We start from the raw sequence: 56922 nt of genomic DNA, 5'->3' as shown, positions 1-56922 counted from the left end.
GTATCGACCCGGTCGGTGCTTGCGTTGGTATGCGTGGTGCGCGTGTTCAGGCGGTGTCTACCGAGCTGGGTGGCGAACGTATTGATATCGTTCTGTGGGATGACAACCCGGCGCAATTCGTGATCAACGCAATGGCTCCGGCAGATGTGGCGTCTATCGTTGTTGACGAAGACAAACACACCATGGATATCGCTGTTGAAGCGGGCAACCTGGCGCAGGCGATTGGCCGTAACGGTCAGAACGTACGTCTGGCGTCACAGCTGAGCGGCTGGGAACTCAACGTAATGACCGTTGACGACCTGCAGGCCAAGCATCAGGCTGAAGCCCATGCGGCGATCGACACCTTCACCAAATACCTCGACATTGACGAAGATTTCGCCACTGTTCTGGTTGAGGAAGGTTTCTCTACGCTGGAAGAACTGGCCTATGTGCCAATGAAAGAGCTGCTGGAAATTGACGGTCTGGATGAGCCAACCGTTGAAGCACTGCGTGAACGCGCTAAAAACGCACTGACCACCCTGGCACTGGCTCAGGAAGAAAGCCTTGGCGATAAGAAGCCGGCTGATGACCTGCTGAATCTGGAAGGTCTTGATCGTGCGATTGCGTTCAAGCTGGCTGCCCGTGGTGTTTGTACGCTGGAAGATCTCGCTGAGCAAGGCGTTGATGACCTGGCTGATATCGAAGGTTTAACCGACGAGAAAGCCGGCGAACTCATCATGGCCGCACGTAATATTTGCTGGTTCGGCGACGAAGCGTAATAAACTGTAGCAGGAAGGAACAGCATGACTGATGTAACTGTAAAATCGCTGGCTGCTGAGATTCAGACCTCCGTGGACCGCCTGGTACAGCAATTTGCTGATGCAGGGATCCCGAAGTCCGCTGATGACTCGGTGACCGCGCAAGAAAAACAAACCTTGTTAACGCACCTGAACCGTGAGCACGGTTCTACGCCTGACAAGTTAACGCTGCAGCGCAAAACGCGCAGCACGTTGAATATTCCTGGTACCGGTGGCAAAAGTAAATCGGTACAAATTGAAGTCCGCAAGACGCGCACCTTTGTAAAACGTGATCCGCAAGAGGCAGAACGCCTTGCCGCGGAAGAGCAGGCACAGCGTGAAGCGGAAGAACAAGCTCAACGTGAGGCGGAAGCTGCCGCCAAACGCGAGGCAGAATTAAAAGCTGAACGTGAGGCCGCAGAAAAAGCGAAACGCGACGCCAGTGATAAAGTGAAGCGTGACGCTGCGGAAAAAGACAAAGTGAGCAATCAACAGACAGACGAAATGACCAAAACTGCCCAGGCTGAAAAAGCCCGTCGTGAAAATGAAGCTGCCGAACTGAAGCGTAAAGCCGAAGAAGAAGCACGCCGCAAGCTCGAAGAAGAAGCTCGCCGCGTCGCTGAAGAAGCACGCCGTATGGCAGAAGAAAACGAGAAGAACGGTGTGAATACCGTTGAACCGACTGAAGACACCAGCGACTATCACGTCACCACTTCTCAGCACGCACGTCAGGCTGAAGATGACAACGACCGTGAAGTAGAAGGTGGCCGTGGCCGTGGTCGTAATGCAAAAGCTGCGCGTCCTGCGAAGAAAGGTAACAAGCACGCTGAATCCAAAGCCGATCGTGAAGAAGCACGCGCTGCTGTTCGCGGTGGTAAAGGCGGCAAGCGTAAAGGTTCCGCTCTGCAGCAGAGCTTCCAGAAGCCCGCTCAGGCTGTTAACCGTGACGTCGTGATCGGCGAAACCATCACCGTTGGCGAACTGGCGAACAAGATGGCGGTTAAAGGCTCTCAGGTCATCAAAGCGATGATGAAGCTGGGCGCAATGGCGACCATCAACCAGGTTATCGACCAGGAAACCGCACAGCTGGTTGCCGAAGAGATGGGCCACAAAGTTATCCTGCGTCGTGAAAACGAGCTGGAAGAAGCCGTAATGAGCGACCGTGATACTGGCGCTGCGGCTGAACCGCGTGCACCGGTTGTGACCATTATGGGTCACGTTGACCACGGTAAAACCTCTCTGCTTGACTACATTCGTTCTACGAAAGTTGCCTCTGGCGAAGCGGGTGGTATTACCCAGCACATCGGTGCTTACCACGTAGAAACCGACAACGGTATGATTACCTTCCTGGATACCCCAGGCCACGCAGCGTTTACGTCTATGCGTGCTCGTGGTGCTCAGGCAACGGATATCGTTGTGCTGGTTGTTGCTGCAGACGACGGCGTAATGCCGCAAACCATCGAAGCTATCCAGCACGCGAAAGCGGCGCAGGTGCCTCTGGTTGTTGCAGTCAACAAAATCGATAAGCCAGAAGCCGATCTGGACCGTGTTAAAAACGAACTGTCTCAGTATGGCGTTATGCCGGAAGAGTGGGGCGGTGAAGCACAGTTCATTCCAGTATCTGCTAAAGCGGGTACCGGTATTGACGACCTTCTGAACGCTATCCTGCTGCAGGCTGAAGTTCTGGAGCTGAAAGCCGTGCGTAAAGGTATGGCGAGCGGTGCGGTGATCGAATCCTTCCTGGATAAAGGTCGTGGCCCGGTTGCAACCGTTCTGGTTCGTGAAGGTACCCTGCTTAAGGGCGATATCGTTCTGTGTGGCTTCGAATACGGTCGTGTTCGTGCGATGCGTAACGAACTGGGTCAGGAAGTGCTGGAAGCGGGTCCGTCCATTCCAGTTGAAATCCTCGGCCTGTCCGGTGTGCCGGCTGCCGGTGACGAAGTGACCGTCGTGCGTGACGAGAAGAAAGCGCGTGAAGTGGCACTGTATCGTCAGGGCAAATTCCGTGAAGTTAAACTGGCTCGTCAGCAGAAATCTAAACTCGAGAACATGTTTGCCAACATGACCGAGGGTGAAGTTCACGAAGTGAACGTTGTGCTGAAAGCTGACGTTCAGGGTTCTGTGGAAGCGATCTCCGACTCCTTGCTGAAACTGTCTACCGACGAAGTGAAAGTGAAGATCATCGGTTCTGGCGTAGGTGGTATCACCGAAACCGACGCGACCCTGGCTGCTGCGTCCAACGCCATCCTGGTAGGCTTCAACGTGCGTGCTGATGCTTCTGCTCGCCGCGTGATCGAAGCGGAAAGCCTGGATCTGCGCTACTACTCCGTCATCTATAACCTGATCGACGAAGTGAAAGCGGCGATGAGCGGCATGCTGTCTCCTGAGCTGAAACAGCAGATCATCGGTCTGGCTGAAGTGCGTGACGTGTTCAAATCACCGAAATTCGGTGCGATCGCGGGCTGTATGGTTACCGAAGGTACCATCAAGCGTCACAACCCAATCCGCGTACTGCGTGACAACGTGGTTATCTACGAAGGTGAGCTGGAATCTCTGCGCCGCTTCAAAGATGACGTTAACGAAGTCCGTAACGGCATGGAATGTGGTATCGGTGTGAAGAACTACAACGACGTACGCGTTGGCGATATGATCGAAGTGTTCGAAATCATCGAGATCCAACGCAGCATCGATTAATTGAGATCGTAGGCCGGGTTAGCGAAGCGCCATCCGGCAATTATTTCAAAAGGGGCTTAAGCCCCTTTTTTGTCTGGAGAATTTATTATGGCGAAAGAATTTGGTCGCCCACAGCGCGTGGCGCAGGAAATGCAAAAAGAGATCGCGCTTATCCTGCAACGCGAAATTAAAGACCCTCGCATCGGCGTGATGACCACCGTGTCCGGCGTGGAAATGTCCCGTGACCTGGCCTACGCCAAAGTGTTCGTCACTTTCCTGAACGATCAGGACGAAGCGGCCGTGAAGAACGGCATTAAAGCGCTGCAGGAAGCCTCCGGGTTTATCCGCTCTCTGCTCGGCAAAGCGATGCGTCTGCGTATCGTGCCTGAGCTGACCTTCTTCTACGACAACTCGCTGGTAGAAGGTATGCGCATGTCCAATCTGGTGACCAGCGTGGTGAAACATGACGACGAACGTCGTGTTAACCCGACGGACGACAGCAAGGAGGACTAATGAGTCGTCCTCGTCGTCGTGGTCGCGACGTGCATGGCGTGCTGCTGCTGGACAAACCGCAGGGGGCATCCAGCAACGACGTGCTGCAAAAAGTGAAGCGTCTTTATAACGCCAACCGGGCGGGCCACACCGGCGCGCTCGATCCGCTGGCGACCGGTATGCTGCCGATCTGCCTGGGAGAGGCGACAAAGTTTTCCCAGTATCTGCTCGACTCCGATAAGCGTTACCGCGTTATCGCGAAGCTCGGCCAGCGCACGGATACCTCCGACGCGGATGGCCAGGTCGTGGAAGAACGTCCGGTGACCTTCAGTGCTGAACAGCTTGACGCTGCGCTGGAGAGCTTCCGCGGGGACACGATGCAGGTGCCGTCGATGTATTCCGCCCTGAAATACCAGGGCAAGAAACTCTACGAATATGCGCGTCAGGGCATTGACGTTCCGCGCGAAGCCCGTCCGATAACCGTGTATGAGCTGCTCTTTATTCGCCACGAAGGTGATGAGCTGGAGCTGGAAGTGCACTGTTCCAAAGGGACGTACATTCGCACCATCATCGACGACCTCGGTGAAAAACTGGGCTGCGGTGCGCATGTTATCTACCTGCGCCGTCTGGCGGTGAGTAAGTACCCGGTTGAGCGGATGGTGACGCTTGAGCACCTGCGCGAGCTGGTTGAACAGGCGGAAGTACAGGGGATCGCGCCAGCATCGTTGCTGGATCCCTTGCTGATGCCAATGGACAGTCCGGCAGCGGACTTCCCGGTGGTTAATCTTCCTTTAACATCGTCCGTTTACTTTAAGAACGGCAACCCGGTTCGCACGGCGGAAGCTCCGCTGGAAGGGCTGGTGCGCGTGACCGAAGGTGACGACGGTAAGTTTATCGGAATGGGCGAAATGGATGGTGAAGGGCGCGTTGCGCCGCGTCGTCTGGTCGTCGAATATCCGGTCGACGCGTGACGGTGATAACGCCTCATCTTGCGATAAGCAGGGGAGACGAGTAGAATATTGCCGCTTAACGCCTGGTAAATTGTTTAACAATCTGCGAGGCGTACATGGGGTCGCTGAATTAGAGATCGGCACCCTTACATTCTTTATACTTTGGAGTTTTAAAATGTCTCTAAGCGTTGAAGCTAAAGCTAAAATCGTTTCTGAGTTTGGTCGTGGTACTAACGACAGCGGTTCTACCGAAGTTCAGGTTGCTCTGCTGACTGCACAGATTAACCACCTGCAGGGTCACTTTGCAGAGCACAAAAAAGATCACCACAGCCGTCGTGGTCTGCTGCGTATGGTTTCTCAGCGTCGTAAACTGCTCGACTACCTGAAACGTAAAGATGTTGCACGTTACACCGCGCTGATCGAGCGTCTGGGTCTGCGTCGCTAAGTCTTGCGAGTTTCAGAAAAGGGGGCCTGATGGCCCCTTTTTTCAACCAGACGGCAGCAATTCACTGGAAACTATTGTATTGTTGCTATAAATGATCTTCATTGCAGAGGTTCGCGCGGCTAATGAGAGGCTTCACCCATGGGGGTGTCGGTTGTCATTAGTCGCGAGGATGCGAAGAAGGTCGGGTTAAATCGACAGCACGCCGGTGGTGTGCTGTCATACATTTAAGAAAGGACAGAATTTTGCTGAATCCGATCGTTCGTAAATTCCAGTATGGTCAACATACCGTCACGCTGGAAACCGGCATGATGGCACGTCAGGCTACTGCTGCCGTTATGGTAAGCATGGATGACACCGCGGTGTTCGTCACCGTTGTTGGCCAGAAAAAAGCTAAACCAGGTCAGGACTTCTTCCCGCTGACCGTTAACTACCAGGAGCGTACCTACGCTGCCGGTAAAATCCCTGGTGGTTTCTTCCGTCGTGAAGGCCGTCCAAGCGAAGGCGAAACCCTGATCGCGCGTCTGATTGACCGCCCGGTTCGTCCGCTGTTCCCGGAAGGCTTCGTTAACGAAGTACAGGTTATCGCAACCGTAGTTTCCGTTAACCCACAGGTTAACCCGGACATCGTTGCGATGATCGGTGCATCTGCTGCCCTGTCACTGTCTGGTATTCCATTCAATGGCCCAATCGGTGCCGCGCGCGTGGGTTACATCAATGACCAGTACGTGCTGAACCCAACTCAGGAAGAGCTGAAAGAAAGTAAGCTGGACCTGGTTGTTGCCGGTACTGAAGCGGCGGTTCTGATGGTTGAATCCGAAGCAGAACTGCTGAGCGAAGACCAGATGCTGGGCGCAGTGGTCTTCGGCCACGATCAGCAGCAGATTGTTATCCAGAACATCAACGACCTGGTGAAAGAAGCCGGTAAGCCACGTTGGGACTGGCAGCCAGAAGCAGCAAACGACGCGCTGAACGCACGTGTTGCGGCACTGGCAGAGTCTCGTCTGAGCGACGCGTACCGCATCACCGACAAACAGGAGCGCTATGCTCAGGTTGATGTGATCAAATCTGAAGTGACCGCGACCCTGGTTGCTGAAGACGAAACGCTGGACGCTAACGAAATTGGCGAAATCCTGCACGCTATCGAGAAAAACGTTGTTCGTAGCCGCGTACTGGCCGGCGAGCCGCGTATTGATGGCCGTGAAAAAGACATGATCCGTGGTCTGGATGTGCGTACTGGCGTACTGCCACGTACTCACGGTTCCGCACTGTTTACCCGTGGTGAAACGCAGGCCCTGGTCACCGCGACCCTGGGTACCGCTCGTGACGCACAGATCATCGACGAACTGATGGGCGAGCGCACTGACAACTTCCTGTTCCACTACAACTTCCCTCCGTACTCCGTAGGGGAAACCGGCATGGTTGGCTCGCCGAAGCGTCGTGAAATTGGTCACGGTCGTCTGGCGAAGCGCGGCGTGCTGGCCGTGATGCCAGAAGCTGACAAATTCCCGTACACCGTACGTGTGGTGTCTGAAATCACCGAATCTAACGGTTCTTCTTCCATGGCTTCCGTATGTGGTGCTTCTCTGGCACTGATGGATGCAGGCGTGCCGATCAAAGCCGCTGTTGCGGGTATCGCAATGGGCCTGGTGAAAGAAGGCGACAACTTCGTAGTTCTGTCTGACATTCTGGGTGACGAAGATCACCTCGGCGATATGGACTTCAAAGTGGCGGGTTCCCGCGACGGTATCTCTGCACTGCAGATGGATATCAAAATTGAAGGTATCACCAAAGAGATCATGCAGGTTGCTCTGAACCAGGCTAAAGGTGCGCGTCTGCACATCCTGGGCGTGATGGAACAGGCGATTAACGCGCCGCGTGGCGACATTTCTCAGTTCGCTCCACGTATCCACACCATCAAGATCAATCCAGACAAGATCAAAGATGTTATCGGTAAGGGCGGTTCCGTAATCCGTGCGCTGACCGAAGAGACGGGCACCACCATCGAAATCGAAGATGACGGTACTGTGAAGATCGCAGCAACCGACGGCGAGAAAGCGAAATTCGCTATCCGTCGTATCGAAGAGATCACCGCTGAAATCGAAGTGGGCCGTATCTACAACGGTAAAGTGACCCGTATCGTTGACTTTGGCGCGTTCGTTTCCATCGGTGGCGGTAAAGAAGGTCTGGTTCACATCTCTCAGATCGCTGACAAGCGCGTTGAGAAAGTGACCGATTACCTGCAGATGGGTCAGGAAGTACCGGTTAAAGTTCTGGAAGTTGACCGCCAGGGCCGTATCCGTCTGAGCATTAAAGAAGCAACCGAGCAGTCTCAGCCTGCTGCGGCGCCGGAAACTCCGGCTGCTGAACAGCAAGGCGAGTAAGGTTGCCATTTGCCCTCCGCATTGCGGAGGGCCTGGTATCAGGCAGGACGCCTTGTTAAGCCGCCGGGGGACAGGACGTTCATCCAATAGTTGTCTTCGGGAGTGGGAAATGAAGCCTTTTTTGCGCTGGTGTTTCGTTGCGACAGCTTTAACGCTGGCAGGATGCAGCAACTCTGCCTGGCGTAAGAGCGAAGTCCTCGCAGTGCCATTGCAACCGACTTTGCAGCAGGAAGTGATTCTGGCACGCATGGAACAAATTCTTGCCAGTCGGGCTTTAACCGATGACGAACGCGCACAGCTTTTATATGAGCGCGGAGTGTTGTATGATAGTCTCGGTCTGAGGGCATTGGCGCGAAATGATTTTTCACAAGCGCTGGCTATCCGACCTGATATGCCTGAAGTATTCAATTACTTAGGCATTTATTTAACGCAGGCAGGCAATTTTGATGCTGCCTATGAAGCGTTTGATTCTGTACTTGAGCTTGATCCAACTTACAACTACGCGCACTTGAATCGCGGTATCGCATTGTACTACGGCGGTCGTGATAAGTTAGCGCAAGATGATCTGCTGGCGTTTTATCAAGACGATCCTAATGATCCTTTCCGTAGCCTGTGGCTTTACATCGTTGAGCAGAAGCTCGATGAGAAGCAGGCAAAAGAGGCCCTGAAACAGCGCTTCGATAAATCGGACAAGGAACAGTGGGGATGGAACATTGTCGAGTTCTACCTGGGCAACATTAGCGAAGCAACGCTGATGGAACGCCTCAAGGCGGACGCAACGGATAACACCTCGCTCGCTGAGCATCTCAGTGAAACCAACTTCTATTTAGGTAAGTACTACCTAAGTCTGGGGGATAAGGACAGCGCTACGGCACTGTTCAAATTAGCGGTTGCTAACAACGTACACAACTTCGTTGAGCACCGTTATGCATTGTTGGAATTATCGCTCTTGGGCCAGGAGCAAGACGACCTGGCAGAATCGGACCAGCAATAGCTGACGACATAAACATCAGCCCGTAATCTTTTGATTGCCATCACCTTAACTGGTGAGGGCGTTGTTGTTCGTCAATACACCTACTTTGAGCCGGTTCACACTTTTCAATGAAAATTGCTAATCATTTTCACGATGAGCTAAGTAGACTGGCCGCCATTAATATCGAGGCACTTGTACTACATGGCTGAATTCGAAACCACTTTTGCAGATCTGGGCCTGAAGGCTCCTATCCTTGAAGCCCTTAACGATCTGGGTTACGAAAAACCATCTCCGATCCAGGCTGAGTGTATCCCACACCTGCTTTCTGGTCGTGACGTGCTGGGCATGGCCCAGACTGGTAGCGGTAAAACTGCAGCGTTCTCGCTGCCGCTGCTGAACAACATCGATCCGGACCTGCGTGCACCGCAGATCCTTGTCCTGGCTCCAACCCGTGAACTGGCTGTTCAGGTTGCTGAAGCCATGACGGAATTCTCTAAACATATGCGCGGCGTAAACGTGGTAGCCCTTTACGGTGGCCAGCGTTATGACGTGCAGTTACGCGCCCTGCGCCAGGGCCCACAGATTGTTGTCGGTACGCCGGGCCGTCTGCTGGATCACCTGAAGCGCGGTACGCTGGATCTCTCTAAACTGAGCGGTCTGGTACTGGACGAAGCAGATGAAATGCTGCGTATGGGCTTCATCGAAGACGTCGAAACCATCATGGCGCAGATCCCAGAAGGTCATCAGACCGCGCTGTTCTCTGCCACCATGCCAGAGGCGATTCGTCGTATCACCAAACGCTTCATGAAAGATCCTCAGGAAGTGCGTATTCAGTCCAGCGTCACCACTCGCCCGGACATCAGCCAGAGCTACTGGTCTGTGTACGGCATGCGTAAAAACGAAGCGCTGGTACGTTTCCTGGAAGCGGAAGATTTTGATGCGGCGATTATCTTCGTGCGTACCAAAAACGCGACCCTGGAAGTGGCTGAAGCGCTGGAGCGTAACGGCTACAACAGCGCAGCACTGAACGGTGACATGAACCAGGCTCTGCGTGAGCAGACGCTGGAGCGCCTGAAAGACGGTCGTCTGGATATCCTGATTGCAACCGACGTGGCAGCACGTGGTCTGGACGTTGAGCGTATCAGCCTGGTTGTTAACTACGACATCCCGATGGATTCCGAGTCTTACGTTCACCGTATCGGCCGTACCGGTCGTGCGGGTCGTGCGGGCCGTGCGCTGCTGTTCGTTGAGAACCGCGAGCGTCGTCTGCTGCGTAACATCGAACGCACCATGAAGCTGACTATTCCAGAAGCTGAACTGCCAAACGCAGAACTGCTGGGCAAACGCCGTCTGGAAAAATTCGCCGCGAAAGTACAGCAGCAGCTGGAAAGCAGCGATCTGGATCAGTACCGTGCACTGCTGTCGCAGATTCAGCCTACGGCTGAAGGCGAAGAGCTGGACATGGAAACCCTGGCTGCGGCACTGCTGAAAATGGCGCAGGGCGAACGTACTCTGATCGTGCCACCTGATGCGCCAATGCGTCCTAAGCGTGAATTCCGTGACCGTGACGATCGCTTTGAACGTCGTGGCGACCGTAACGATCGTGGCCCACGTGGTGACCGTCCAGAGCGTGGTGGTGAAGACCGTCCACGTCGTGAACGCCGTGAAGCGGGCGATATGGAACTGTACCGCATTGAAGTGGGCCGTGATGATGGTGTTGAAGTTCGTCACATCGTTGGCGCTATCGCTAACGAAGGCGACATCAGCAGCCGTTACATCGGTAACATCAAGCTGTTCGCATCCCACTCTACCATCGAGCTGCCAAAAGGTATGCCGGGCGAAGTACTGCAGCACTTTACTCGCACCCGCATCCTGAACAAGCCGATGAACATGCAGCTGCTGGGCGATGCTCAGCCACGTCCTGACCGTGGCGGCGAACGTCGTGGCGGTGGTCGCAGTTTCGGCGGCGAGCGTCGTGAAGGCGGTCGCACAGAAGGTCGCGGTGGTGAAGGTCGTCGTTTCTCCGGCGAGCGCCGCGAAAACCGTGGCCCACGTCGTGAAGAAGGCACCAGCCGTCGTCGTTTCGGTGACGCGTAAGCCTTACGCTTACTGACGTAAAGTAAAATATACAGCCCCGATAAATGCAATCGGGGCTTTTTTTATTCCCTTTGTACTCTTGTACTGGTACAGTGCGTCACACTAAAATGCAGAACCGCATAATTGACTGGAGAAAAGGCTGTATGGCGACACTAACCACCACCCAAACGTCACCTTCGCTGCTTGGCGGCGTGGTGATCATCGGCGGAACCATTATAGGTGCCGGGATGTTTTCCCTGCCTGTGGTCATGTCCGGTGCGTGGTTCTTCTGGTCGCTGGCGGCGCTGGTCTTTACCTGGTTCTGTATGCTCCATTCCGGGCTGATGATCCTTGAGGCGAACCTCAACTACCGCATTGGCTCCAGCTTCGACACCATCACCAAAGATCTGCTGGGCAAGGGCTGGAACCTGGTAAACGGGCTTTCCATCGCGTTTGTGCTCTACATTCTGACCTACGCGTACATTTCCGCGAGCGGTTCGATACTGCACCACACCTTTGCTGAGATGTCGCTAAACGTTCCGGCGCGTCTGGCGGGTCTGTGTTTTGCTCTGGGCGTGGCCTTTATCGTCTGGATGAGTACCAAAGCGGTGAGCCGCATGACGGCGATTGTGTTGGGCGCAAAGGTCATCACCTTCTTCCTGACCTTCGGTAGCCTGCTGGGGCACGTCACGCCCGCCACGCTGTTTAATGTCGCGGAAGTGAATACTTCCTACACCCCGTATCTGCTGATGACGCTGCCGTTCTGTCTGGCATCGTTTGGCTACCACGGTAACGTGCCGAGCCTGATGAAGTACTACGGCAAAGATCCACGCACCATCGTGAAGTGTCTGGTCTACGGTACGCTGCTGGCGCTGGGCCTGTATGTGATTTGGCTGCTTGGTACGATGGGCAACATCCCGCGCCCGGCGTTCATCGATATTGCGCAGAAGGGCGGTAACATTGATGTGCTGGTTCAGGCGTTGAGCGGCGTGCTGAACAGCCGTAGCCTGGATCTGCTGCTGGTGATCTTCTCCAACTTTGCTGTGGCGAGCTCTTTCCTCGGCGTGACGCTGGGTCTGTTTGACTACCTGGCGGATCTGTTTGGCTTTGATGATTCCGCGATGGGGCGTTTCAAAACGGCGCTGCTGACGTTCCTGCCGCCCGTTGCGGGGGGGCTGCTGTGGCCGAACGGTTTCCTGTACGCCATCGGCTATGCGGGTCTGGCGGCAACCATCTGGGCGGCGATTGTGCCGGCGCTGCTGGCGCGTAAATCACGTAAACGCTTCGGTAACCCTAAATTCCGCGTCTGGGGTGGCAAACCGATGATTGCGCTGATTCTGGTGTTTGGGGTGGGTAACGCGGTGATTCACGTGCTGTCGAGCTTTAATCTGTTGCCGGTATACCAGTAAAACGTGCGGCTTGCTCCCTCTCCCAAAGGGAGAGGGAGCAAAGCAAAAAACTACCCCACCAACTCCTCTTTCACCTGCATCGCCAAATCAAACGAATGCAAACGCGCCTGGTGATCGAAAATCTGGCCGTTAACCATAATCTCATCCGCCTGCGTTTCACGCAGCACCGCTTCCAGACCGTGCCGCACTTTCGCTTTATCCCCCACCAGCGACATGCTCAGCGCCTGCTGCACGCCATACTGCTCAGAGGCAGACCACAGCTGATGCATATTCTCCACTGGCGGTGGAAGTTGCCCGGTCTCACCGCGGCGCAGCTTCACAAACGCCTGCTGCATGGAGGTAAACAGGAATTCAGCATCGCGATTACTGTCGGCGGCAATGATGTTAATACACACCATCGCGTACGGTTTCTCCAGATGTTCAGACGGTTTAAAGTTCGTACGATAGAGATGCAGAGCCTGATGCAGCATATCCGGTGCGAAATGCGAGGCAAACGCAAACGGCAGACCCAGCTGCGCGGCAAGCTGCGCGCTATAAAGACTTGAACCCAGCAGCCACACCGGGATCTTCTCGCCGTAGCCCGGCACCGGGCGCACGTGTGGGTTCGGATCGCGCGCGTCAAACCAGTCAACCAGTTCAGCCACATCGCGCGGGAAGTTGTCGATATCGCCGCTCATATGGCGACGCAGGGCGCGCATGGTCGGCTGGTCGCTACCCGGCGCACGACCCAGCCCCAAATCAATACGGCCAGGATAGAGGGTATTCAGCGTGCCAAACTGCTCGGCAATCACCAGCGGGGCGTGGTTCGGCAGCATCACGCCACCGGAGCCCAGATGCAATGTCGTTGTGTTCGCCGCCAGATAACCAATCAGGACCGAGGTGGCGGCGCTGGCAATGCCGACCATGTTGTGGTGCTCGGCCAGCCAGTAGCGATGGTAGCCACGCTTTTCAGCCAGTTGAGCCAGATCGAGAGAATGCGAAAAGGCTTCTCTGGCCGAGGAGCCTTGTGGGATCGGCGCCAGGTCCAGCACCGAAAACGGAAGGGTTTTGTCAGTCATAACAGCTCACTTTGTCGACGGTCAATCTTTAATACTGCATTAAAAAATGATAACCGTTGTTAACAAAGTGAGCCTTTTTTAGGCCTGCAGTTCCAGCCCGGCCAGGCGTTTCCAGTAACCATTACAGTCGCTGTTTGCCGTTAGCGGCAGCGGAGCTGCGCCGGTTTCATTTGCGCGGAAGGCGTCCAGCATTGTGAACACGCCGGTATCCAGAGGGGATAAACGCACCATATCCACCAGGCCGTCCATTGACGCCAGTTCGTTGCCCAGGTTATAGACATAGCCGCTCATGGTCTGGATCCCGTTCAGGACAAACACCTGCTGATTTTCCTGGGATAGCACGCTGCGCCCGTTCGGGTACTTGATGCAGCAGGTTTCACACTCGTCTTTCGGGCGGTCTTCCGAACGCGCGGTAAAGCAGCGCGCGGAATAAGCCAGCGGAAGATGGCCGTAGCTCAGCACTTCCACTTCAAACTGATTGCGAATGCCGAGATCGTCACACTGCGTCAGCAGGTTTACCAGCCAGTCGCGGGAGAGTTCCACCGGCATACACCAGCGCGTCATTCCCTGTTTGAGCAGCAGGCGCAGCGTGACGGCGTTATAGCAGTTCAGTGCATGACCCGCGACGAACGGTAACTTACGTTCGGCGCACATGTTGACCACGCCCAGGTCACTCGCTTCCAGCAGGAACTCACCGTTTTCAACGTAGCGTTTCAGTTCACCCAGTTCGGACGAGGCTTGCACCAGCACGAGCGTCGAGAGCACCACCTGTTTACCGCTTCCGGCGAGACTTTTCGCCATCTCCAGCCAGTCGCCCACTTTGGTGGCGCGGCGCTTGCTGCACACGGCTTCACCGAGATAAATCACATCAGCGCTGCTGGTGGCGGCCTGTTGGTAAAAATCTTCCAGCGTCTCTTTTGGCCAGTAGTAGAGCACCGGTCCTAATGAATATTTCATGGTTATCTCACTGCCATTTACGGTGATACGCGCCAAGCGTCGTTTGCGTGCCTTCGGACATAGAACCGAGCGTCTCCATCCAGGCTGCCTGCGGAGCATAGTTTTGCGGGTCCGCCATGCAGCGGTCGATAGCCTGACGCCAGACTTTCGCCACCTGGCTCACATAGGCCGGGCTACGCTGGCGACCTTCAATTTTTACCGAGGCAATATTCGCCGCCAGCAGTTCCGGCAGCAACTCCAGCGTGTTGAGGCTGGTAGGCTCTTCCAGCGCGTGGTAGCGCTCACCGTCAACCAGATATCGACCTTTGCATAACGTTGGATAACCCGCGTTTTCGCCGTCCTGATAGCGGTCAATCAACACTTCATTCAGGCGTGATTCCAGCCCCTGCGGGGTTTGTTGCCAGCGGACAAAGCGGGCAGGAGAGCAGGCCCCAACGGTATTGGGTGATTCACCGGTTAAATAAGAAGAAAGGTAGCAACGGCCTTCGGCCATGATGCACAGGCTGCCAAAGGCAAAAACTTCCAGCGGCACTGGCGTGACGCGCGCGAGTTGCTTAACCTGATGAATGGAGAGCACGCGGGGCAGCACCACGCGAGCGACGTCAAAGTGTTGATGATAAAAACGCACGGCCTCTTCATTCGTGGCTGATGCCTGAACAGAGACGTGGCGCTCAATATGCGGATAGCGTTCTGCCGCATACTCAAGCATGGCGAGGTCGGCCAGGATTAACGCATCGGCACCCAGCTGTGCGGCCATATCTACCGCGCGCTGCCAGCGGGCATAGCCGTCAGGATGCGCAAAGGTATTAATGGCAATATGCAGTTTGCGGCGGTGCTGGTGAACGAAGTTAACGGCTTCCTGAAGCTTTTTCTCCGTAAAGTTGAGGCCAGCAAAATGGCGGGCGTTGGTATCATCTTTCAGCCCGATATAGACCGCATCGGCCCCATTTTCGATGGCCGCCTTAAGCGCCGGTAGGTTACCGGCAGGGCAGAGCAGCTCCATAAATTATCCTGATGTAGTCGATCGCAAAATTGTTAACGAGCTGGGATTTTAATTAACCCCTGGGCGACAATTTTTGATTTAAGGCAGCTAATGGCGTATTGATGACACCAATAATGAGCGTCACCGGACGACGGTTTGTTGATTTACGCCGCTATGTTGTGCGTCGGATATGGCAAAATAACGGGACTATTGCTATCAGGGAGTAAAGCTCGTGCTGGATAAACTGCGTTCACGTCTCGTACAATTCGGTCCATCAATGCTGAGCGTGCCGGTGAAACTGGCGCCGTTCGCGCTAAAACGTCAGGTGCTCGAGCAGGTCCTGAGCTGGCAATTCCGCCAGGCGCTGCAGGACGGCGAGCTGGAGTTTCTGGAAGGCCGCTGGCTGAGCATTGAGGTGCGTGACATCGGGCTGCGCTGGTTTACCTCGGTTGAGAATGATCAACTCATTGTGCGTGAGTCCGCCGAGGCGGATGTGAGCTTTAGCGCCAGTGCCAGCGATCTGCTGATGATCGCCGCGCGTAAACAGGATCCGGATACGTTATTCTTCCAGCGCCGTCTGGTCATTGAAGGCGATACGGAGCTGGGTCTGTACGTGAAAAATTTAATGGATGCCATTGAGCTGGAGCAGATGCCGAAAGCGCTGCGCGTGATGCTGATGCAAATGGCAGATTTCGTTGAGGCCGGGCTGAAAACCCCGCCTGACAGTAAACACACTTCAGTAGGTGAGCCATGCTGATTCGAGTCGAAATTGGGATTGATGCACCGGGTATCGATGCGTTGTTACGCCGCGCTTTTGAGAGCGATGCGGAGGCCCAACTGGTCCACGATCTCCGTGAAGACGGCCTGATTACTTTAGGGCTGGTAGCCACCGATGACGAAGGTCAGGTTGTTGGCTATGTTGCCTTCAGCCCGGTAATCGTTCAGGGCGAAGATCTGCAGTGGGTAGGCATGGCACCGCTGGCGGTCGATGAGAACTATCGCGGCCAGGGCCTGGCGCGCCAGCTGGTGTATGAAGGGCTGGACTCGCTGAATGAGTTTGGCTATGCCGCCGTGGTCACGCTGGGCGATCCGGCATTTTATGGCCGCTTAGGCTTCGAGCAGGCCGCGCATTACGATCTGCGCTGCCGCTGGCCGGGTACCGAATCCGCCTTCCAGGTACATCGCCTGGCGGATGATGCCCTGAACGGTGTGAGTGGCCTGGTTGATTACCACGATCACTTCAATCGTTTCTGAGCAGGCTTTCGCGTAGCGCCTCAAATGAGCCGTCTCCGGTAACGAGGCGCTCTTTCTGGCGCTTCGTCAGCTGTTTAATCCGGTATTCCAGCCTGAGCGCCAGCGACCTGTCGCCGACGGCGGCGTAAAAAGCCAGCTGAAGTTCACCTTTCCCCCGCAGCGCTTTTGCCCCTTTCCCCGTTTGATGTTGTAAAAAACGCCGCGCCACATCGGTAGTGATCCCGGTGTAGAGTGCGTTATCAGCGGTTCGGACGAGATAGAGAAACCAGCACACGGTAAACAGATTCAGTATGTTAAGGTGAACGCACCATAGCATGAGAGAGAGCGAAAATGGAAACACTGGCAGCCATTAACCGCTGGCTGGCGAAGCAGCATGTCGTCACCTGGTGCGTCTGTAAAGACGAAGAGATGTGGTGCGCGAACGCCTTTTATTACTACGATCCCGAGCGCGTAGCCTTCTATGTCATGAGCGAAGACAAAACGCGGCATGCGCAAATGACCGGCCAGCAGGCGAAGGTGGCGGGTACGGTAAATGGCCAGCCCAAAACGGTCGCGTTGATCCGTGGCGTGCAGTTCAAGGGAGAGATCCGTCGGCTGGAGGGAGAAGAGAGCGACGCGCGCCGTAAGCACTACACGCGCCGCTTCCCGGTTGCCGCTGCGCTAAAAGCCCCGGTGTGGGAAATCCGCCTCGATGAGCTGAAATTTACCGACAACACGCTGGGCTTTGGCAAGAAGCTTCACTGGCTACGCGCCGAGCAGGCGTAGCGCTTCCCGGTTAAACGCCGGAAGATCGTCCGGGGTCCGGCTGGTGATCAACTGGTCTTTGTCGTTGACCACTTCCTGATCGTAAAACTCAGCCCCCGCATTTTTCAGATCGATCACGATCGGTTTCACCGCCGTCAGCTTACGTCCGCGGACCACGTCGGCGCTGATCAGCAGCTGCGGGCCGTGACAGATAGCAAAGACCGGTTTTCCGGTAGCGACAAAGTCACGTGTGAAAGTGACGAAACGCTCGTCCCCGCGCAGGGAATCCGGTGAATGGTCGCCAGGTAACAGCAGGGCGTCGAAATCAGACGGGCTGACGTTATCGATGGTTTCGTCGATGGTCACGCTGGCTTCGCCCTTATGGCCTTTCACCGTTTTGCCCGCTTCTTTCTCAATGGTAATGACCTCATGTCCCGCCTTGCGGAATGCCTCTGCAGGAGAGGTGAATTCTGAATCTTCAAACTCGTCGGTAATCAAGACTGCGATTTTCTTGCCCATGCTTCCTCCGTTGTTTTGTCTTCAGACTGATTTTTCTCCGCTTGTGGTAAATACTTACCTGTAACAGACTTCTAAGTGTGGTCGACCACGCTGAGTTCGCAAACGGACAATTCTGTAAAGGGGATACGATGAGCCAGGTACTGATTACGGGCGCAACCGGGCTGGTCGGCGGGCATCTGCTGCGGCTGCTGATCCAGGATCGCCATATTAACTATATCGCCGCACCGACGCGTCGACCGCTGCTGGATATCTCCGGCGTCTTTAACCCGCACGACCCGCAGCTCACTGACGCGCTGGCGCAGGTGCAGGACCCGATTGATATCGCCTTTTGCTGCCTCGGTACGACGCGGCGTGAGGCGGGCAGTAAAGAAGCCTTTGTCCATGCGGATTACACCCTGGTGGTGGATACCGCACTGACGGCGAAAAAATTGGGGGCAAAGCATTTTCTGGTGGTCAGTTCTCACGGCGCGAGCAACGGCTCGCCGTTTTTTTACAACCAGGTGAAGGGCAAGATGGAAGAGGCGCTGATTGCCCAGAAGTGGGAATATCTGACCATTGTGCGGCCTTCCATGCTGATGGGGCACCGCGACGAACGGCGCTTTAACGAGTCTGTTTTCGCTCCGCTGTTTCGCATCCTGCCGGGTAACTGGAAGTCCATTGAGGCGCGGGATGTCGCGCAGGCGATGCTGAAAGAGGCGCTGGCACCGTCGCAGGAAGGGGTCAATATCATCCCTTCGGCAAAACTGCGTGAAATCGCGCAGGGCGAGGCGTAAACTTCTCCGGCTTATTCAATAACACTCTCCGGGGAATGGTATGACTGGTCAGTCTTCATCTCAGGCGGCGACACCTGTCCAATGGTGTAAGCCCGCACTCTTCTTTCTCGTGGTCATCATTGGCCTCTGGTATGTGAAATGGCAGCCGTACTATGGCAAGGCCTTCACCGCCGCTGAAACGCACAGCATTGGTAAATCGATACTCGCGCAGGCGGATGCCAGCCCGCTGAAGGCGGCGTGGGATTACGCCATGGTCTACTTCCTTGCTGTCTGGAAAGCTGCGGTATTAGGCGTCTTGTTAGGGTCGCTGATTCAGGTACTTATTCCGCGAAACTGGCTGGTGAAAACCCTCGGGCAGCCACGCTTTCAGGGCACCTTGCTGGGGACGATTTTCTCTCTGCCGGGCATGATGTGTTCATGCTGTGCAGCCCCTGTGGCCGCAGGAATACGCCGTCAGCGTGTCTCGATGGGCGGTGCGCTGGCGTTCTGGATGGGCAACCCGCTGCTCAACCCGGCAACGCTGGTGTTTATGGGCTTTGTGCTCGGCTGGCATTTTGCGGCTATCCGCCTGGTTGCCGGGCTGCTGACGGTGCTGGTGGTGGCGACGCTGGTGCAAAATCTGGTGAAAGAGAAAGCGCCAGAGCCCGCTTCTGTTGAGCTGGACATCAGCGAGCCGCAGGGCGGTTTCTTTGCCCGCTGGGGTAAAGCGCTGTGGCAACTTTTCTGGAGCACCATTCCGGTTTATATCCTGGCGGTTCTGGTGCTCGGCGCGGCGCGCGTCTGGCTGTTCCCGCATGCGGATGGCGCGATTGATAACACGCTGATGTGGGTGATTGCGATGGCCGTTGCTGGCTGCCTGTTTGTGATCCCAACGGCGGCTGAAATTCCGATTGTTCAGACCATGATGCTGGCTGGCATGGGCACCGCGCCCGCGCTGGCGCTGCTTATCACCTTGCCGGCCATTAGTTTGCCGTCGCTTGTCATGCTGCGTAAGTCTTTCCCGGCAAAAGCGCTGTGGCTGACAGCGGGGCTGGTAGCGTTAAGTGGGGTGCTGGTGGGAAGCATTGCGCTTCTGTGAAAAAAAAGCCCGGTGGCGCTACGCTTACCGGGCCTACAGTGAGGTTTTTTTATTTGATGTAAGTAAACGCGGTGGTGACGTGCTTCACGCCGCTGACCCGGCTGGCGATATCCGCTGCCGCTTTCCCTTCACGGTCGGTAACCAGACCCAGCAGGAACACTTCACCGTTTTCGGTCGTCACTTTTACGTTTGAGGATTTCACCTGATCTGAACCCAGCAGCTGGGAACGGACTTTTGTGGTGATCCAGGTGTCAGACGACGCCGTACCCAGGCTGATTGGCTGGCCCTGACGGATTTCATTGAAGACTTCCGTAGTGCCCTCAACGCCCATGGCGATCTGTTTCGCGCGGCTGGAGAGTTCGGTATTCGGTGACTGACCCGTCAGCAGGACTTTGCCCTGATAAGCCGTCACGTTGATACGCGCTTCTTTCTTAATTTGTTCGTCTTTCGACAGCGCACTGTTGACGCGCAGCTCCAGCGTACCGTCATCCACCTGCGTTCCTACAGAGCGTGGATCGGTCGCCGCTTTGGTGCCTACTGCGGCAGTACCCACGACAGCCGCAGCGATACATCCCTGAAGCAGCAATGCAGACATAAGGACTGCGAGGGTCGATAAAGCCTTCATAAAAACTCCTTAATCATCCTGGTGAGGGAAAAGCGTGTTATCGATCAAATCGCATAAGCAGTTTACCGTGAGCATATGCATCTCCTGAATGCGTGCGCTACGGTGAGACGGAATGCGGATTTCCACATCCTGCGGCCCCAGCAGACCCGCCAGTTCACCACCGTCATAGCCGGTTAAGGCGACGATAGTCATGTCTCGGGTGACTGCGGCTTCAACGGCTTTGACAATGTCCCGGCTGTTGCCGCGCGTGGAGATGGCCAGCAGCACATCACCGGCATGCCCCAGGGCGCGCACCTGCTTTGCGTAAATTTCGTCATGCAGACGATCGTTAGCAATCGCTGTTAAGACCACATTATCGGTATTAAGTGCAATGGCAGGTAAACTCGGGCGTTCGGTTTCAAAACGATTAATCATGCTGGCAGCAAAATGCTGTGCGTTGGCGGCTGAGGTACCGTTGCCACAACAGAGGATTTTGTTGCCATTAAGCAGGGATTGCACCAGCGTCATTGCAGCACGAGAGATCGCGTCCGGAAGGGCTTCCGCCGCGGCAATCTGAGTCTGGATGCTTTCTGTGAAGCACACTTTAATTCTTTCGAGCACGTTATCCCTTTTAAATCGTAATTATGCGTCTTCGCCAAAAGCGTTTTTAAGCCATTCGATCTCATTTCCGGTGAAGGCTATCACATCGAACCGGCAATCCACAGTATCAAAACTCCCATTATGGCGGGCAAGCCACAAGTGGGCAGTCTGTAATAATTTATGTTGTTTGGCGAGCGTCACGCTGGCGGCAGCACCGCCAAAACGGGAAGACTGTCGAAAGCGGACTTCTACAAACACAATCACCTGACCCTCTTTCATGATCAGATCAATTTCGCCGCCACGTCCGCGAACGTTAGCGGCGATAAAATGCAGTCCTTTGCCTTCAAGCCAGCGACGCGCTTTTAACTCCCACGCATCGCCGGTCTCTTTACGGCTTAACTGGCCGGGACGATTTGTCCCTGCTGGTATTTGAGCCATGATAACTTCCTGTTGATCACGCAGTCCTGCGTCGCGGTCAGATCGCCGGTGTTGCCGTTAAGCTCAAAGCCCGGTACCTGACGCATCTGGGTAAAGTGGTTCGCCAGCGCCCATGCATCGACTCCCATGGCATACAGACGCGCCAGTGAGTAGTCGTTACGTACGCTGCTCAGCGCCTGCTGCATCAACGCCGGGTTGCTGCCCGCGAGCATCGGAATTTCACTGTACTGCAGGCCGTCCATTTCCAGACGGAAATCCGGGCCAGCGGTGCCTTGCGCGCTGCGGGAACTGGCATAGAGCGTTGCGCCGCTCTGGCTGCCGTTACGCATCGCAATCATCGGTTTGATAAAGGCGATCTCTTGCGGTGTGGCAACGATATAGGCCGCATCCACTTTTCCACCGCCGCCGATCTGCGCGTCGGTAGGTGGGGCAGGGATGGTCAGCCCACCAATGGTCACGCCCTGCTGCTGTGGCAGGCTGGCGGTCACCGGGCTGCCATTAAGCGCGATACCCGCTCCGCCGTTTACGCCCGCGCGCAGTTCTGAGACGGAACCGAATTTCTGCTGCAGCACGATACCGCCGCCCAGCTTCTGCCACTCATCGGCGAAGGCATTCGCTACGCGATCGCCCAGCGTACTGCGCGGGATGAGCAACAGTGGAGCCTGTTTACCCTGCTCGTGGATATGACGTGCCGCATCGCGAGCTTCGTCTTCCGGAGAGAGCGCGAAGTAGCAAATATTGGCCCGGTTCTGAACCTGCTCCGGCTGGTTGAGCGCCAGCACGTTTAGCGTGGTATTGCTCTTCATCAGCTCTTCCACGTTGTTTTTCAACAGCGGACCGACAACGATGCTCGCCCCGTCCTGTTGCACCTGAGCCAGTACCTGGTCAAGCGGCTGCGAACTGGTGTCGTAAATTTTCAGTTCGGTGCCAGGATTAGCGCTGGTGGTCGCCACGGCCTGCGGCTGCGCGGCAGGTGGAGTGGTTGGTTGTGCTGGCTGTTGTTGAGTTTGTTCTGCTGTTGCCTCAGGCGCTGCAGGAGAAGCAGGTGTCTCCACTGGCGCCTGTGTTGCTGGTTCTGCAGCAGGCGGAGGCGTCGTCGGTGCGGTCACCGGGTTTTGCATCGTGCCTTGCGCCGGGGTTTGCGCCGTGGTCAGATCGCTGGTCTCGGCGGCGGAAGGGCTGACAACATCATTCACGTTGGCCGCCTGTGCTGCCTGCACCGGCACCGCGCTGCCCGTCACCGGCATAGTGCCGTTTTTCGCCGCTTCAAAGCCCTGTTGAATCGTACGGCCAAACACCGCCGCCTGACCATTTAGCGGCAGAAGCAGTGCAATTTTGCTGGTCGATGCTGGCTTAAAGTTCTGCACGTTCACCAGCTGGGTTGGCAGCATTTTGGCGCCCGGGTTTTGCGGGTAGCGAGTCTGCCAGTCGGTAATACCGGCCTTCAGCATCTTAGGGTCGGTGCGGTTGTTAAACCACATCTGTTGGAGATCAAGCCAGCCCTGCAGCACGTTCTCATCCGCGTTGATGACCAGCGCCTTTGCCTGATCCGGGGTCATGGCGGCAAGAGCCTGCCAGGTGGCATCAATATTTTTCTGCTTGTCGGCACCGGCAAGCAGCGGTTCCTGAGCGATAAGCGCGCGGAGCAGCGTCAGGGAAGGACGCCCCTGTTCAGCGGTGATACCCGCCTGCCAGAAGCGTGCCTGCTGGTTTTTATCCAGCGCGCTCAGGTCGATGCTACCCAGGATCTTTTTCGCGCTGTCATACTCTTTCTGCGCGACCTTCAGCTCGGCAGAGAGCAGGCTCTGCTCAAGACGCTGGGTATCGTTAAGATCTTTCGGCAGCTGGCCGAACAGCTCTGCAGCCTGCTGGGTTTTTCCCTCTTTCAGCAGTGCACGAATGGCGAGTAATTGCCAGTTGATCCTGGTATCATTTGAACTCTGCGACATTTGTTGCAGATAAAAGCCAGAATCAGCCTGAGCGGAACCCTCAAGATGGGCGGTGCTCTGGTCAGGTGCCTGGGTGCCGCAGCCTGCAAAGATCAGGGCTGCCAGCAGAAGCGGCACGCTGCGCGTGGCTTTTTTTCGAAGAAACGTTAACGGTACCATACTGTATCCAGTGATTTTTTTTACGCAATGCTCAATATTAAATCGGCAATACGGACGAAACAATGAAACAACACGAAACGGCAGATAATTCTCAAGGCCAGCTTTATATTGTACCTACTCCTATCGGGAATTTGTCTGATATTACCCAACGTGCACTCACTGTATTGCAAGCCGTTGATTTAATTGCGGCTGAGGACACTCGTCATACCGGTTTACTGCTGCAGCATTTCGCGATTAACGCCCGTTTGTTTGCCCTGCACGATCACAATGAGCAACAAAAAGCCGACACGCTGGTGGCGAAGCTCAAGGAGGGGCAGAACATTGCGCTGGTCTCCGACGCGGGAACGCCGCTGATTAACGACCCTGGCTACCATCTGGTGCGTACCTGCCGTGAAGCCGGCATTCGCGTTGTGCCCCTGCCGGGACCGTGCGCCGCGATTGCTGCGTTAAGCGCCGCAGGTCTGCCGTCTGACCGTTTCTGCTATGAAGGTTTTCTGCCCGCCAAATCCAAAGGCCGTCGCGACGTCTTAAAAGACCTGGAAGCGGAACCGCGCACCCTGATTTTCTACGAATCCACCCACCGCCTGCTGCAAAGCCTGGACGATATGGTTACCGTCTGGGGTGAGTCCCGCTACGTCGTGCTGGCGCGCGAGCTGACCAAAACCTGGGAAACCATTCACGGCGCACCGGTGGGTGAACTGCTGGCGTGGGTGAAGGAAGACGAAAACCGCCGCAAAGGTGAGATGGTGCTGATTGTCGAAGGGCATAAAGCAGAAGAGGATGCCCTGCCAGCCGATGCGCTGCGCACGCTGGCATTGCTACAGGCCGAATTGCCGCTTAAAAAAGCGGCTGCGCTGGCGGCGGAAATTCACGGCGTGAAGAAGAATGCCCTGTATAAGTACGCGCTGGAGCAGCAGGGGGAGTAAGCCCCAGCCGTCTTTTTGCCGGGCGGCGGTTGCGCCTTACTTTGCCTGCAACTTTATAAAATGTCGGTATAAATGTCGGAAAAGAAAATTGCGCAGGTCATGCGCTGACCTGCGTTGTTAGCTAAACCGTAATGACCTCAGTGCCCGTTTTGCTCAGCAGATCTTTATCATGTTTTCCGATCCCATCATCCGTAATCACACAATCAATCTTCTCCATTGGCAGTACCTGGTTAAACCCGCGACGATTAAACTTGCTCGCATCGAGTACGGCAATCACTTTATGGGCGGCGGCGGCCATCACGCTGCTGATGGAATAGCCTTCATTGAAGGTGGTGATGCCGTTTGTCGCATCAATACCGTCCGCCCCAACAAACATCAAGTCCGCGCTAATACCTGCAAGCGAACGCTCGGCAATGGTACCGTGCATTGAATGCGTCTTATGGCGTACCGTGCCGCCGCAAACCACCAGCGTAATATCTTTATTTTCCGAAAGAGCAAACGCAGCGGGCAAGCTGTTGGTAATGACGGTAATATTGGCTTTTCTCGACAGGGCTTCGGCTATCAGCATAGTGGTACTGCCGCTGTCTAAAATAATCGTCATTCCTTCTTCGATCAGGGCAGCAGCGGCCTGAGCAATACGTTTTTTCGGGTCGCTTGCCAGCTGGTAACGCTCCTCCAGTATGACTTCCTGATTCTCACTTTCAGCCAGGTTACTGCCCGGTTTTGCTGCGCCTCCATGGAAGCGCGTGACTAAGCCTTTTTCTTCCAGCAGGCGCAGGTCGGTTCGAATGGTCACTTCCGAGATGCCGAACAGGTTAGAAAGATCCTGCACCATCACGCTACCCTGAGCGTTGACGAGGTCAACGATTTTGTTCCTTCGCTCAAATGAGTTCATATTGATTTGCCTGATAATTAACTGTTCCTATTCTAATCGAAGGTATGCGAAAGGTGTAAGGCTATATTCGAAAGTAAATGTGAGCCAGCTCAGGTTGCTGGCTCGAGAGATTAGGCGAAACGCAGCATAATTTTGCCCTGCATCGGTGCCCCATTCAGTGCCTGCACGGCCTGAGCGAAGCTTTCACTGTCGCCAGTATGAGCAATGAGCGGCTCCAGTTGCAGTTTTTTCCCGGTGAGCAGGCGGACTGCTGTTTCCCACTCTTCCCCTGGCCACGGTGCAGAGTAGTTCATCCAGCTACCCAAAAGCGTCAGTTCCTTACGTAATATTTTACCAAAGGTTGCGGCAGATAAATTCAGGTCATGATGCAATGTACCGACCAGCGCAACTTGTGCGTGAGGGCCAGCAATATCAATGGCAAGCGAGACAGTTTGTGGTGTTCCTGCGGTCTCCAGTACCAGTTGATCAAATCGACTGTCACTCTGCGCGTTGAGAATGTCATCGGTGCTCAAGGTACGGCTGTTGAATACTTGAGTCGCACCCAGTGTTTTCGCCAAGGCGAGTTTATCGTCGTTGATATCAATCGCAGTTACGCTCTTTGCCCCGAGCGCCAACGCGCACTGCATCGCCAGCAGACCGATCGTCCCCGCTCCGACGATAATGACATTTTTACCTTTGCAGCCTGAAGCCAGATGAAACGCGTGCAAACCTACGGTGGCAGGTTCGATAAATGCCCCGTCTTCGATTGCCATCTCTGCTGGCAGGCGGAACAAGTTCGCGCGCTTCACGACAATATATTCGGCATTGCCACCGTCACTGCGTGAGCCGACAAACTGGTACTGCTTACACAGCGAGTAGTAGCCTTGCCCACACTCTGGGCAGGAAAAACAGGGCAGAAGTGGAATGCAGGCCACAGCATCTCCCGCCTGGAGGTCCTTTACATCTGCACCACAGGCTTCGACGTGTCCGCTAAATTCATGGCCCAGGATGATAGGATAATAGTGTGCCCCTTTGGCAAAAATACGCGGGATATCTGAGCCGCATAACCCTGAGCAAACAATGCGCACCAGAACTTCATCCGCATCCTGTATTTGAGGGATCGGACGTTCTTCAACGCGCACGCTGCCCTCAGCGTGAATTACCACTGATTTCATGATTTACTCCAGAAAAGAAGGGGAGCATGGCTCCCCGGATATTAAGATACCGTCTGGCTTTGCGGGTTAGCGGCGGTTTTCTCTGCCGTCGTAAACGTCCGGGCACGTCGCCAGGTGAGCAGTACGCCTGTGAAGTAGATCGCGCCAATCACAATGAATCCCACCACGTTTTGCCAGGTAAGGAGCTGGATGAGCAACCAGGTGACTGGCGAACCACCCTGATCCATGGATGCCACAAGCCCACCTGCTTTTAACGCACCAGCGTTCTGTGCAAGCTGGGTATGCAGGCCGATGGTCTGTGTGGCGATCCATAGTGTGATCCCCATGATGATGACGCCGGAGATGAGTGTACGGAACAGATTACCCTGGTGAATCGCGACCGCCATTGCCACGAAGAAACCGATAGTCGCAAGGTCGCCAAAAGGTAGCACCTGGTTACCTGGCACCAGCACCGCGATCAGAATGGTTAACGGGATGAAAATGAGACTGGCGGAAACCACTGATGTATGACCCAGCAGCAGTGCGGGATCAAGACCAATTAAGAACTCCTGACCACCAAATTTGGCCTGCAGGCGTTTGCGAGCGTGTTTAGCAATCGGCGTCAGGCCATCCATAATCGGCTTGATGACCCGCGGCATCAACAGCATCACTGCAGCGGTTTTCACTGCCAGTTGCAGAACGGATTTCGCGTCGTAGCCTGCCAGCATGCCAATGACCAGTCCCATGACAAAACCGACGGTGACCGGTTCGCCAAACGGACCAAAACGTTTCTGGACATCGTCGGCGCTAAAGTGGATCCGCTTAAGACCTGGAATGTGGTTGATAATCGTATCGACCAGCACCGCGACGGGACCGAGATACGCCGACGAGCCGTGTGGAATAGCAATTCCTTCCAGGCCGAAGAAGTCTCGCGTGTCTTTGGCAAACCAGTCACCCAGCTTGTAGACAAAGGCTGCGTGAACCACCACACCAAGGATCCCCAGCCAGTAAGAGCCAGTGGCCAGGTGCAGCATTGCGCCGGTGAAGGTCATGTGCCAGATGTTCCAGATGTCCACGTTAACTACACGGGTCATACGAGTGACCAGCATGATGACATTGACGCCGATCGCTATCGGGATCGCCACCAGTGCGATTTGTGAGGCCCAGGTCATGGGTGAAGAACCTGGCCAGCCGATATCCACTACGTGAAGGTTAATCTGGAATTGTTCTGCCATCGCTTTAGCTGCCGGACCAATGGAGTCGAGCATCAGGCCAATGACCAATCCAATTCCCACGAAGCCTATGCCGATATGCAGGCCGGACTTGAAGCAATCGCCCAGTTTCATCCCCAAAAGTTTTGAGAAGATAATGATAACGATGGGCAGCATGACGGTGGGACCGAGGTCGAGGATATACCGCATGATTTCGGTAAACATGATTTTACCCCTCGAGGATAGTGAGGATTTTTTGTTGCAGGGCTTCGATACCGACGCCCGATACAAACGGCATCCCATGAACTACCGGAATGTCACCAAACGATCTGTCGACTTTTGCCGTGGTGCAAATGAGGTCTGCACCGTCCATATAGGTTTCAATTTCCGTCACACGACACTGGACCAGATCAAGCGCTATATGGTGGGCTTCACACAGTTCTTTGATCTCTTCAGCCGCCATGGTTGAGGTTGCTACGGCACCACCACAGGCAACAATAACTTTACGTTTCATAGGGTACTCCTTTTTATTATCAGTATGTTATGAAGCCTGTGCACAGGAGTCAGGCTCAAGGATCGTCTCCCGGAATTGCTCAGCCAGGCGATCGGCTGGTGTGACCAACAACAGGTCCAGCGTGTCCGGGTTTTGTAGCTCGCTGAAAAGACGGCGCAGCAGTTTTATTTGCGCCGCAGGGTTTTCAACAATTAATGCGATGATGAGTGAAACGGCGACCTCTCCATCATCATCAGCCTGCTGAAAATTCACCGGTTTGTCCGGGCGAATCAGGTAAATCGCGGGGATTTTGGCATGTACCGCCTCACAATGCGGGATTGCAACCGCATGGCGTTCAAGGGTTATGCCGGTGGGGTAGTTGATCTCCCTTTCGAGAAGTGCGGCTGGGTAAGTGGCATGCACAACACCTTTCGCCAGCATCTCCTCACCAATGTGCGCCAGCGCAAGCTGACAGTTTTCAAACTCAATTCCGGTACGGACAAAAACGTGACTCATAGACTCTCCGGGCATCAGACGTATTCAGGGGTACAGCCAAATCGATAGGCACGTAATACATCCTGTATTTTGTCGATGATGAGATTGTGCGGTGTTGCAACGATCTCATTCATTGACAATCGTTCGAACTGAACGGGCATAAACTGGCTAATAAGACCCAGCGGTAGGGAGGTATTACTCATGTTGGTGAGTAATTTCTCCACGCCCTGACGGATACGTGGATGCGGCCAGTAGTAGCGAATGCGATCAGAAAGACTGAAATGGATATCCACCATCGCCTGGCTCCAGGTTGGACGGTAATACTTTTTCCAGTAATCCGGCTCGTTCAGCATCACTTCGTCAATCACCTCCAGCACGTGGCTGCGCTGCTCAGGGGCGATAAGTTCTCTCTCCATTTGTGCCAGGGCAAAGATGGCTTCACGCAGAGCAAAGGTGAGCGCCGGGCCCACTTTCAGGATCGCGAAGTGATCGCGCACCAGGGCCTGATAAGCCTGACGGGTCTGGTAGTCGGTTGAATGCGCCTCATAGACCATTGGTGTCTGGCGGATCCAGCCGGATAGTGCCTCGGCCGCGTGGGGTTGATAGTGAATGATTTTGGTATGGTCGAACTCCACGCCCGGTTGCACCACGATAGCGATCACGCGTGTCATAGCATCTTCCAGACCGAGTGCGCTAAAGGCAGCGCGGTGGGTATCGAGCGTCTGTGCGGCATCTTCAACACGGGTAACATGCACGCAGTTAATACTGCTGGCTTCCCCACCCGGTACGGGAACTTCAGTGCCAATAACGTAGCTTAGTGCCGCTTTTTGTTCCTCATTAGCCGTCTCTTCTGCAGCTTTGCATAACTGTGCAGCCCGCTGGGCTACCACTATTGGTGCTAGCGGGACGGGGTCGTCGGCGCATGACATGGAAGCATCCAGATGGATCTTGGTAAATCCGGCAGCGACATAGGTTTTGATCAGCTCAACGGATTTTTCCATCGCGGCTTCAGCCGGTTCGTTTTGCCAGCAGTTAGGCCCCAGGTGATCCCCTCCAAGAATCAGGCGTTCTCGGGGAAAACCAACGTCCCTGGCGATATTCAATACAAAATCGCGAAAATCAGCAGGAGTCATGCCGGTATAGCCGCCAAACTGATTCACCTGATTTGAAGTGGCCTCAATCAGCACTTTATTGTCGGTATTCAAATCAAAACGCAGTGCAGCTTCAATGACCAGCGGGTGTGCGGAACAGACAGAACAAATACCGAGATGCTCTCCCGCTTTATGGCGGGCAATAATATCTTTCACATTTCCTCCGGATTAGGGCATTAATCTTTCGTCGTTAGAGCTTTCCTTCACAACCACAATCGGCAATAACCTTGCGTACGACCTCTTGCATGGCACTTTTGGCGGGTACCATGTAATGACGGGGGTCGCTGGCATCGGGATATGAAGCGAGATAGGTTTTCAGCGCATTCGAGAAGGCGATTTTGAGTTCTGTGGCGACATTGACCTTGCAGATCCCGAGGCTAATAGCCTTACGGATGTCTTCTGTCGACAATCCTGAGGCACCGTGCAGTACCAGCGGGATATCAACCAGATTACGGATCTCTGCCAGGCGTTCGAAATCCAGCCTTGGCGTAGCTTTATACAGGCCGTGCGCGGTGCCGATGGCTACAGCCAGCGAGTCGATACCCGTCAGCTCAATATACTCGCGAGCCTGTTGTGGATTGGTGTAGAGCGCATCTTTGCTGTCGACGACAAGGTCATCCTCCTGACCGCCAAGACGGCCAAGTTCAGCCTCTACGCTAACGTCGTAGCGGTGGCAGTAGTCCGTCACTTTCTTTACGAGCAATACGTTTTCAGAGAACGGATGATGAGAGCCGTCGATCATTGCAGAGCGGATCCCGCTCCGTACTTTCTGCGCGATATCGTCGAAATCTTCGTGATGATCGAGGTGGATCGCCAGTGGCTGGTTGTACGTTTTGGCCAGATCGCCAGCAATGGCTACCACATTCCCGGTTCCGGCATAGCTAAACGTACCGGGCGTGCCCGCGACAATCAGAGGAGACCGCATCTCTGAGGCCGTTTCGACGACTACCTGCAGTGTTTCGAGATTATGAATATTAAATGCAGGGACCGCGTAACCTTCACGCTGTGCCTTTATCAGCATCGCTTTTGACGAGATGATATACATGTTTCCTCCGAAACCTTTCGTTTTATTTGTGCGAAAGACAATATAGGGTTTCGGAATGTTTTTTTGTGATTGGTATCTTAGAAATGAAAGATTCGAAATGAAAGATAAGAATGCGAAAGAAACGAAAACAAAAAAAAGCATGGCCGAAGCCATGCTGAAAGAGGTTTATAGTAAACTCACGTCACTGGTGCCGGGTTAAACACCGCCAGCTGGTTATGTAATCCCCACTGGTCCGAGAACGTTTTCTTGCGCCCGCTTGCCACGTCCAGAATGAAGTGGAATAGCTTCCAGCCCACGTCCTCAATGCTCTCTTCTCCGGTGGCGATGGTTCCCGCGTTGATATCCATTAAGTCGTACCAGCGGTTTGCCAGCTCGGTGCGCGTCGCCATTTTGATCACCGGGACTGCCATCAGGCCATACGGCGTGCCGCGTCCTGTGGTAAAGACCTGCACCGTAATGCCGGATGCCACCTGCTGGGTGCCGCAAACAAAATCGCTGGCTGGCGTTGCTGCGTAGATCAGGCCGCGTTTGGTCGGCCGCTGTCCCGGAGAGAGGACTTCCACAATCGCGCTTTGGCCGGATTTAGCAATCGAACCCAGGGCTTTTTCCACGACGTTCGCCAGGCCCCCTTTTTTGTTTCCCGGAGACGGATTCGCGCTACGGTCGGTTTTACCCATGTCGAGATAGTTATCGTACCAGGCCATCTCCTCAAGCAGGCGCTTGCCCACGTCTTCATTGACGGCGCGCGGCGTCAGTAAATGGATGGCATCACGGACTTCGGTCACTTCAGAGAACATCACCGTCGCACCGCAACGAACAAGCAGGTCGGATGCAAAGCCCACCGCCGGGTTGGCCGTCACGCCGGAGAACGCATCGCTGCCGCCGCACTGGGTGCCCACCACCAGGTCAGAGACGGGGCAGGTTTCGCGCTGGCGTCGGTTGAGCTTATCCAGGTGACGCTCGGCAACCTGCAGAATATCGTCGACCATAGACCGGAACCCAATGTGGCGTTCGTCCTGCAGGCGTACAATGCTGGCCTCGTCTGCCGGAATGGCTTTGACGTCTTCGGTACCCTGGAGCAGACGCTCAGGCTGGAGTTTTTCGCACCCCAGACCAATCACCATCACCTCGCCGCCAAAATTCGGGTTGAGGGCAATATTATGAATGGTACGGATCGGCACGACCGCCGCTGGCGCGTTGATCGCTACGCCACAGCCATAGAGATGGTTCAGGCCAACCACGCCATCGACGTTCGGGTATTTCGGCAGCAGATCGCGTTCGATGATTTTCACCACGTAATCCACCACGCCCGCCACGCAGTGTACGCTGGTGGTAAGACCGAGAAGATTTTTGGTACCGACGCTGCCGTCCGGATTGCGATAGCCTTCGAAGGTATAGCCTTCCAGCGGGGGAAGCGGTTCCGGTACGCGGGTGGCAAGTGGCAGGGTGTTCAGCGGTGGCGCTTTTGGCAGCTCAACCAGCGACTCATCAATCCAGCTTCCCTGCGGAATTGCGCGAAGGGCATAGCCGATGACTTCACCGTAACGCACGATCTCCCCATGGGCAGGAATATCGACCAGTGCGACCTTATGCCCCTGGGGAATATGTTCAATTAACGTCAGTCCGTCCGGGAAGCGTGTTCCCGCTTTTAAGCCATTGTCATTGACAATAATCGCCACGTTATCCGTATCGTGAACTTTTATATAAAACGCCGTCGGCGATGCCTCTCTCATTTCAATATCGGCCATTATTCACATTTCTCCGGCAAAGTGTCAGATAGTAAATTTAACCCGTTGGATAATCGTTTTATTCTCGAGGAAATAAAGGATGTCAGCAGAAGACAGTTAAAAATGTGATCGCGATCGCGTCAGGCTGACTAATCCCTGATTCTGTGCATTAGCGCCCACGGCGTTGTGCAGATGCTCAAAATGGCGTTGAAATGAGGCGCAATACTTGAGCATAAAAACAATGTGCTGTTGTGAAGTGACGATTATACTGAAGGACGATTTTATATTGCCAACATTCAGTCAGAGAAATAAATATAAAAACAGTGTGTTTCGCAATAAATAATCCCGGCTCAAACTGCGGAATTAAAAAGGTATAAGTGATGAATAACAATATCTTCCCGAATACGTTTAAAGCGGCCCTTGCGGCGCACCAGATCCAGATTGGCTGTTGGTCTGCGCTGGCAAACCCAATAAGCACTGAAGTGCTGGGCCTTGCTGGTTTTGACTGGCTGGTGCTCGACGGCGAACATGCGCCAAACGATATCAGCACCTTTATTCCGCAACTGATGGCCCTGAAAGGCAGCGCCAGCGCCCCGGTGGTACGAGTGCCAACCAATGACCCGGTGATCGTCAAACGTTTGCTGGATATCGGGTTCTACAATTTCCTCATCCCGTTTGTGGAAACCCAGGAACAAGCGGCGCTGGCCGTGGCGTCAACGCGCTACCCGCCGGAAGGGATCCGCGGCGTCTCCGTCTCACACCGCGCCAACATGTTCGGCACCGTGCCGGACTACTTCGCGCAGTCCAATAGCAACATCACTGTTCTGGTGCAGATTGAGAGCCAGCAGGGGGTTGATAACCTCGACGCTATTGCAACCACAAACGGTGTGGACGGTATCTTTGTCGGCCCAAGCGATCTGGCTGCCGCTTTTGGCCACCTGGGCAATGCCAGCCACCCTGACGTGCAACGTGCGATCCAGCACATATTTGCTCGCGCCAAAGCACACGGTAAACCGAGCGGCATACTGGCGCCGGTTGAAGCCGACGCCCGCCGTTATCTGGAGTGGGGAGCCACCTTTGTTGCCGTCGGCAGCGATCTCGGGGTGTTCCGCTCAGCGACGCAGAAATTAGCGGACGCTTTTAAAAAATAACCATCATTGAGGAAACAGTTATGACGCTGAAAGTGGGTTTTATTGGCCTGGGGATCATGGGTAAACCAATGAGTAAGAACCTCATCAAAGCGGGTTACTCACTGGTGGTCTCCGATCATAATCCGCAATCTGTGGCCGAGGTGATGGCGGCTGGCGCAGAAACCGCCTCCACCGCCAAAGCGATTGCTGAGCAGTGCGATGTCATCATTACCATGCTGCCAAACTCCCCACATGTTAAAGAGGTCGCGCTGGGGGAGAACGGCATCATTGAGGGCGCGAAGCCCGGCCTGGTGCTGATTGATATGAGCTCTATCGCACCGCTTGCAAGTCGTGAAATCAGCGAGGTGCTAAAAGCGAAGGGCGTGGATATGCTGGACGCGCCGGTCAGCGGCGGTGAGCCGAAAGCGATCGACGGCACGCTGTCGGTGATGGTCGGCGGGGATAAAGCTATTTTCGATAAATACTATGACCTGATGAAAGCGATGGCAGGCTCCGTGGTGCATACGGGTGAAATTGGCGCGGGCAACGTGACCAAGCTGGCGAACCAGGTCATTGTGGCGCTGAACATCGCCGCGATGTCTGAAGCGCTGACGCTGGCAACCAAAGCGGGCGTTAACCCGGACCTGGTCTATCAGGCGATTCGCGGTGGTCTGGCGGGAAGTACCGTGCTGGATGCCAAAGCGCCGATGGTGATGGACCGTAACTTCAAACCGGGATTCCGTATCGACCTGCACATAAAAGATCTGGCGAACGCGCTCGATACGTCCCACGGCGTAGGCGCACAGCTGCCGCTGACCGCGGCGGTGATGGAGATGATGCAGGCGTTGCGTGCAGATGGTCTGGGCACGGCCGATCACAGCGCGATTGCATGCTACTACGAAAAACTGGCAAAGGTAGAAGTTGCGCGTTAATTACGTCTTGCCTGCACCTGAAGGTGACAGCGGCGCGCAAACCCTCTATACTGCGCGCCGAAGCTGACCAGACAGTCGCCGCTTCGTCGTCGTCCCTTTCGGGGGAGACGGGCGGAGGGGAGGAAAGTCCGGGCTCCATAGGGCAGGGTGCCAGGTAACGCCTGGGGGGGAAACCCACGACCAGTGCAACAGAGAGCAAACCGCCGATGGCCCGCGCAAGCGGGATCAGGTAAGGGTGAAAGGGTGCGGTAAGAGCGCACCGCGCGGCTGGTAACAGTCCGTGGCACGGTAAACTCCACCCGGAGCAAGGCCAAATAGGGGTTCACATGGTACGGCCCGTACTGAACCCGGGTAGGCTGCTTGAGCCAGTGAGCGATTGCTGGCCTAGATGAATGACTGTCCACGACAGAACCCGGCTTATCGGTCAGCTTCAACTTCTTAAAAAACCCCGCTTCGGCGGGGTTTTTGCTTTCAGGAGGTTGTAGGTCGGTTAAGTGCTGCGCCACCCGACAACCCCACAAACGACATCAATTCTCATATTTGCGACATTAAGCACATTTCACTGTTTTCATCTCTTCAATGGCCTCAAGCAATCTACTGGCGATCGTTATCACAAAATTTCGCGCTGAAAAGGGGGGAATCCACGGTGTTGTTAATTTGTTGTGATTGTTGCCTTAATGATTCAATATGTTTTCATGTTTGATATCTACATATTGCATTTAAAAACATTCATCCTGCGAATGTGTGACGTATTCCTCTTTTTATCGAAAGCCAGCCTAAAAGCATCTGTAAAAATTGATAAATTGAAAGAATGTTTCAACTGAATAACGGTTATTTATTGGTCTTTAATTGCCTGAAAGATCGTCTTTATTGATTTTATTAACGCAGAAAAATTTATCCAGGTTATCGCCATAAAATAAATTTATTAGTGTTAGTTTTGTTGATCGATATCAGCGTAATGGTGTGATCTGACAAGCTTACTTAATTGATTGTAAAGGTTTTTTATGTTTTTTATTGTTCCGGTGAATAACGCGGGAAGGCAAATTGTGAGTAACAGCACATACCCCCTGAAACAATATTGGGTAGAATCCGCTGCGTCATAGGGAAATAAGCGCAGAATATTATGAACACTATTATTCTACCGAAAACACAGCACCTCGTGGTATTTCAGGAAGTCATTAAAAGTGGCTCCATAGGTTCTGCTGCAAGACAACTGGGCCTGACGCAACCCGCCGTCAGCAAAATCATCAGCGATATCGAATCCTACTTCGGCGTGGAAGTCATGGTGCGTAAAAACACGGGCGTAAAACTGACTGCCGCAGGCCAGGTGCTGCTCTCCTACTCAGAGTCGATCACCCGCGAAATGAAAAACATGGTGAGCGAGATCAACAGCCTGAGTTTCAGCACCGTGATGGACGTTTCCTTTGGCTACCCATCACTGATTGGTTTCACCTTCCTGTCCGAAATGATCAAAAAATTCAAGGAAGTGTTCCCGAAAGCGCGTGTATCTATGTATGAAGCCCAGCTCTCCTCTTTCCTGCCAGCCATTCGCGATGGTCGGCTGGATTTCGCCATCGGCACGCTGAGTGATGAGATGCTGCTGCAGGATCTGCACGTCGAGCCCTTGTTTGAGTCAGAATTTGTGCTGGTCGCCAGTAAATCACGAACGTGCACCGGCCCGACGACACTGGCATCGCTCACGCATGAGCAGTGGGTGATGCCGCAAACCGATATGGGCTACTACAAAGAACTTCTGACCACTCTGCAAGACAACCACATCAGTATTGAAAACATCGTCCAGACCGATTCCGTGGTCACCATTTATAACCTTGTCCTGAATGCCGATTATCTGACGGTGATTCCACGCGACATGATTGCTCCGTTCGGCTCGGATCAATTTATTGTTCTGCCGGTAGAGGATGAATTACCCGTGGCGCGTTATGCCGCCGTGTGGTCGAAAAATTACAGAATTAAAAAATCCGCGTCAGTATTGGTTGAACTGGCAAAACAATATGCCTCACTCACCGGTGAAAGACGACGATGAAATATTGATCTCCTTAGAAGCAATAAACATTTTATAAAAAACACCCAGAGATAATTTTATGCTCTGATACCATGACTTTGCCTGAAAAGAATGAATTATTATAACGAGGATATTATGCACATTACCTACGACCTTCCGGTAACGATTGAAGATATTCAGGACGCCAGAAAACGCCTGGCGGGTAAAATCTATAAAACCGGCATGCCGCGTTCGAATTATCTCAGCGAGCGCTGTAAGGGTGAAATATTCCTGAAGTTTGAAAATATGCAGCGTACCGGCTCGTTTAAAATTCGCGGTGCGTTTAATAAATTAAGCTCGCTGACCGATGCTGAAAAGCGTAAGGGCGTCGTCGCCTGCTCGGCGGGAAACCACGCGCAGGGTGTGTCGCTCTCGTGTGCAATGCTCGGCATTGACGGCAAAGTGGTGATGCCGATGGGCGCGCCAAAGTCTAAAGTAGCCGCGACGCGTGACTACTCGGCTGAAGTGGTGCTTCACGGCGAGAACTTCAATGACACCATCGCGAAAGTGAGTGAAATCGTCGAGATGGAAGGGCGCATTTTTATCCCGCCGTATGACGATCCGAAAGTGATCGCCGGACAGGGCACCATTGGCCTGGAAATTCTCGAAGATTTGTATGATGTGGATAACGTGATTGTTCCCATCGGCGGTGGCGGATTAATTGCCGGGATTGCAACGGCCATTAAATCCATTAACCCGACCATTAATATTATTGGCGTACAGTCTGAAAATGTTCATGGGATGGCGGCATCATACCAGGCCGGAGAAATCACCAACCATCGCGTCACCGGTACATTAGCTGACGGTTGCGACGTATCTCGTCCGGGTAAATTAACCTTCGAAATCGTCCGCGAACTGGTTGATGACATTGTGCTGGTGAGCGAAGACGATATTCGCAACAGCATGATTGCGCTTATTCAGCGAAATAAAGTGGTGACGGAAGGTGCTGGCGCGCTGGCCTGCGCGGCATTATTAAGCGGCAAACTTGACCACTATATTCAGAGCCGAAAAACCGTCTGCATTATTTCCGGCGGCAATATCGATCTCTCCCGTGTTTCCCAAATTACCGGCTTCGTTGACGCATAAAGGTGACCTATGAGCAACACAGAAAGCATTATCGTTGGCCAGACAAAAACGTCCTCCTGGCGTAAGTCTGATACCACCTGGACGCTGGGCCTGTTCGGAACCGCCATTGGCGCAGGCGTGCTGTTCTTCCCTATTCGCGCAGGCTTTGGCGGGTTGATCCCCATCCTGCTGATGCTGGTCCTCGCGTTCCCGATTGCATTTTACTGTCACCGCGCGCTGGCGCGTCTGTGCCTGTCCGGCAGTAATGTCTCCGGCAACATTACCGAAACGGTGGAAGAGCACTTCGGCAAGACCGGTGGGGTGGTCATCACCTTCCTCTACTTCTTTGCCATTTGCCCACTGCTGTGGATTTACGGCGTGACCATTACCAACACCTTTATGACGTTCTGGGAAAACCAGCTCCAGCTGCCTGCGCTGAACCGTGGTGTAGTGGCGCTGTTCCTGCTGCTGCTGATGGCCTTTGTGATCTGGTTTGGTAAAGATCTGATGGTGAAGGTGATGAGCTTCCTGGTGTTCCCGTTCATCGCCAGCCTGGTGCTGATTTCCCTGTCGCTGATCCCATACTGGAACTCGGCGGTGATCGACCAGGTCAACCTGAGCGATATTTCCTTTACCGGTCATGACGGCATTCTGGTCACGGTGTGGCTGGGGATCTCCATCATGGTCTTCTCCTTCAACTTCTCGCCCATCGTCTCCTCATTTGTGGTCTCCAAGCGTGAAGAGTACGAGCCCGAGTTCGGTAAAGCGTTTACCGAGCAGAAATGTTCCAAAATCATCGGTCGCGCCAGCATGCTGATGGTCGCCGTAGTGATGTTCTTCGCCTTTAGCTGCCTGTTTACGCTCTCTCCGCAGAACATGGCGGATGCCAAAGCGCAGAACATTCCGGTGCTCTCTTATCTGGCGAACCACTTTGCCTCCATGTCGGGAACCAAATCGACGTTTGCCACGGTGCTGGAATACGGTGCGTCCATCATCGCGCTGGTCGCTATCTTTAAATCCTTCTTTGGGCACTATCTGGGCACCCTGGAAGGGCTGAACGGCCTGATCCTCAAGTTCGGTTATAAGGGGGATAAGAAGAAGGTTTCCGTTGGCAAGCTGAACACCATCAGCATGGTCTTCATCATGGGCTCCACCTGGGTTGTGGCCTATGCCAACCCGAACATTCTCGACCTTATCGAAGCCATGGGCGCACCGATCATCGCCTCTCTGCTGTGCCTGCTGCCGATGTACGCCATCCGCAAAGCGCCAGCCATGGCGAAATATAAGGGCAAACCCGAGAACATCTTCGTCACGGTTGTGGGCCTGCTGACCATTCTGAATATTGTTTACAAACTGTTCTAACCCATAGCTCAGGAAGAGCGGAGTCATATGATGATTGAGTTTCCGGTAGTACTGGTTATTAACTGCGGTTCGTCCTCTGTTAAGTTTTCGGTGCTCGACGCCAGCAGCTGTGAGGCCCTGATGACGGGCATTGCGGACGGTATCAACACCGAAAAGGCCTTTATTTCCGTGAACGGGGGTGAGCCAGTCAAACTGGCTCACCAGGACTACGAAGGGGCGCTGGCAGCCATCGCCCTGGAGCTGGAGAAGCGCAACCTGATGAGCAGCGTGGCCTTAATTGGCCACCGTATTGCGCACGGCGGCGACCTCTTCAGCGAGTCGACCCTGATTACGAAAGAGGTGATTGAGCAGATCCGTCAGGTTTCCCCGCTGGCACCGCTGCATAACTACGCCAACTTAAGCGGCGTGGAAGCCGCAGAGCGGTTGTTCCCGGGCGTGCAGCAGGTGGCGGTATTCGATACCAGCTTCCATCAGACGCTGCCGCCTCAGGCGTATCTGTACGGCTTGCCGTACCGCTATTTTGAAGCGCTGGGCGTACGGCGTTACGGTTTTCACGGCACTTCCCATCGTTACGTGGCCGGACAGGCGCATACGCTTCTCGGGCTGTCCCCCGACGACAGCGGGCTGGTGATTGCTCATCTTGGTAACGGGGCCTCCATCTGCGCGGTGCGCAACGGTGAGAGCGTCGATACCTCCATGGGCATGACGCCGCTGGAAGGGCTGGTGATGGGCACGCGCTGTGGCGACGTGGATTTTGGCGCGATGGCGTGGATTGCCCAGCAAACCGGCCAGTCATTTGATGATCTGGAGCGCGTGGTTAACAAAGAGTCAGGGTTGTTGGGGATATCCGGCATCTCCTCCGATTTACGCGCGCTGGAGAAAGCCTGGCACGAAGGCAATCAACGGGCGCAGCTGGCGATCCACACCTTTGTCCACCGGATTGCGCGGCATATCGCCGGTCACGCGGCATCGCTGCATCGTCTGGATGGCGTGATCTTTACCGGTGGTATTGGCGAAAACTCGAAACTGATCCGCGCGCTGGTGGCGGAGCATCTGAAGGTCTTCGGCATCCTCCTCGACGAGGCTAAAAATGCCCTGCCGGGCAGCGCGGGCGAGCGCGTCATCAGCACCGATTCCTCCCGCGTAGTCTGCGCGGTTGTCCCTACCAATGAAGAAAAAATGATCGCGCTGGACGCCCTCCGTCTTGGGAAGGTCACTCCGGCTGCGGCTTACGCCTGATATAGCGAGAAACACATGAACGTAACAATCGATACAGGCGTCGCGCCCTACAGCGACGCATGGGCTGGCTTTCGCGGTGAAGAATGGAAAAACGCCGTCAACGTGCGCGATTTTATTCAGCATAACTACACCCCTTATGAAGGCGACGAAGCTTTCCTCGCGCAGGCGACGCCAGCAACGACGGCGCTGTGGCAGAAGGTGATGGTCGGCATTCGTCAGGAGAATGCCACCCACGCCCCGGTAGATTTTGATACTAACATTGCCACCACCATTACCGCTCACGGGCCGGGTTATATCGATCAGGATCTGGAGACGATCGTCGGGCTGCAAACCGATAAACCGCTCAAGCGTGCCCTGCATCCGTATGGCGGGATCAACATGATCCGCAGCTCGTTTGAAGCCTATGGCCGCGAGATGGATCCGCAGTTTGAATACCTGTTTACCGACCTGCGTAAAACCCATAACCAGGGTGTGTTTGACGTCTACTCGCCGGAGATGATGCGCTGCCGTAAATCCGGCGTGCTGACCGGTCTGCCGGACGGTTACGGACGCGGGCGCATCATCGGTGACTACCGACGCGTGGCGCTGTACGGCATCACCTATCTGGTGCGCGAGCGTGAGCTGCAGTTTGCGGATCTCCAGCCGAAGCTGGAACGCGGTGACGATCTCGAAGCGACGATCCGCCTGCGTGAAGAGCTGGCGGAGCACAAGCGTGCTTTGCTCCAGATCCAGCAGATGGCGGCGAACTACGGCTTTGATATCTCGCGTCCGGCGATGAACGCGCAGGAAGCGGTGCAGTGGGTCTACTTTGCCTACCTGGCGGCGGTGAAATCCCAGAACGGCGGCGCGATGTCGCTGGGGCGCACGGCGTCGTTCCTTGATATCTACATTGAGCGCGACATGCAGGCCGGACGGCTAAATGAGGTGCAGGCGCAGGAGCTGATCGACCACTTCATCATGAAGATCCGCATGGTCCGCTTCCTGCGCACGCCGGAGTTCGACACGCTCTTCTCGGGCGATCCGATCTGGGCGACGGAAGTGATTGGCGGAATGGGGCTGGACGGCCGCACGCTGGTGACCAAAAACAGCTTCCGCTATTTGCACACCCTGCACACCATGGGGCCTGCGCCGGAGCCCAATCTGACGATCCTCTGGTCTGAACAGCTGCCGATTGCGTTTAAGAAATACGCCGCGCAGGTGTCGATTGTCACCTCCTCACTGCAGTACGAGAACGACGATCTGATGCGAGTCGACTTCAACAGCGACGACTACGCCATTGCCTGCTGCGTCAGCCCGATGGTGATCGGCAAGCAGATGCAGTTCTTTGGCGCCCGCGCCAACCTTGCGAAAACGCTGCTGTACGCCATCAACGGCGGAGTGGATGAGAAGCTGAAGATTCAGGTCGGCCCGAAAACCGCGCCATTGCTGGATGAGGTGCTGGATTACGACACCGTGATGGCCAGCCTCGATCACTTTATGGACTGGCTGGCGGTGCAGTACATCAGCGCGCTGAATCTCATTCACTATATGCACGATAAGTACAGCTACGAAGCCTCACTGATGGCGTTGCATGACCGTGACGTCTATCGCACCATGGCCTGCGGCATCGCCGGGCTGTCGGTCGCGGCGGACTCTCTCTCCGCGATTAAATACGCCACGGTGAAACCGGTGCGCGACCACACCGGTCTGGCGGTTGATTTCGTCATCGAAGGTGACTATCCGCAGTACGGCAACAACGACGACCGCGTGGACAGCATCGCCTGCGACCTGGTTGAGCGCTTTATGAAGAAAATTCAGGCGCTGCCGACCTATCGCAATGCGGTGCCGACCCAGTCTATTCTGACCATTACCTCCAACGTGGTTTACGGTCAGAAGACCGGGAATACGCCGGACGGTCGCCGCGGTGGCACGCCGTTTGCCCCTGGCGCGAACCCGATGCACGGCCGTGACAGAAAAGGGGCGGTGGCCTCGCTGACGTCGGTGGCCAAGCTGCCGTTCACCTATGCGAAGGACGGGATCTCCTACACCTTCTCTATCGTGCCGCAGGCGCTGGGCAAAGATGAGCTGGTGCGCAAAACCAACCTGGTGGGGCTGCTGGACGGGTACTTCCACCATGAAGCGGCCATTGAAGGCGGGCAGCACCTGAACGTCAACGTAATGAACCGGGAAATGCTGCTGGACGCCATTGCGCATCCGGAAAATTACCCGAATCTGACCATTCGTGTTTCAGGCTATGCCGTGCGCTTTAATGCCCTGACGCGCGAGCAGCAGCAGGATGTGATATCGAGGACGTTTACTCAATCTATCTAAAAGTGTGTTCACATGCCCCCTCAACGCAGGGGGCACTTTTTTGCCCGCTAAACATACAAAATTGTTTATATATTTACTCACACATATTCATCCGCTCTTGAAAAACAATGTTCCTGCTTTTCCCAATAACAAAATGTAAGGACAGTAAGATGATGAAAATGACCCGTATTGCTTTGATTGCAGCGTCGTTGGCGGTGTGCAGTTTTACCGCGCAGGCCGCGAACGTTGAGGCAGCCCCGTCTCCATCGCAGGATCCGCTGGTACAGCACCTGAAGCTCAGCAATGAGCAGATTAATAAGATTAAAGAGTTGCATCAGCAACTGGAGCAAAACGTCAGCAAGATCCCAATGACGGGCGTGAAGGACGGCGCGCTGATCGACATGTTCCAGGCGGGTAAATGGGACGAAAGCACGGTGAAAAGCCAGCTCTCTGCCTTCAGTAAGATTGAGCAGCAGGCGCGCTACTACCGAGTGAAATATTACTTTGACGTCAGCCAGGTGCTGACGCCGGAGCAGCGTAAGCAGGTCAAAACCGATATGGCTAACGCGCTGGCTGAGTGATTTCCTACCCGCGCACGGCGCGGGTTTTTATTTCTTGATCGTCGTCACTTTCAGAAAAGTTATGCATTTAAAGAATTAAAAAAAGAAATTTTTCCTCCAGTCTTTGAAAATCCCCATAAAACTTGTGACTTTTTTCTCCCTCGCTCCGGATATGATCTTCCCACACCAATAACAAGCACCTGCTGCCCTCTGACTCGCAATCGCTGGCGATCGGAATCTAATAAAAACAACTGTTTACCCTACAAAATAAGCGAGTACCCAATGGATACGGCAACAAACAGCAGTGTGATTGTGAATGATTCCCCTGCGGCAAGGCGGGCGGGAATGAGTGAAAGCGAGTGGCGAGAAGCGATTAAATTCGACAGCACCGACACGGGGTGGGTCATCATGAGTATCGGGATGGCCATCGGCGCGGGGATTGTTTTTCTCCCTGTGCAGGTTGGATTAATGGGATTGTGGGTCTTTTTGCTCTCGTCGATTATTGGTTATCCGGCCATGTATCTGTTCCAGCGTTTGTTTATTAATACGCTGGCGGAGTCTCCGGAATGCAAAGACTACCCAAGCGTAATTAGCGGTTACTTAGGTAAAAACTGGGGCATCCTATTAGGTGCGCTCTATTTCGTGATGCTGGTGATCTGGATGTTTGTTTATTCAACTGCCATCACCAACGACAGCGCATCGTATTTGCATACTTTCGGTGTGACCGACGGGTTGCTGTCTGACAATCCGTTCTACGGTTTATTCCTGATCTGCATTCTGGTCGCCATTTCTTCACGCGGTGAAAAGCTGCTGTTTAAGGTCTCCAGCCTGATGGTGCTGACCAAACTATTCGTGGTTGCCGCGCTGGGGCTGTCGATGATTGGCCTCTGGCATTTAGCCAATGTGGGCATGCTGCCACCGGTGGGTCTGCTGATTAAAAACGCCATTATTACGTTGCCCTTTACCTTAACCTCCATTCTGTTTATTCAGACTTTAAGCCCGATGGTTATCTCGTACCGCTCACGGGAAAAGTCCGTTGAAGTGGCGCGACACAAAGCATTGCGGGCAATGAATATCGCTTTTGGCGTACTGTTTGTGACGGTCTTCTTTTACGCTGTCTCTTTCACCCTGGCGATGGGACACGACGAAGCGGTCAAAGCCTACGAGCAGAATATCTCTGCCCTGGCGATCGCGGCGCAATTTATCAGCGGCGACGGTGCGGGCTGGGTCAAAATCGTCAGCGTAATTCTCAATATCTTTGCCGTGATGACGGCGTTCTTCGGCGTCTATCTGGGCTTTCGTGAGGCCACGCAGGGGATCGTCATGAACGTCCTGCGCCGCAAAATGCCAACAGAGAAAATCAATGAAAGCACCGTCCAGCGCGGCATCATGTTATTCGCCATTCTGCTGGCCTGGAGCGCGATTGTCTTAAACGCGCCGGTATTGAGCTTCACCTCCATTTGTAGCCCTATCTTCGGCATGGTGGGCTGCCTGATCCCTGCATGGCTGGTCTATAAAGTGCCAGCACTGCATAAATATAAAGGCGTGTCGCTGGTGATTATTGTTATCACCGGGCTGCTGCTTTGTGTTTCTCCTTTCCTCGCATTCTCCTGAGGGTAATTAAGGTCGTAACGATGTCTGAGCAAACTCATCCTTTATGGAATCAATTTATTCGCGTGGTGCAGGAAGAAGTTAAACCTGCACTGGGGTGCACCGAACCCGTTTCTCTGGCGCTGGCTTGTGCAATTGCCGCAGAGCATCTGTCAGGCGACGTAACACAGATTGAGGCTTGGGTATCGCCGAACCTGATGAAGAACGGGCTGGGCGTAACGGTGCCGGGTACCGGAATGGTCGGGTTGCCGATTGCGGCGGCGCTGGGCGCCATCGGTGGTAATGCGCAGGCGGGGCTGGAGGTACTGAAAGATGCCAGCGCGGATGCGCTGGTACGGGCTAAAGCGCTGCTGAATGCCGGTCAGGTGCAGGTGAAACTTCAGGTACCGTGCGAAGAGATTCTCTACTCACGAGCCTGTGTATACGCCGGTGATGCCTCGGCGATGGTGATTATCGCGGGCGGGCATACCCGTGTGGTGGAGGTGGTGTGTCAGGGCGAAACGCGCTTCAGGCTGGACGATCAACAGGCAGAGGCAGGGAGTGACCCCCTGGCGGTGCTGTCAACCACGACGCTTTCGCAGATCCTGGAGTTTGTCGAGCAGGTCCCGTTCGATGCGATCCGGTTTATCCTTGATGCCGGGCGTTTGAACGATGCGCTCTCACGTGAAGGGCTCAGCGGGCAATGGGGGTTGCACATTGGTGCGACGCTCGATAAACAGCGCACCCGCGGATGGATGGCACAGGATCTGGGTTCAGATATTGTTATCCGCACCAGCGCGGCCTCGGATGCCCGCATGGGCGGTGCGACACTGCCAGCGATGAGTAATTCCGGGTCAGGAAACCAGGGGATCACCGCGACTATGCCGGTTGTTGTTGTGGCTGAACACGTTCAGGCTGACGACGAGCGGCTGGCGCGGGCGCTGATGCTTTCACATCTGTCGGCCATTTATATCCACTACCAGCTTCCGCGCTTGTCCGCATTGTGTGCAGCAACGACGGCGGCAATGGGCGCAGCGGCAGGTATGGCGTGGCTGATGGACGGAAGCTACAAGACGGTTGCGATGGCAATCGGCAGTATGATCGGGGATGTCAGTGGGATGATCTGTGATGGCGCCTCCAATAGCTGCGCGATGAAAGTCTCCACCAGCGTCAACAGTGCCTGGAAAGCAGTCATGATGGCGCTGGACGATTCTGCCGTAACGGGCAATGAGGGGATTGTGGCGCACGATGTGGAACAGTCTATTTCCAACCTGTGCGCACTGGCGTGCCGCTCGATGCAGGCAACGGATCGGCAGATTATCGAGATTATGGCGAGTAAGGTGTAAAGAAAACCCCTCTCCCGTTTGGGAGAGGGGTAAGGTTAATTACACCGGTAAATCAATCAGTAGCGCCCGCAATGCCGTATCGGCCTCCAGGGTAATATTCGCTTCATCACGAATAAACGCCCCGTCACCACAGGTGAGCGCCTCTTTCTCTTCCGTATGCGTTACGGCATGCACCGTACCGTGGATGGACTGTAAATACGCACGCGGTCCATGAAGCTGGAAGCTCGCCTGTTCACCTTTCTTCAGTTCGATATGATGCAGCCATACCTGCTGACGTAGCTGCAGGCTGCCTTTGCTGCCATCAGGCGACGCAATCAGCTGCTGCTTATCGCCCGTTAAATCTACCTTTTGTACCAGCGGGTTTTCCCGCTCAGGGCAGGCGTCCAGCCACAACTGCATACGGGTCAGCGTTTTATCTTTGCTGAGGTTATGCTCGCTGTAACTGATGCCCGGCTGCGTGGAAATTAACAACGCTTCGCCAGCCTTTGCCTGGACATGATTGCCCTCGCTATCGCGGTATTCTGCCTCGCCTTCCAGGATCAGGTTCAGGATATCGACTTTCGGGTACGTACGCGGCTGGAAGGACGCGCCAGGGGCGAGCACTTCCTGGTTCAACACGCGTAATGAAGCGTAACCGAGGAGTTTAGGGTCAAAGTAGTGTCCAAAAGAAAAGGTGTAGCGGGCCTGCAGCCAGCCGAAATCGGCTTGTCCGCACTGTTTAGCTGTTCTTGTCGTAATCATAAACTTGACCTCTCTTTACACTAAAACAATGGTAAAGGTATGGACGCTGCATTGTTAGCCAGATATTCTGCCCGGTATGTTCAAATTTCCTGAATGAGAACGAGATGGCTAAAGAGAGAGCATTGACGCTTGAGGCGCTTCGCGTCATGGACGCGATTGACCGGCGCGGCAGTTTTGCGGCAGCCGCTGATGAACTGGGGCGCGTTCCGTCGGCGCTGAGTTACACCATGCAGAAGCTGGAAGAGGAGCTGGACGTGGTGCTGTTTGACCGCTCCGGTCATCGAACAAAATTCACCAACGTGGGCCGAATGCTGCTGGAGCGCGGTCGCGTGTTGCTGGAAGCGGCGGATAAGTTAACGACCGATGCCGAAGCGCTGGCGCGCGGTTGGGAAACCCATCTGACGTTAGTGACCGAAGCGCTGGTGCCTACTGAAGCGCTGTTCCCGCTGGTTGACCGTCTGGCTGATAAAGCGAACACGCAGCTGTCGATCATTACCGAAGTGCTGGCAGGCGCGTGGGAGCGCCTGGAGACGGGCAGGGCGGATATCGTTATTGCGCCGGATATGCACTTCCGCTCGTCGTCGGAAATCAACTCGCGCAAGCTCTACAGCGTGATGAACGTTTACGTTGCCGCACCCAATCACCCGATTCACCAGGAGCCAGAGCCGCTCTCTGAGGTGACGCGCGTGAAGTATCGCGGCGTGGCGGTCGCTGATACCGCGCGTGAACGTCCGGTGCTGACGGTGCAGTTGCTGGATAAACAGCCTCGTCTGACGGTCACTTCACTGGAAGACAAACGACAGGCGCTGCTGGCCGGGCTTGGCGTGGCAACCATGCCGTATCCGTTTGTGGAAAAAGATATTGCGGAAGGGCGTCTGCGCGTTGTGAGCCCGGAGTACACCAGCGAAGTGGACATTATTATGGCCTGGCGCCGCGACAGCATGGGCGAAGCCAAATCGTGGTGCCTGCGCGAAATACCCAAACTCTTTGCGCATCACAACAAATAAGCGTGCAGGCCCGGTAAGCGTAAGCGCCACCGGGCAATAATTTACGCAGCGATCTTAGGATCCGGACCAAAGCGGTTTTCGCCCGGCGTACCAGACTGGCAGTTGAAGATCAAAATCACAATCCATCCCACGATCGGGATCAGCAGCAGCAACAGCCACCACGCCGAACGATCGGTATCGTGGAGGCGTCGAAACTGCACGGCCCAGGAAGGCAACAGAATAAATAAGCCGTAAATTGAGGTGAGAACGCCTTCCCCGCTCGCCCACTCCCAGCCCAGAATTTTATCCACGATGCTTAGCACCAGCGCGAAGATGAAGTTCACCAGAATGAACATCCAGTACTCTTTGCGGCGGGCGCGGCCACCAAATCCAATATAGTTGCGCAGTACGTTTAAATACCAGTCCATTTTTCCTTGCCTCAATAATCGGTCAATCACTTGTTTTTTAAGCGATCGAGATAAGGATAGATGGAGATTGTGAATTAAAAAAGGGCATCTGGTGATGCCCTTGATATTTATCCAAAACGCACGTCGCGACCGTGCGGCTCATCCAGATCCTGCCACGGGCCGATGGAGATAATGCCCGTCGGATTAATGGTCTTGTGGCTGCGGAAATAGTGGGTGCGGATATGGTCGAAGTCGACCGTTTCGGCAATGCCCGGCATCTGGTAGATGTCGCGCAGGAAACCATACAGGTTCAGATAGTCACTGATACGATGCTTGTCGCACTTAAAGTGAGTGACATAGACCGGATCAAAGCGCACCAGCGTGGTCCACAGACGAATATCGGCTTCCGTCAGGCGGTCGCCTGTCAGATAGCGATGCTGGCCGAGGATCTGCTCCAGACGCTCCAGCGATTCAAACACTTTCCCGACCGCGTCGTCATAGGCTTCCTGACTGGTCGCAAACCCGGCTTTATAGACACCGTTGTTGACGTTGTCGTAGATCCAGCTGTTCAGCTCGTCAATTTTATCGCGCAGCTCAACCGGGTAGTAGTCCCCGGCGCGGGCGCCGTGTGCATCAAACGCGGTATTGAACATGCGGATGATTTCCGCAGATTCGTTGCTGACAATCGTCTGGTTTTTCTTGTCCCACAGTACCGGGACAGTAACGCGTCCGGTGTAGTGCGGATCGGCGCGCAAATAAAGCTGGTAGAGGAAATCGTGGTGGTAAAGATCGTCGCCGGTCGCGGCGGGGAAATCACTGTCAAACGTCCAGCCGTTTTCCAGCATCAGCGGGTTGACCACCGAAACCGGAATGAGGGATTCAAGGCCTTTAAGTTTGCGCACAATCAGCGTGCGGTGTGCCCACGGGCAGGCCAGAGAAACATAAAGATGATAACGATCTTTCTCGGCCGCGAAGCCGCCTTCACCGCTCGGGCCAGGTGCGCCATCGGCGGTCAGCCAGTTACGGAAGGCCGAAACAGAGCGCTTAAAGCGTCCTCCGGTGGATTTTGTGTCATACCAGACATCCTGCCAGACGCCGTCTACGAGTTGTCCCATTTTTTCTCCTCCGTCAGATAGCAAAAGCGAGGAGATGTCTCCTCGCTTTGTGTTTATTCAGTATAGCGTGCTTACCACTTCTTATTCAGAAGGCGGTCGATGCTGTATGCGCCCGGGCCAGTGACTGCCAGCAGCAGGAAGCCACCCGCGATGGTCAGGTTTTTCATGAACATCAGAGAGTTCACGCCTTCCGCAAAGTTGCTGTGGAAGATGAACGCTGTCAGCACGGTAAAGCCCGCGGTAAACAGCGCGGTGGTACGGGTCAGGAAACCGAACAGAACCGCCAGGCCGCCGCCGAACTCAAGCAGAATGGTCAGAGGCAGCAGGAACCCCGGCACGCCCATGGCTTCCATGTACTGCTGGGTACCCGCATAACCGGTGATTTTTCCCCAACCCGCTACGATAAACAGGATTGGCATCAGAATACGCGCTACCAGTACACCAACATCTTCTAATTTTTTCATTTTACTCTCCAGGAAACCACATCAGCGGCTGAACTTTATTTGTGTGCAATTCCGGGTAGATACCGCGGCTTTGCTGTCGATGGAGAGGATAATAAACGGGGCGGGTGACAATTGTTAGCAAGGAAAACTGTCAATCTTCTTCAAAGATATTGAGTAAAAACAGGTGCGCGCTGGTGCCCTCACCCCAACCCTCTCCCACGGGGAGAGGGCGCAAAAACAAAAAACGGTAACCTGAGTTACCGTTTTGCTTTTACCTCGAAGCCGCCACCCGGCGAGAAGGCTACCTCAACTGCTGCTGACGCAACGTCGCTTTCACCAAACGCCAGGCGCTCCAGGCACCAAAACCGCGGCGTGCCCAGCGGATGAGCATATTTGGATGACGAACCGTCCAGATAGCCATTACGCTACTGCCGACCAGCGCCCATGAACGCAGGCTCAGAAAGGTATTCCAGCCACGGTCAAACCGCCGCGTCGCGTCAATCCAGTCGCGACGGCTGGCAGAAAGATCCAGCCGTTGCTGCTGGATCTGACTTAACAGGTAGGCTTTGCGCTTCTGACGTTCGGCTTTATCGCTCACGGCTTGTCATCCTCCAGCAGGGCGCGATCGTTAGCCAGCTCCTGACGCGTATGGCGCAGGAAAGTGGACTTGCGTGCTTTGCGCAGCGTCCAGATGCCGCCAATCAACGCGGCGACCAGCAAAACGACGGTGGTGGCAATCATCGCGTTGAGTCGATACTGCGGATCAATGGCCCAGATGATTAACACCATCAGGCTCATCAGACCAAATGCGGCGAAGAGCATGGTCAGGCCGAGCATCAGCAGCATCTGGAAGAGATTTGCTTTCTCCTCTTCCAGCTCGACCACTGCAAGCCGGACGCGCGTTTCGGCAATCCCGACCAGCGTGGTTAAAATACGCTGGCCGATGCCGAGGACGTTGTTAGCAGGCCCTTGTGCGTGACGAGGATCTTCCATATCAACGACGCGTCAGAAGAACACCCAGTACCACACCGACGGCGGCACCAATACCTACCCCCGTCCATGGATTATCGCGCACATATTCGTCCGCGCGAGCCGCCGCTTCACGGGTCTGTTTTGCCAGTGCATCACCGGTTTCACCCAGGCGGTAGCGGCTCTCTTTCAGCGCCTGCTCCGCTTTGCTACGCAGCTTGCTCACTTCTTCTTTCGACTTGTCGGCGGAAGAGTTCAACACCTCTTCAAGGGTATCGGCCAGGGATTTCAGTTCAGCGCGCAGATGTTCAGACGTCGTATCTTTTGACATGATTCTCTCCTGTTGAGATTTCCGTTAACTCAATAATCGCGAGCTTCCAGCGCTTTCAGGTCGTCCTGCGCTTCTTTCAACTTCTTCTCGCGCTTAGCAATTTTTTCCGCATCCCCTTTCTCTTTCGCTTCCTGCAGGTCTTGACGGCGCTCGGCTATCTCGTCCTTCTGTTCAGCGATTTTTTTCTGATGATCGGCACGTAGCTTGCTGTCTGTACAGTTTGCTTTCACTTCGCTCAGCGCTTTTTTAAGACCATCAACACGGTGCTGATTGTTATGCTTTTCGGCATAACCGATCTCACGCTGAATATCCTGTTCTTTCTCCTGACAGAGAGAGTTGGCGAAGGTCGCTGTGCTTAAAGAAAAAAGGGCCAGAGCCAGAGTCATGCGGAATTTCATTATCGAAACCTTCCATTGTGTTGCGGCGTAAGCCGCTTTCCAGAATGATGCGGAGTACATTCGAGGGGTGCTCCGCGTACTTAAGCATAGTAAGTAAACGGGGGATTCACCAAAGTGAGTGAAAAGATTCGGAATCCTGGTAATTATCCAAACCGATGCGACGTATCGCGAATCAATGACAGCCACGCCGCTGGCTGGTTGTCATCTTCCTGCTGGGCAATGATATACCCACGCGGCAGCGTACGGTCAAGAACCGCTTTCGCCGCGGCGCTCTGCGTGCGGGAGTCAAACTTGATCAGTAGCACATCGTCTTTCGGCGTAATGCTTTTAAAGCGGATCCCGTTCGCGTCCAGATGATGCCAGACAGAGAAACCGTCGGGCACGCTGGCGCCCTGATTAACCGGACGAATGGCCAGCGTAGATTCCTCATGTGAAAGCGCGCTCCAGGCCAGCAGAAGGGCGCAGAGGAACATCAGTACAATGAATGCACAGGCAGAACGGCGCAGGGCGAGGGGAGAGATAACCATCGTTAACCTCGCGCTCCGTACTTTTTCTTCCACAGAACGACCAGCGAGCCAATCAGGCCGAAGACCAGCAGAACCACTGGAAGCAGCATCAGACAAGACATCAGCTGATCTTCATATTTCATGAAGACCGGCGTTTTACCCAGCGCATAGCCCAGCGTCGTCAGGATCAGCACCCACAGCAGGCCGCTCATCCAGTTAAAGAACTGGAAGCGCGTGCTGCTCAACCCGGACAGCCCGGCAATGGTGGGCAGCAGGGTGCGCACAAAGGCAATAAAGCGGCCCATCAGCAGTGCGGAAAGCCCGTGCTTATGGAAAAGGTGATGCGCCCGCTGGTGGTAATGCGCCGGCAGATGAGAAAGCCAGTTCTGTACGATCCGGGTATTGCCCAGCCACCTTCCCTGGATATAACTTACCCAGCAGCCGAGGCTGGCCGCGATGGTCAGTAATAAAACGGTTTGCGGGAATGCCATTGCCCCTTTGGCACACAGCACACCGACAAGCACCAGCAAACTGTCACCCGGTAAGAAGGCCGCAGGCAGCAAACCATTCTCCAGGAACAGGATCATAAATAAGACAAAATAGAGCATGCCAATCATGGAAGGGTTGGCCAGCGTTTCAAAATCCTGCGCCCAGAGGGCTTGCAGTAGTTGAGTCAAAAGTTCCATTCAGTGTTCCTGGAAATCGGTTAACGTCACGCCTGTTAGCCGGGACAAACAGTACGGCGACATTGTTGTGATTTCATTATGGTCGCTCGCGGACACATTGCGGTGTGGCCAACACTGTTCCCTGTTAATTGGCTGGTTAGCAAGCACTAACTTACAAAATAACGAAGTGAATCCAATTGTAACAAAGCCCAACGTTCTGCGTCACAGAATTTGCAGGGTGAGGTGATTTTGGCGTAAGCCCTGGAAGTGAGCGAGGGGATTTACAAAGGCTGACACTATATATGTTTTGCTTACCCACTTAAGCCGGAAGGCGCAGCGAAGCGCCTGCCAGCAGAAAGGTCATCTATTTTGCGGCACTGGGTGCCGTATCAAGATGAACCACTGGATTATCAGCAAAAAGATAGCGGTCTGCATTAAATTCGAAGTCGTCGCTGGTTTCATTGAACAGCATCTGCTTGGTGTTTTCCAGATGTTGCCACATCGCCAGTTTTGCCGCGTGAGGATCTTTACGAATCAGCGCTTTAAGGATTTGATCATGATCGTCACACCAGTTGTCGACGGTGCGGGAATCGATATGATCGTGCAGTTTTTTCCAGTAAGGGTTGTGAACGCGCTGAGTCCACATTTTCTCAACGATTGCCGCCAGCGCCGTATTCTGGGTTGCCAGCGCAACCTGGACGTGAAACTGCAGGTCCCACTCAGAATCCCGGAAACATTTTTCTTTGCGGGCGTTCTCCTGGATTTCCATTAACTTCATGATGTCCTGCTTGGTCACCTGCGTCGCGGCAAATTCGGCAATATTGCTTTCGATTAACTGGCGAGCCTGGAGCAGCTCAAACGGACCATAGCTGGCGAATTCCAGACTTTCATCCGTTACCGGAGAGTGTTTAGGCTGATTGGAAATCACATGAATACCGGAGCCTTTGCGGACCTCAACATAGCCTTCCACTTCCAGCATGATAATGGCTTCACGCACGACGGTACGGCTCACGCTTTTTTCATCGGCAATGAAACGCTCGGCGGGAAGTTTATCACCGACAAGATAGACGCCTTGCTCGATGCGATCTTTCAGCTCCGCAGCAAGTTGTTGATATAAACGACGTGGTTCGGTGATGTCCATATGCGCTCCAGGCAGGGTACGGCAGATGATTTGTTATACCACTTCTGCGTGCCACTCTCCAGATTTTGACATGAAAAAAGCCGCTACGGAGCGGCCTTTAAATGCCGGGTAAGGCGAAGCCGCCACCCGGCACGGCGATGCTAACTCTGCGTGGCCGGTTTCCCGAGCGTCTCTTTCTGCAGCTCCTCGGCGGATTTGTTTTTCAGTACCGTCCAGATCACTACCGCACCCATCAGGTCGAAGACGGCCAGCACGGCGAACAGCGGGCTAAAGCCGATGGTGTCTGCCAGGGCACCCACTACCAGCGCAAACAGCGTACTTGCAGTCCATGCCGCCATCCCGGTCAGGCCGTTAGCGGTGGCGACTTCATTACGGCCGAAGACGTCAGACGAGAGCGTAATCAGCGCGCCGGAAAGTGACTGGTGAGCAAAACCGCCAACGCACAGCAGCGCGATAGCCACGTAAGGGCTGGTGAACAGGCCAATCATCCCCGGTCCAATCATCAGCAGCGCGCCCATGGTCACGACCATTTTACGGGAGACAATCAGGTTCACACCAAACCAGCGCTGGAACAGCGGAGGAAGATAGCCACCCACGATACAGCCCAGATCGGCGAACAGCATCGGCATCCAGGCGAACATCGCGATCTCTTTCAGGTTAAAGCCGTAGACCTTAAACATGAACAGCGGGATCCACGCGTTGAACGTCCCCCAGGCAGGCTCAGCGAGGAAGCGCGGCAGGGCAATACCCCAGAACTGACGGGTGCCCAGGATCTGCCAGACGGACAGTTTCTTGCCGTTGTTGACCTGATGCTGCGCTTCCTGACCGCCAATAATGTATTCGCGTTCTTCTTCGGAGAGTTTTTTCTGGTCGCGCGGATGCTTGTAGAAAATCAGCCACGCCATTGCCCATGCGAAGCTCAGCACGCCTGAGATAATGAACGCCAGCTGCCAGCTGTGCATCACGATAGCCCACACCACCAGCGGCGGTGCAATCATCGCGCCAATCGACGACCCCACGTTGAAGTATCCGACAGCAATGGAACGCTCTTTCGCCGGGAACCATTCGGAGCTGGCTTTCAGCCCTGCCGGGATCATCGCCGCTTCGGCGGCACCTACTGCACCACGCGCCAGCGCGAGCCCGCCCCAGCTGCCTGCCAGCGCCGTTGCGCCACAGAAAATGGCCCAGGTGACGGCGAAGAAGGCATAGCCGATTTTGGTGCCTAAAATATCCAGAACATAGCCAGCAACCGGCTGCATAATGGTATAAGCCGCGGAGTAGGCCGCAATGATGTAGGAATATTGCTGGGTTGAAATGTGCAGCTCTTCCATTAGCGTAGGCGCCGCCGCCGCTATGGTGTTACGCGTCAGGTAGCCCAGCACGGTGCCCAGCGTCACCAGTGCGATCATATACCAACGTAACCCTTTAATTTTACGCATCTAAAACCTCATCGTTATGTTATTTCCGTGCCAGAGCACGGCAACCTCTCAACCGTTTCCGGGAGCAGCTGTGTAACGGGAGGGGCGTAGCCGGAAGGTGTTTCCGGAACGGCCCGAACTTTGCCATCAGTAAGCGTCTTTCAGTCGGTATCCGTACCGTTAAATCCGATGTTTCACACCGGCAATGCATTCCGTCGGCTTATGGTTTGCGACGGCGAAAAGATAACTTGTCATACAACTTTAAAAGGTGAGTGACATCACAAATGTATGATTATTTGTGTGGGCATCCGCGCTTTGCAGATGAAGCCAGTACTGGCGCGGGGTGGAGAAGAGTTTACGTCATTCAGGGGGATTTATTTGTTGGCGTTTATTGATCTTACTCACGAAAAAAACGTCTGCCGATGGAAATTGGTGTGATAACTTTGCAGCATATGAACATACGCTTTCTGACGCTCCCGTAATGAGGATGACGATAATGACGCCGTTTATGACCGACGATTTTCTGCTAGATACCGAATTTGCTCGCCGTCTGTACCATGACTATGCCAAAGACCAGCCGATTTTCGACTACCACTGCCACTTGCCGCCGCAGCAGGTTGCCGAAAATTACCGTTTCAAAAACCTGTATGACATCTGGCTGAAGGGTGACCACTATAAATGGCGTGCGATGCGCACCAACGGTGTGGCTGAGCGCCTGTGTACCGGCGACGCCAGCGACCGCGAGAAGTTTGACGCCTGGGCCGCGACCGTTCCACACACGATCGGCAACCCGCTCTTTCACTGGACCCATCTGGAACTGCGCCGTCCGTTTGGCATCACCGGAAAACTGCTTTCACCTGCCACTGCGGATGAAATCTGGGACCAGTGCAACGAACTGCTGGCGCAGGATAACTTCTCCGCACGCGGTATCATGAAGCAGATGAACGTGAAGATGGTGGGTACCACCGACGATCCCATTGACTCCCTGGAACATCACGCTGTCGTGGCGAAAGATACCTCTTTCGATATTAAAGTGTTGCCAAGCTGGCGCCCGGACAAAGCTTTCAACATCGAACAGGCCACCTTCAACGATTACATGGCGAAGCTGGCCGAGGTGTCCGATACCGATATCCGCCGTTTCGCCGATCTGCAAACCGCGCTGACCAAACGTCTGGATCACTTTGCGGCACATGGCTGTAAAGTCTCTGACCATGCGCTGGACGTGGTGCTGTTTGCGGACGCCAGCGAAGCCGAGCTGGACAGCATTCTGGCGCGTCGTCTCTCGGGTGAAACGCTTAACGAGCACGACGTGGCGCAGTTTAAAACGGCGGTGCTGGTGTTCCTCGGTGCGGAATACGCCCGTCGCGGCTGGGTACAGCAGTACCACATCGGCGCGCTGCGCAACAACAACCAGCGTCAGTTCAAACTGCTCGGTGCTGACGTGGGCTTCGACTCCATCAACGATCGCCCGCTGGCGGAAGAGTTATCTAAACTGCTGAGCAAACAGAACGAACAAAACCTGCTGCCCAAAACCATCCTGTACTGCCTGAACCCGCGCGATAACGAAGTGCTGGGCACCATGATTGGCAACTTCCAGGGCGAAGGGATGCCGGGCAAGATGCAGTTCGGTTCCGGCTGGTGGTTCAACGACCAGAAAGATGGCATGGAGCGTCAGATGACGCAGCTGGCACAACTTGGCCTGCTGAGCCGCTTTGTCGGCATGCTGACTGACAGCCGCAGCTTCCTGTCCTATACGCGCCATGAATATTTCCGCCGCATTTTGTGCCAGATGATTGGCCGTTGGGTTCACGCAGGCGAAGCGCCAGCCGATATCCAGCTGCTGGGCGACATGGTGAAAAAC

Annotated in this window: 57 protein-coding genes and 1 other RNA gene (2 of these 58 running past the window's edge); 29 read left to right on the top strand and 29 right to left on the bottom strand. The window is 54.6% G+C overall.

What is annotated here, in order from left to right; all coding sequences use genetic code 11:
* From nusA to mtr, 10 genes are all read left to right on the top strand, one after another.
* Positions 1-758, top strand: the 3' portion of a protein-coding gene (gene nusA, locus ACOTXR_RS06105) for a transcription termination factor NusA (protein ID WP_014885374.1). It extends 745 nt beyond the left edge of the window; 758 of the gene's 1503 nt are visible here — the last part of the coding sequence; the start codon falls outside the window, past its left edge; the stop codon is at positions 756-758.
* 24 nt (positions 759-782) lie between these two features.
* Complete coding sequence (infB, locus tag ACOTXR_RS06100) at positions 783-3470, top strand: translation initiation factor IF-2 (RefSeq protein WP_014885373.1); 2688 nt, start codon at positions 783-785, stop codon at positions 3468-3470.
* Positions 3471-3557: 87 nt separating this feature from the next.
* Positions 3558-3962, top strand: a complete 405-nt coding sequence (rbfA, locus tag ACOTXR_RS06095; RefSeq protein WP_014885372.1) for a 30S ribosome-binding factor RbfA — start codon at positions 3558-3560, stop codon at positions 3960-3962.
* Positions 3962-4912: a tRNA pseudouridine(55) synthase TruB gene (gene truB / locus ACOTXR_RS06090; protein ID WP_023331393.1), complete on the top strand. Its 951-nt coding sequence runs from the start codon at positions 3962-3964 to the stop codon at positions 4910-4912. The genes rbfA and truB overlap by 1 nt, the downstream gene beginning before the upstream one ends.
* 154 nt (positions 4913-5066) lie before the next feature.
* On the top strand, positions 5067-5336 hold the full coding sequence (gene rpsO / locus ACOTXR_RS06085) for a 30S ribosomal protein S15 (protein WP_003861789.1): 270 nt from the start codon (positions 5067-5069) through the stop codon (positions 5334-5336).
* 242 nt (positions 5337-5578) lie between these two features.
* Positions 5579-7717, top strand: a complete 2139-nt coding sequence (gene pnp, locus ACOTXR_RS06080) for a polyribonucleotide nucleotidyltransferase (RefSeq protein WP_200923718.1) — start codon at positions 5579-5581, stop codon at positions 7715-7717.
* A gap of 109 nt (positions 7718-7826) precedes the next feature.
* A complete protein-coding gene (nlpI, locus tag ACOTXR_RS06075; RefSeq protein ID WP_013098912.1) occupies positions 7827-8711 on the top strand; it encodes a lipoprotein NlpI in 885 nt (294 codons plus the stop codon).
* 107 nt (positions 8712-8818) lie between these two features.
* Positions 8819-8899, top strand: coding sequence for a protein YrbN (gene yrbN, locus ACOTXR_RS06070; RefSeq protein WP_097397692.1), 81 nt, complete (start codon positions 8819-8821; stop codon positions 8897-8899).
* Positions 8892-10787: a DEAD/DEAH family ATP-dependent RNA helicase gene (locus tag ACOTXR_RS06065; RefSeq protein WP_014885369.1), complete on the top strand. Its 1896-nt coding sequence runs from the start codon at positions 8892-8894 to the stop codon at positions 10785-10787. The genes yrbN and ACOTXR_RS06065 overlap by 8 nt, the downstream gene beginning before the upstream one ends.
* Before the next feature lie 143 nt (positions 10788-10930).
* On the top strand, positions 10931-12175 hold the full coding sequence (gene mtr / locus ACOTXR_RS06060) for a tryptophan permease (protein WP_058690892.1): 1245 nt from the start codon (positions 10931-10933) through the stop codon (positions 12173-12175).
* 50 nt (positions 12176-12225) lie between these two features.
* On the opposite strand, the gene ACOTXR_RS06055 is transcribed toward mtr, so the two are convergent.
* The 3 genes from ACOTXR_RS06055 to ubiU form a co-directional block, all read right to left on the bottom strand.
* On the bottom strand, positions 12226-13233 hold the full coding sequence (locus tag ACOTXR_RS06055) for a luciferase-like monooxygenase (RefSeq protein WP_058690893.1): 1008 nt from the start codon (positions 13231-13233) through the stop codon (positions 12226-12228).
* A gap of 78 nt (positions 13234-13311) precedes the next feature.
* Positions 13312-14190, bottom strand: a complete 879-nt coding sequence (locus tag ACOTXR_RS06050; protein WP_058690894.1) for a U32 family peptidase — start codon at positions 14188-14190, stop codon at positions 13312-13314.
* 7 nt (positions 14191-14197) lie between these two features.
* A complete protein-coding gene (gene ubiU / locus ACOTXR_RS06045) occupies positions 14198-15193 on the bottom strand; it encodes a ubiquinone anaerobic biosynthesis protein UbiU (protein WP_014885366.1) in 996 nt (331 codons plus the stop codon).
* A gap of 211 nt (positions 15194-15404) precedes the next feature.
* Here ubiU and ubiT point away from each other — a divergent pair, with 211 nt between their 5' ends.
* Entirely contained in the window at positions 15405-15929 is a 525-nt protein-coding gene (ubiT, locus tag ACOTXR_RS06040; RefSeq protein ID WP_014885365.1) for a ubiquinone anaerobic biosynthesis accessory factor UbiT, read from the top strand.
* Complete coding sequence (locus ACOTXR_RS06035) at positions 15923-16426, top strand: GNAT family N-acetyltransferase (RefSeq protein WP_014885364.1); 504 nt, start codon at positions 15923-15925, stop codon at positions 16424-16426. Before ubiT ends, ACOTXR_RS06035 begins: the two co-directional genes overlap by 7 nt.
* Here ACOTXR_RS06035 and ACOTXR_RS06030 read toward each other — a convergent pair.
* On the bottom strand, positions 16413-16742 hold the full coding sequence (locus ACOTXR_RS06030; RefSeq protein ID WP_023331388.1) for a GIY-YIG nuclease family protein: 330 nt from the start codon (positions 16740-16742) through the stop codon (positions 16413-16415). The two genes, ACOTXR_RS06035 and ACOTXR_RS06030, sit on opposite strands and share 14 nt — an antisense overlap.
* A gap of 14 nt (positions 16743-16756) precedes the next feature.
* On the opposite strand from ACOTXR_RS06030, the gene ACOTXR_RS06025 reads away from it, so the two are divergent.
* Positions 16757-17191 carry a YhbP family protein gene (locus ACOTXR_RS06025; protein ID WP_023331387.1) on the top strand — a complete coding sequence of 145 codons (435 nt, stop codon included), beginning with the start codon at positions 16757-16759 and terminating at the stop codon, positions 17189-17191.
* Here ACOTXR_RS06025 and ACOTXR_RS06020 read toward each other — a convergent pair.
* Entirely contained in the window at positions 17171-17689 is a 519-nt protein-coding gene (locus ACOTXR_RS06020) for a type 1 glutamine amidotransferase domain-containing protein (RefSeq protein ID WP_200923717.1), read from the bottom strand. The two genes, ACOTXR_RS06025 and ACOTXR_RS06020, sit on opposite strands and share 21 nt — an antisense overlap.
* Before the next feature lie 128 nt (positions 17690-17817).
* Between ACOTXR_RS06020 and ACOTXR_RS06015 the strand changes: the two genes are divergently transcribed.
* Together ACOTXR_RS06015 and ACOTXR_RS06010 are read left to right on the top strand one after the other, a co-directional pair.
* The gene (locus tag ACOTXR_RS06015; RefSeq protein ID WP_045268607.1) at positions 17818-18462 is read left to right on the top strand and encodes an NAD(P)H-binding protein; all 645 of its coding nucleotides are present in this window, start codon (positions 17818-17820) and stop codon (positions 18460-18462) included.
* A 40-nt stretch (positions 18463-18502) separates the two neighbouring features.
* On the top strand, positions 18503-19540 hold the full coding sequence (locus tag ACOTXR_RS06010; protein WP_421767002.1) for a permease: 1038 nt from the start codon (positions 18503-18505) through the stop codon (positions 19538-19540).
* A gap of 49 nt (positions 19541-19589) precedes the next feature.
* Here ACOTXR_RS06010 and dolP read toward each other — a convergent pair whose 3' ends face one another.
* From dolP to ACOTXR_RS05990, 4 genes are read right to left on the bottom strand one after another with little or no spacing between them, the layout of a single operon-like run.
* Complete coding sequence (gene dolP, locus ACOTXR_RS06005; RefSeq protein ID WP_014171764.1) at positions 19590-20165, bottom strand: division/outer membrane stress-associated lipid-binding lipoprotein; 576 nt, start codon at positions 20163-20165, stop codon at positions 19590-19592.
* 9 nt (positions 20166-20174) lie between these two features.
* On the bottom strand, positions 20175-20765 hold the full coding sequence (gene diaA, locus ACOTXR_RS06000) for a DnaA initiator-associating protein DiaA (RefSeq protein WP_003861754.1): 591 nt from the start codon (positions 20763-20765) through the stop codon (positions 20175-20177).
* Between the two features lie 21 nt (positions 20766-20786).
* On the bottom strand, positions 20787-21182 hold the full coding sequence (locus ACOTXR_RS05995; RefSeq protein WP_014885358.1) for a YraN family protein: 396 nt from the start codon (positions 21180-21182) through the stop codon (positions 20787-20789).
* Positions 21140-23290, bottom strand: a complete 2151-nt coding sequence (locus ACOTXR_RS05990) for a penicillin-binding protein activator (protein WP_058690899.1) — start codon at positions 23288-23290, stop codon at positions 21140-21142. The genes ACOTXR_RS05995 and ACOTXR_RS05990 overlap by 43 nt, the downstream gene beginning before the upstream one ends.
* 62 nt (positions 23291-23352) lie before the next feature.
* Between ACOTXR_RS05990 and rsmI the strand changes: the two genes are divergently transcribed.
* Positions 23353-24216: a 16S rRNA (cytidine(1402)-2'-O)-methyltransferase gene (gene rsmI, locus ACOTXR_RS05985; protein ID WP_058690900.1), complete on the top strand. Its 864-nt coding sequence runs from the start codon at positions 23353-23355 to the stop codon at positions 24214-24216.
* A 121-nt stretch (positions 24217-24337) separates the two neighbouring features.
* Here rsmI and ACOTXR_RS05980 read toward each other — a convergent pair whose 3' ends face one another.
* From ACOTXR_RS05980 to garD, 8 genes are all read right to left on the bottom strand, one after another.
* A complete protein-coding gene (locus tag ACOTXR_RS05980; RefSeq protein ID WP_048997416.1) occupies positions 24338-25111 on the bottom strand; it encodes a DeoR/GlpR family DNA-binding transcription regulator in 774 nt (257 codons plus the stop codon).
* Between the two features lie 110 nt (positions 25112-25221).
* Positions 25222-26265, bottom strand: coding sequence for a galactitol-1-phosphate 5-dehydrogenase (gatD, locus tag ACOTXR_RS05975; RefSeq protein ID WP_058690901.1), 1044 nt, complete (start codon positions 26263-26265; stop codon positions 25222-25224).
* Positions 26266-26306: 41 nt separating this feature from the next.
* Positions 26307-27680 (bottom strand): galactitol-specific PTS transporter subunit IIC, encoded by a 1374-nt coding sequence (locus ACOTXR_RS05970; RefSeq protein WP_058690902.1) that lies wholly within the window; start codon positions 27678-27680, stop codon positions 26307-26309.
* A 4-nt stretch (positions 27681-27684) separates the two neighbouring features.
* Positions 27685-27969 (bottom strand): PTS galactitol transporter subunit IIB, encoded by a 285-nt coding sequence (gene gatB / locus ACOTXR_RS05965; protein WP_014885352.1) that lies wholly within the window; start codon positions 27967-27969, stop codon positions 27685-27687.
* Between the two features lie 27 nt (positions 27970-27996).
* Complete coding sequence (gene gatA / locus ACOTXR_RS05960) at positions 27997-28464, bottom strand: PTS galactitol transporter subunit IIA (RefSeq protein WP_014885351.1); 468 nt, start codon at positions 28462-28464, stop codon at positions 27997-27999.
* A gap of 14 nt (positions 28465-28478) precedes the next feature.
* On the bottom strand, positions 28479-29750 hold the full coding sequence (gene gatZ / locus ACOTXR_RS05955) for a tagatose-bisphosphate aldolase subunit GatZ (protein ID WP_058690903.1): 1272 nt from the start codon (positions 29748-29750) through the stop codon (positions 28479-28481).
* Between the two features lie 34 nt (positions 29751-29784).
* Positions 29785-30639, bottom strand: a complete 855-nt coding sequence (locus ACOTXR_RS05950; RefSeq protein ID WP_058690904.1) for a tagatose bisphosphate family class II aldolase — start codon at positions 30637-30639, stop codon at positions 29785-29787.
* 176 nt (positions 30640-30815) lie between these two features.
* Positions 30816-32387: a galactarate dehydratase gene (gene garD, locus ACOTXR_RS05945; protein WP_058690905.1), complete on the bottom strand. Its 1572-nt coding sequence runs from the start codon at positions 32385-32387 to the stop codon at positions 30816-30818.
* Between the two features lie 359 nt (positions 32388-32746).
* Between garD and garL the strand changes: the two genes are divergently transcribed.
* The 11 genes from garL (at position 32747) to ACOTXR_RS05890 (ending at position 45941) form a co-directional block, all read left to right on the top strand.
* Positions 32747-33517 carry a 2-dehydro-3-deoxyglucarate aldolase gene (gene garL / locus ACOTXR_RS05940; protein ID WP_058690906.1) on the top strand — a complete coding sequence of 257 codons (771 nt, stop codon included), beginning with the start codon at positions 32747-32749 and terminating at the stop codon, positions 33515-33517.
* A gap of 20 nt (positions 33518-33537) precedes the next feature.
* On the top strand, positions 33538-34428 hold the full coding sequence (gene garR, locus ACOTXR_RS05935) for a 2-hydroxy-3-oxopropionate reductase (RefSeq protein WP_045134788.1): 891 nt from the start codon (positions 33538-33540) through the stop codon (positions 34426-34428).
* A gap of 59 nt (positions 34429-34487) precedes the next feature.
* Positions 34488-34864: RNase P RNA component class A (gene rnpB / locus ACOTXR_RS05930), an RNA gene on the top strand.
* A 687-nt stretch (positions 34865-35551) separates the two neighbouring features.
* Complete coding sequence (gene tdcA, locus ACOTXR_RS05925) at positions 35552-36472, top strand: transcriptional regulator TdcA (RefSeq protein ID WP_014885345.1); 921 nt, start codon at positions 35552-35554, stop codon at positions 36470-36472.
* A gap of 114 nt (positions 36473-36586) precedes the next feature.
* Positions 36587-37576 carry a bifunctional threonine ammonia-lyase/L-serine ammonia-lyase TdcB gene (gene tdcB / locus ACOTXR_RS05920; protein ID WP_014885344.1) on the top strand — a complete coding sequence of 330 codons (990 nt, stop codon included), beginning with the start codon at positions 36587-36589 and terminating at the stop codon, positions 37574-37576.
* A gap of 9 nt (positions 37577-37585) precedes the next feature.
* Positions 37586-38917 (top strand): threonine/serine transporter TdcC, encoded by a 1332-nt coding sequence (tdcC, locus tag ACOTXR_RS05915; protein WP_014885343.1) that lies wholly within the window; start codon positions 37586-37588, stop codon positions 38915-38917.
* 30 nt (positions 38918-38947) lie between these two features.
* Complete coding sequence (gene tdcD / locus ACOTXR_RS05910; protein WP_058690922.1) at positions 38948-40156, top strand: propionate kinase; 1209 nt, start codon at positions 38948-38950, stop codon at positions 40154-40156.
* Between the two features lie 15 nt (positions 40157-40171).
* Positions 40172-42466 (top strand): formate C-acetyltransferase, encoded by a 2295-nt coding sequence (gene pflB / locus ACOTXR_RS05905; protein WP_023338813.1) that lies wholly within the window; start codon positions 40172-40174, stop codon positions 42464-42466.
* 149 nt (positions 42467-42615) lie between these two features.
* Positions 42616-43026 carry a Spy/CpxP family protein refolding chaperone gene (locus ACOTXR_RS05900; protein ID WP_023338812.1) on the top strand — a complete coding sequence of 137 codons (411 nt, stop codon included), beginning with the start codon at positions 42616-42618 and terminating at the stop codon, positions 43024-43026.
* Between the two features lie 261 nt (positions 43027-43287).
* Positions 43288-44619 carry an amino acid permease gene (locus tag ACOTXR_RS05895; protein ID WP_014885337.1) on the top strand — a complete coding sequence of 444 codons (1332 nt, stop codon included), beginning with the start codon at positions 43288-43290 and terminating at the stop codon, positions 44617-44619.
* A 20-nt stretch (positions 44620-44639) separates the two neighbouring features.
* On the top strand, positions 44640-45941 hold the full coding sequence (locus ACOTXR_RS05890; protein ID WP_058690907.1) for a serine dehydratase subunit alpha family protein: 1302 nt from the start codon (positions 44640-44642) through the stop codon (positions 45939-45941).
* A gap of 39 nt (positions 45942-45980) precedes the next feature.
* On the opposite strand, the gene ACOTXR_RS05885 is transcribed toward ACOTXR_RS05890, so the two are convergent.
* Positions 45981-46682, bottom strand: a complete 702-nt coding sequence (locus ACOTXR_RS05885) for a pirin family protein (RefSeq protein WP_014885335.1) — start codon at positions 46680-46682, stop codon at positions 45981-45983.
* Positions 46683-46786: 104 nt separating this feature from the next.
* Between ACOTXR_RS05885 and ACOTXR_RS05880 the strand changes: the two genes are divergently transcribed.
* Positions 46787-47689 (top strand): LysR family transcriptional regulator, encoded by a 903-nt coding sequence (locus ACOTXR_RS05880; protein WP_014885334.1) that lies wholly within the window; start codon positions 46787-46789, stop codon positions 47687-47689.
* A 41-nt stretch (positions 47690-47730) separates the two neighbouring features.
* Here ACOTXR_RS05880 and ACOTXR_RS05875 read toward each other — a convergent pair whose 3' ends face one another.
* The 11 genes from ACOTXR_RS05875 to ACOTXR_RS05825 all read right to left on the bottom strand — a co-directional run bounded on the left by ACOTXR_RS05875 (position 47731) and on the right by ACOTXR_RS05825 (position 55082).
* Positions 47731-48096 carry a DUF805 domain-containing protein gene (locus tag ACOTXR_RS05875; RefSeq protein ID WP_014885333.1) on the bottom strand — a complete coding sequence of 122 codons (366 nt, stop codon included), beginning with the start codon at positions 48094-48096 and terminating at the stop codon, positions 47731-47733.
* 107 nt (positions 48097-48203) lie between these two features.
* Entirely contained in the window at positions 48204-49190 is a 987-nt protein-coding gene (locus tag ACOTXR_RS05870) for a glutathione S-transferase family protein (protein WP_014885332.1), read from the bottom strand.
* A gap of 71 nt (positions 49191-49261) precedes the next feature.
* Positions 49262-49654 carry a DoxX family protein gene (locus ACOTXR_RS05865; protein ID WP_014885331.1) on the bottom strand — a complete coding sequence of 131 codons (393 nt, stop codon included), beginning with the start codon at positions 49652-49654 and terminating at the stop codon, positions 49262-49264.
* A 280-nt stretch (positions 49655-49934) separates the two neighbouring features.
* Positions 49935-50231 carry a YqjK-like family protein gene (locus tag ACOTXR_RS05860; protein WP_014885330.1) on the bottom strand — a complete coding sequence of 99 codons (297 nt, stop codon included), beginning with the start codon at positions 50229-50231 and terminating at the stop codon, positions 49935-49937.
* Positions 50228-50626, bottom strand: coding sequence for a phage holin family protein (locus ACOTXR_RS05855; RefSeq protein WP_014885329.1), 399 nt, complete (start codon positions 50624-50626; stop codon positions 50228-50230). Before ACOTXR_RS05855 ends, ACOTXR_RS05860 begins: the two co-directional genes overlap by 4 nt.
* 1 nt (position 50627) lies before the next feature.
* Positions 50628-50933 carry a DUF883 family protein gene (locus ACOTXR_RS05850; RefSeq protein WP_008503141.1) on the bottom strand — a complete coding sequence of 102 codons (306 nt, stop codon included), beginning with the start codon at positions 50931-50933 and terminating at the stop codon, positions 50628-50630.
* Positions 50934-50962: 29 nt separating this feature from the next.
* The gene (locus ACOTXR_RS05845) at positions 50963-51331 is read right to left on the bottom strand and encodes a DUF1090 domain-containing protein (protein WP_014885328.1); all 369 of its coding nucleotides are present in this window, start codon (positions 51329-51331) and stop codon (positions 50963-50965) included.
* Between the two features lie 143 nt (positions 51332-51474).
* Entirely contained in the window at positions 51475-51858 is a 384-nt protein-coding gene (mzrA, locus tag ACOTXR_RS05840) for an EnvZ/OmpR regulon moderator MzrA (protein WP_014885327.1), read from the bottom strand.
* A gap of 2 nt (positions 51859-51860) precedes the next feature.
* Positions 51861-52523 (bottom strand): DedA family general envelope maintenance protein YqjA, encoded by a 663-nt coding sequence (yqjA, locus tag ACOTXR_RS05835; protein WP_014885326.1) that lies wholly within the window; start codon positions 52521-52523, stop codon positions 51861-51863.
* Between the two features lie 343 nt (positions 52524-52866).
* On the bottom strand, positions 52867-53643 hold the full coding sequence (gene exuR / locus ACOTXR_RS05830) for a transcriptional regulator ExuR (RefSeq protein WP_014885325.1): 777 nt from the start codon (positions 53641-53643) through the stop codon (positions 52867-52869).
* 140 nt (positions 53644-53783) lie between these two features.
* The gene (locus ACOTXR_RS05825) at positions 53784-55082 is read right to left on the bottom strand and encodes an MFS transporter (RefSeq protein WP_023331362.1); all 1299 of its coding nucleotides are present in this window, start codon (positions 55080-55082) and stop codon (positions 53784-53786) included.
* Between the two features lie 475 nt (positions 55083-55557).
* Here ACOTXR_RS05825 and uxaC point away from each other — a divergent pair, with 475 nt between their 5' ends.
* Positions 55558-56922, top strand: partial view of a glucuronate isomerase gene (gene uxaC, locus ACOTXR_RS05820; RefSeq protein WP_014885323.1) — the 5' portion only. Its footprint extends 48 nt past the window's final position; only the first 1365 of its 1413 coding nucleotides appear in the window; it begins with the start codon at positions 55558-55560; its stop codon lies beyond the right edge, outside the window.

The sequence above is a fragment of the Enterobacter cloacae complex sp. IR53030 genome, from assembly GCF_049238365.1.
Taxonomy (GTDB): Bacteria; Pseudomonadota; Gammaproteobacteria; order Enterobacterales; family Enterobacteriaceae; genus Enterobacter; species Enterobacter kobei.
Note: the sequence above shows the minus strand (reverse complement) of the source record. Positions and strands in the feature narration are given on the sequence as shown.

Bases quoted from the DNA above. Each gene is read 5' to 3' on its own strand.
- infB (WP_014885373.1), top strand. From the start codon at position 783: ATGACTGATGTAACTGTAAAATCGCTGGCTGCTGAGATTCAGACCTCC.
- rbfA (WP_014885372.1), top strand. From the start codon at position 3,558: ATGGCGAAAGAATTTGGTCGCCCACAGCGCGTGGCGCAGGAAATGCAA.
- truB (WP_023331393.1), top strand. From the start codon at position 3,962: ATGAGTCGTCCTCGTCGTCGTGGTCGCGACGTGCATGGCGTGCTGCTG.
- rpsO (WP_003861789.1), top strand. From the start codon at position 5,067: ATGTCTCTAAGCGTTGAAGCTAAAGCTAAAATCGTTTCTGAGTTTGGT.
- nlpI (WP_013098912.1), top strand. From the start codon at position 7,827: ATGAAGCCTTTTTTGCGCTGGTGTTTCGTTGCGACAGCTTTAACGCTG.
- yrbN (WP_097397692.1), top strand. From the start codon at position 8,819: ATGAAAATTGCTAATCATTTTCACGATGAGCTAAGTAGACTGGCCGCC.
- ACOTXR_RS06065 (WP_014885369.1), top strand. From the start codon at position 8,892: ATGGCTGAATTCGAAACCACTTTTGCAGATCTGGGCCTGAAGGCTCCT.
- mtr (WP_058690892.1), top strand. From the start codon at position 10,931: ATGGCGACACTAACCACCACCCAAACGTCACCTTCGCTGCTTGGCGGC.
- ACOTXR_RS06055 (WP_058690893.1), bottom strand. From the start codon at position 13,233: ATGACTGACAAAACCCTTCCGTTTTCGGTGCTGGACCTGGCGCCGATC.
- ACOTXR_RS06050 (WP_058690894.1), bottom strand. From the start codon at position 14,190: ATGAAATATTCATTAGGACCGGTGCTCTACTACTGGCCAAAAGAGACG.
- ubiU (WP_014885366.1), bottom strand. From the start codon at position 15,193: ATGGAGCTGCTCTGCCCTGCCGGTAACCTACCGGCGCTTAAGGCGGCC.
- ACOTXR_RS06035 (WP_014885364.1), top strand. From the start codon at position 15,923: ATGCTGATTCGAGTCGAAATTGGGATTGATGCACCGGGTATCGATGCG.
- ACOTXR_RS06030 (WP_023331388.1), bottom strand. From the start codon at position 16,742: ATGCTATGGTGCGTTCACCTTAACATACTGAATCTGTTTACCGTGTGC.
- ACOTXR_RS06025 (WP_023331387.1), top strand. From the start codon at position 16,757: ATGGAAACACTGGCAGCCATTAACCGCTGGCTGGCGAAGCAGCATGTC.
- ACOTXR_RS06020 (WP_200923717.1), bottom strand. From the start codon at position 17,689: ATGGGCAAGAAAATCGCAGTCTTGATTACCGACGAGTTTGAAGATTCA.
- ACOTXR_RS06015 (WP_045268607.1), top strand. From the start codon at position 17,818: ATGAGCCAGGTACTGATTACGGGCGCAACCGGGCTGGTCGGCGGGCAT.
- ACOTXR_RS06010 (WP_421767002.1), top strand. From the start codon at position 18,503: ATGACTGGTCAGTCTTCATCTCAGGCGGCGACACCTGTCCAATGGTGT.
- dolP (WP_014171764.1), bottom strand. From the start codon at position 20,165: ATGAAGGCTTTATCGACCCTCGCAGTCCTTATGTCTGCATTGCTGCTT.
- ACOTXR_RS05995 (WP_014885358.1), bottom strand. From the start codon at position 21,182: ATGGCTCAAATACCAGCAGGGACAAATCGTCCCGGCCAGTTAAGCCGT.
- ACOTXR_RS05990 (WP_058690899.1), bottom strand. From the start codon at position 23,290: ATGGTACCGTTAACGTTTCTTCGAAAAAAAGCCACGCGCAGCGTGCCG.
- rsmI (WP_058690900.1), top strand. From the start codon at position 23,353: ATGAAACAACACGAAACGGCAGATAATTCTCAAGGCCAGCTTTATATT.
- ACOTXR_RS05980 (WP_048997416.1), bottom strand. From the start codon at position 25,111: ATGAACTCATTTGAGCGAAGGAACAAAATCGTTGACCTCGTCAACGCT.
- gatD (WP_058690901.1), bottom strand. From the start codon at position 26,265: ATGAAATCAGTGGTAATTCACGCTGAGGGCAGCGTGCGCGTTGAAGAA.
- ACOTXR_RS05970 (WP_058690902.1), bottom strand. From the start codon at position 27,680: ATGTTTACCGAAATCATGCGGTATATCCTCGACCTCGGTCCCACCGTC.
- gatB (WP_014885352.1), bottom strand. From the start codon at position 27,969: ATGAAACGTAAAGTTATTGTTGCCTGTGGTGGTGCCGTAGCAACCTCA.
- gatA (WP_014885351.1), bottom strand. From the start codon at position 28,464: ATGAGTCACGTTTTTGTCCGTACCGGAATTGAGTTTGAAAACTGTCAG.
- ACOTXR_RS05950 (WP_058690904.1), bottom strand. From the start codon at position 30,639: ATGTATATCATCTCGTCAAAAGCGATGCTGATAAAGGCACAGCGTGAA.
- garD (WP_058690905.1), bottom strand. From the start codon at position 32,387: ATGGCCGATATTGAAATGAGAGAGGCATCGCCGACGGCGTTTTATATA.
- garL (WP_058690906.1), top strand. From the start codon at position 32,747: ATGAATAACAATATCTTCCCGAATACGTTTAAAGCGGCCCTTGCGGCG.
- garR (WP_045134788.1), top strand. From the start codon at position 33,538: ATGACGCTGAAAGTGGGTTTTATTGGCCTGGGGATCATGGGTAAACCA.
- tdcA (WP_014885345.1), top strand. From the start codon at position 35,552: ATGAACACTATTATTCTACCGAAAACACAGCACCTCGTGGTATTTCAG.
- tdcB (WP_014885344.1), top strand. From the start codon at position 36,587: ATGCACATTACCTACGACCTTCCGGTAACGATTGAAGATATTCAGGAC.
- tdcC (WP_014885343.1), top strand. From the start codon at position 37,586: ATGAGCAACACAGAAAGCATTATCGTTGGCCAGACAAAAACGTCCTCC.
- tdcD (WP_058690922.1), top strand. From the start codon at position 38,948: ATGATTGAGTTTCCGGTAGTACTGGTTATTAACTGCGGTTCGTCCTCT.
- pflB (WP_023338813.1), top strand. From the start codon at position 40,172: ATGAACGTAACAATCGATACAGGCGTCGCGCCCTACAGCGACGCATGG.
- ACOTXR_RS05900 (WP_023338812.1), top strand. From the start codon at position 42,616: ATGATGAAAATGACCCGTATTGCTTTGATTGCAGCGTCGTTGGCGGTG.
- ACOTXR_RS05895 (WP_014885337.1), top strand. From the start codon at position 43,288: ATGGATACGGCAACAAACAGCAGTGTGATTGTGAATGATTCCCCTGCG.
- ACOTXR_RS05890 (WP_058690907.1), top strand. From the start codon at position 44,640: ATGTCTGAGCAAACTCATCCTTTATGGAATCAATTTATTCGCGTGGTG.
- ACOTXR_RS05885 (WP_014885335.1), bottom strand. From the start codon at position 46,682: ATGATTACGACAAGAACAGCTAAACAGTGCGGACAAGCCGATTTCGGC.
- ACOTXR_RS05880 (WP_014885334.1), top strand. From the start codon at position 46,787: ATGGCTAAAGAGAGAGCATTGACGCTTGAGGCGCTTCGCGTCATGGAC.
- ACOTXR_RS05875 (WP_014885333.1), bottom strand. From the start codon at position 48,096: ATGGACTGGTATTTAAACGTACTGCGCAACTATATTGGATTTGGTGGC.
- ACOTXR_RS05870 (WP_014885332.1), bottom strand. From the start codon at position 49,190: ATGGGACAACTCGTAGACGGCGTCTGGCAGGATGTCTGGTATGACACA.
- ACOTXR_RS05865 (WP_014885331.1), bottom strand. From the start codon at position 49,654: ATGAAAAAATTAGAAGATGTTGGTGTACTGGTAGCGCGTATTCTGATG.
- ACOTXR_RS05855 (WP_014885329.1), bottom strand. From the start codon at position 50,626: ATGGAAGATCCTCGTCACGCACAAGGGCCTGCTAACAACGTCCTCGGC.
- ACOTXR_RS05850 (WP_008503141.1), bottom strand. From the start codon at position 50,933: ATGTCAAAAGATACGACGTCTGAACATCTGCGCGCTGAACTGAAATCC.
- ACOTXR_RS05845 (WP_014885328.1), bottom strand. From the start codon at position 51,331: ATGAAATTCCGCATGACTCTGGCTCTGGCCCTTTTTTCTTTAAGCACA.
- mzrA (WP_014885327.1), bottom strand. From the start codon at position 51,858: ATGGTTATCTCTCCCCTCGCCCTGCGCCGTTCTGCCTGTGCATTCATT.
- yqjA (WP_014885326.1), bottom strand. From the start codon at position 52,523: ATGGAACTTTTGACTCAACTACTGCAAGCCCTCTGGGCGCAGGATTTT.
- exuR (WP_014885325.1), bottom strand. From the start codon at position 53,643: ATGGACATCACCGAACCACGTCGTTTATATCAACAACTTGCTGCGGAG.
- ACOTXR_RS05825 (WP_023331362.1), bottom strand. From the start codon at position 55,082: ATGCGTAAAATTAAAGGGTTACGTTGGTATATGATCGCACTGGTGACG.